48 protein-coding genes (2 of these 48 only partly in view) are annotated in these 57,671 nt (G+C 56.5%); 12 read left to right on the top strand and 36 right to left on the bottom strand.

Annotation, left to right across the window (positions count from 1 at the left end; translation table 11 throughout):
• A protein-coding gene (gene rlmN / locus ACFPDR_RS06970; RefSeq protein WP_009455884.1) for a 23S rRNA (adenine(2503)-C(2))-methyltransferase RlmN crosses the window boundary here: on the bottom strand, positions 1 to 744 show its 5' portion. Its footprint begins 405 nt before the window's first position; 744 of the gene's 1,149 nt are visible here — the first part of the coding sequence; its start codon is at positions 742 to 744; the stop codon falls past the left edge of the window.
• Between the two features lie 148 nt (positions 745 to 892).
• Positions 893 to 1,318 carry a nucleoside-diphosphate kinase gene (gene ndk / locus ACFPDR_RS06965; RefSeq protein ID WP_009455885.1) on the bottom strand — a complete coding sequence of 142 codons (426 nt, stop codon included), beginning with the start codon at positions 1,316 to 1,318 and terminating at the stop codon, positions 893 to 895.
• 253 nt (positions 1,319 to 1,571) lie between these two features.
• On the opposite strand from ndk, the gene ACFPDR_RS06960 reads away from it, so the two are divergent.
• Positions 1,572 to 4,424: a valine--tRNA ligase gene (locus ACFPDR_RS06960; RefSeq protein ID WP_376910935.1), complete on the top strand. Its 2,853-nt coding sequence runs from the start codon at positions 1,572 to 1,574 to the stop codon at positions 4,422 to 4,424.
• Between the two features lie 227 nt (positions 4,425 to 4,651).
• On the opposite strand, the gene ACFPDR_RS06955 is transcribed toward ACFPDR_RS06960, so the two are convergent.
• Positions 4,652 to 5,524 carry a LysR family transcriptional regulator gene (locus ACFPDR_RS06955; protein WP_376910934.1) on the bottom strand — a complete coding sequence of 291 codons (873 nt, stop codon included), beginning with the start codon at positions 5,522 to 5,524 and terminating at the stop codon, positions 4,652 to 4,654.
• 76 nt (positions 5,525 to 5,600) lie between these two features.
• Here ACFPDR_RS06955 and ACFPDR_RS06950 point away from each other — a divergent pair, with 76 nt between their 5' ends.
• Positions 5,601 to 6,569 carry a DMT family transporter gene (locus ACFPDR_RS06950; RefSeq protein ID WP_376910933.1) on the top strand — a complete coding sequence of 323 codons (969 nt, stop codon included), beginning with the start codon at positions 5,601 to 5,603 and terminating at the stop codon, positions 6,567 to 6,569.
• 72 nt (positions 6,570 to 6,641) lie between these two features.
• On the opposite strand, the gene trmD is transcribed toward ACFPDR_RS06950, so the two are convergent.
• The 7 genes from trmD to ACFPDR_RS06915 form a co-directional block, all read right to left on the bottom strand.
• Positions 6,642 to 7,400: a tRNA (guanosine(37)-N1)-methyltransferase TrmD gene (gene trmD / locus ACFPDR_RS06945; RefSeq protein WP_376910932.1), complete on the bottom strand. Its 759-nt coding sequence runs from the start codon at positions 7,398 to 7,400 to the stop codon at positions 6,642 to 6,644.
• A gap of 88 nt (positions 7,401 to 7,488) precedes the next feature.
• Positions 7,489 to 8,088 carry a ribosome maturation factor RimM gene (rimM, locus tag ACFPDR_RS06940; protein ID WP_009455896.1) on the bottom strand — a complete coding sequence of 200 codons (600 nt, stop codon included), beginning with the start codon at positions 8,086 to 8,088 and terminating at the stop codon, positions 7,489 to 7,491.
• A gap of 33 nt (positions 8,089 to 8,121) precedes the next feature.
• Positions 8,122 to 8,382, bottom strand: coding sequence for a 30S ribosomal protein S16 (rpsP, locus tag ACFPDR_RS06935; protein WP_009455906.1), 261 nt, complete (start codon positions 8,380 to 8,382; stop codon positions 8,122 to 8,124).
• 136 nt (positions 8,383 to 8,518) lie between these two features.
• On the bottom strand, positions 8,519 to 8,773 hold the full coding sequence (locus tag ACFPDR_RS06930; RefSeq protein ID WP_009455909.1) for a sulfurtransferase TusA family protein: 255 nt from the start codon (positions 8,771 to 8,773) through the stop codon (positions 8,519 to 8,521).
• The gene (alaS, locus tag ACFPDR_RS06925) at positions 8,773 to 11,400 is read right to left on the bottom strand and encodes an alanine--tRNA ligase (RefSeq protein WP_035272252.1); all 2,628 of its coding nucleotides are present in this window, start codon (positions 11,398 to 11,400) and stop codon (positions 8,773 to 8,775) included. The genes ACFPDR_RS06930 and alaS overlap by 1 nt, the downstream gene beginning before the upstream one ends.
• 284 nt (positions 11,401 to 11,684) lie before the next feature.
• On the bottom strand, positions 11,685 to 12,617 hold the full coding sequence (gene puuE, locus ACFPDR_RS06920) for an allantoinase PuuE (protein ID WP_021446474.1): 933 nt from the start codon (positions 12,615 to 12,617) through the stop codon (positions 11,685 to 11,687).
• 11 nt (positions 12,618 to 12,628) lie between these two features.
• Positions 12,629 to 13,357, bottom strand: a complete 729-nt coding sequence (locus tag ACFPDR_RS06915) for a GntR family transcriptional regulator (protein WP_035272249.1) — start codon at positions 13,355 to 13,357, stop codon at positions 12,629 to 12,631.
• A gap of 232 nt (positions 13,358 to 13,589) precedes the next feature.
• Here ACFPDR_RS06915 and uraH point away from each other — a divergent pair, with 232 nt between their 5' ends.
• Together uraH and ACFPDR_RS06905 are read left to right on the top strand one after the other, a co-directional pair.
• Complete coding sequence (uraH, locus tag ACFPDR_RS06910; protein ID WP_115633837.1) at positions 13,590 to 13,943, top strand: hydroxyisourate hydrolase; 354 nt, start codon at positions 13,590 to 13,592, stop codon at positions 13,941 to 13,943.
• A gap of 58 nt (positions 13,944 to 14,001) precedes the next feature.
• On the top strand, positions 14,002 to 15,234 hold the full coding sequence (locus ACFPDR_RS06905) for a urate hydroxylase PuuD (RefSeq protein ID WP_009455921.1): 1,233 nt from the start codon (positions 14,002 to 14,004) through the stop codon (positions 15,232 to 15,234).
• Between the two features lie 219 nt (positions 15,235 to 15,453).
• Here ACFPDR_RS06905 and ACFPDR_RS06900 read toward each other — a convergent pair whose 3' ends face one another.
• The 9 genes from ACFPDR_RS06900 to ACFPDR_RS06860 form a co-directional block, all read right to left on the bottom strand.
• Positions 15,454 to 15,933 (bottom strand): hypothetical protein, encoded by a 480-nt coding sequence (locus ACFPDR_RS06900; RefSeq protein ID WP_376910931.1) that lies wholly within the window; start codon positions 15,931 to 15,933, stop codon positions 15,454 to 15,456.
• Positions 15,899 to 16,837, bottom strand: coding sequence for a hypothetical protein (locus tag ACFPDR_RS06895; RefSeq protein WP_376910930.1), 939 nt, complete (start codon positions 16,835 to 16,837; stop codon positions 15,899 to 15,901). Before ACFPDR_RS06895 ends, ACFPDR_RS06900 begins: the two co-directional genes overlap by 35 nt.
• Positions 16,838 to 17,409: 572 nt before the next feature.
• Positions 17,410 to 18,009, bottom strand: a complete 600-nt coding sequence (locus ACFPDR_RS06890; RefSeq protein WP_137430223.1) for a hypothetical protein — start codon at positions 18,007 to 18,009, stop codon at positions 17,410 to 17,412.
• Positions 18,006 to 18,995 carry a TcpQ domain-containing protein gene (locus tag ACFPDR_RS06885; protein ID WP_137430222.1) on the bottom strand — a complete coding sequence of 330 codons (990 nt, stop codon included), beginning with the start codon at positions 18,993 to 18,995 and terminating at the stop codon, positions 18,006 to 18,008. The genes ACFPDR_RS06890 and ACFPDR_RS06885 overlap by 4 nt, the downstream gene beginning before the upstream one ends.
• Before the next feature lie 103 nt (positions 18,996 to 19,098).
• Positions 19,099 to 20,412, bottom strand: a complete 1,314-nt coding sequence (locus ACFPDR_RS06880) for an extracellular solute-binding protein (RefSeq protein ID WP_009455926.1) — start codon at positions 20,410 to 20,412, stop codon at positions 19,099 to 19,101.
• Between the two features lie 7 nt (positions 20,413 to 20,419).
• Positions 20,420 to 21,673, bottom strand: a complete 1,254-nt coding sequence (locus ACFPDR_RS06875; RefSeq protein WP_226348393.1) for a D-amino acid dehydrogenase — start codon at positions 21,671 to 21,673, stop codon at positions 20,420 to 20,422.
• A 37-nt stretch (positions 21,674 to 21,710) separates the two neighbouring features.
• A complete protein-coding gene (locus ACFPDR_RS06870; RefSeq protein ID WP_009455928.1) occupies positions 21,711 to 22,745 on the bottom strand; it encodes a CDP-6-deoxy-delta-3,4-glucoseen reductase in 1,035 nt (344 codons plus the stop codon).
• Between the two features lie 61 nt (positions 22,746 to 22,806).
• Entirely contained in the window at positions 22,807 to 25,116 is a 2,310-nt protein-coding gene (parC, locus tag ACFPDR_RS06865) for a DNA topoisomerase IV subunit A (protein ID WP_376910929.1), read from the bottom strand.
• A gap of 20 nt (positions 25,117 to 25,136) precedes the next feature.
• The gene (locus ACFPDR_RS06860; RefSeq protein ID WP_374698172.1) at positions 25,137 to 27,104 is read right to left on the bottom strand and encodes a DNA topoisomerase IV subunit B; all 1,968 of its coding nucleotides are present in this window, start codon (positions 27,102 to 27,104) and stop codon (positions 25,137 to 25,139) included.
• A 227-nt stretch (positions 27,105 to 27,331) separates the two neighbouring features.
• Between ACFPDR_RS06860 and trxA the strand changes: the two genes are divergently transcribed.
• The 3 genes from trxA (at position 27,332) to gdhA (ending at position 30,466) form a co-directional block, all read left to right on the top strand.
• The gene (trxA, locus tag ACFPDR_RS06855; protein WP_009455930.1) at positions 27,332 to 27,658 is read left to right on the top strand and encodes a thioredoxin TrxA; all 327 of its coding nucleotides are present in this window, start codon (positions 27,332 to 27,334) and stop codon (positions 27,656 to 27,658) included.
• Between the two features lie 69 nt (positions 27,659 to 27,727).
• Positions 27,728 to 28,984 (top strand): transcription termination factor Rho, encoded by a 1,257-nt coding sequence (rho, locus tag ACFPDR_RS06850; RefSeq protein WP_009455931.1) that lies wholly within the window; start codon positions 27,728 to 27,730, stop codon positions 28,982 to 28,984.
• Positions 28,985 to 29,125: 141 nt separating this feature from the next.
• On the top strand, positions 29,126 to 30,466 hold the full coding sequence (gene gdhA / locus ACFPDR_RS06845; protein WP_009455932.1) for an NADP-specific glutamate dehydrogenase: 1,341 nt from the start codon (positions 29,126 to 29,128) through the stop codon (positions 30,464 to 30,466).
• A 217-nt stretch (positions 30,467 to 30,683) separates the two neighbouring features.
• Here gdhA and ACFPDR_RS06840 read toward each other — a convergent pair whose 3' ends face one another.
• From ACFPDR_RS06840 to ACFPDR_RS06810, 7 genes are all read right to left on the bottom strand, one after another.
• On the bottom strand, positions 30,684 to 31,241 hold the full coding sequence (locus tag ACFPDR_RS06840; protein ID WP_257112047.1) for a flavin reductase family protein: 558 nt from the start codon (positions 31,239 to 31,241) through the stop codon (positions 30,684 to 30,686).
• 70 nt (positions 31,242 to 31,311) lie between these two features.
• Positions 31,312 to 31,929: an aromatic-ring-hydroxylating dioxygenase subunit beta gene (locus tag ACFPDR_RS06835; RefSeq protein ID WP_203145677.1), complete on the bottom strand. Its 618-nt coding sequence runs from the start codon at positions 31,927 to 31,929 to the stop codon at positions 31,312 to 31,314.
• A complete protein-coding gene (locus tag ACFPDR_RS06830) occupies positions 31,926 to 33,239 on the bottom strand; it encodes an aromatic ring-hydroxylating dioxygenase subunit alpha (protein WP_063690659.1) in 1,314 nt (437 codons plus the stop codon). Before ACFPDR_RS06830 ends, ACFPDR_RS06835 begins: the two co-directional genes overlap by 4 nt.
• A gap of 32 nt (positions 33,240 to 33,271) precedes the next feature.
• The gene (locus ACFPDR_RS06825) at positions 33,272 to 35,158 is read right to left on the bottom strand and encodes an ABC transporter ATP-binding protein (protein ID WP_088450316.1); all 1,887 of its coding nucleotides are present in this window, start codon (positions 35,156 to 35,158) and stop codon (positions 33,272 to 33,274) included.
• Positions 35,158 to 36,042, bottom strand: a complete 885-nt coding sequence (locus ACFPDR_RS06820) for an ABC transporter permease (RefSeq protein ID WP_060185260.1) — start codon at positions 36,040 to 36,042, stop codon at positions 35,158 to 35,160. The genes ACFPDR_RS06825 and ACFPDR_RS06820 overlap by 1 nt, the downstream gene beginning before the upstream one ends.
• Entirely contained in the window at positions 36,039 to 37,052 is a 1,014-nt protein-coding gene (locus ACFPDR_RS06815; RefSeq protein ID WP_060185261.1) for an ABC transporter permease, read from the bottom strand. The genes ACFPDR_RS06820 and ACFPDR_RS06815 overlap by 4 nt, the downstream gene beginning before the upstream one ends.
• 82 nt (positions 37,053 to 37,134) lie before the next feature.
• Complete coding sequence (locus ACFPDR_RS06810) at positions 37,135 to 38,655, bottom strand: ABC transporter substrate-binding protein (RefSeq protein ID WP_226348409.1); 1,521 nt, start codon at positions 38,653 to 38,655, stop codon at positions 37,135 to 37,137.
• 163 nt (positions 38,656 to 38,818) lie between these two features.
• Here ACFPDR_RS06810 and ACFPDR_RS06805 point away from each other — a divergent pair, with 163 nt between their 5' ends.
• Positions 38,819 to 39,328 carry a V4R domain-containing protein gene (locus ACFPDR_RS06805; RefSeq protein ID WP_035272728.1) on the top strand — a complete coding sequence of 170 codons (510 nt, stop codon included), beginning with the start codon at positions 38,819 to 38,821 and terminating at the stop codon, positions 39,326 to 39,328.
• Complete coding sequence (locus ACFPDR_RS06800; protein ID WP_088450324.1) at positions 39,321 to 40,001, top strand: GntR family transcriptional regulator; 681 nt, start codon at positions 39,321 to 39,323, stop codon at positions 39,999 to 40,001. The genes ACFPDR_RS06805 and ACFPDR_RS06800 overlap by 8 nt, the downstream gene beginning before the upstream one ends.
• A 32-nt stretch (positions 40,002 to 40,033) precedes the next feature.
• Here ACFPDR_RS06800 and bla read toward each other — a convergent pair whose 3' ends face one another.
• Positions 40,034 to 40,909 carry a class A beta-lactamase gene (gene bla, locus ACFPDR_RS06795; protein ID WP_203145674.1) on the bottom strand — a complete coding sequence of 292 codons (876 nt, stop codon included), beginning with the start codon at positions 40,907 to 40,909 and terminating at the stop codon, positions 40,034 to 40,036.
• A gap of 94 nt (positions 40,910 to 41,003) precedes the next feature.
• On the bottom strand, positions 41,004 to 44,591 hold the full coding sequence (locus ACFPDR_RS06790) for a YhdP family protein (protein WP_376910928.1): 3,588 nt from the start codon (positions 44,589 to 44,591) through the stop codon (positions 41,004 to 41,006).
• 118 nt (positions 44,592 to 44,709) lie between these two features.
• Between ACFPDR_RS06790 and glnE the strand changes: the two genes are divergently transcribed.
• Both glnE and ACFPDR_RS06780 read left to right on the top strand, forming a co-directional pair.
• On the top strand, positions 44,710 to 47,466 hold the full coding sequence (glnE, locus tag ACFPDR_RS06785; RefSeq protein ID WP_376910927.1) for a bifunctional [glutamate--ammonia ligase]-adenylyl-L-tyrosine phosphorylase/[glutamate--ammonia-ligase] adenylyltransferase: 2,757 nt from the start codon (positions 44,710 to 44,712) through the stop codon (positions 47,464 to 47,466).
• 102 nt (positions 47,467 to 47,568) lie between these two features.
• On the top strand, positions 47,569 to 48,267 hold the full coding sequence (locus tag ACFPDR_RS06780; protein ID WP_060185267.1) for an epoxyqueuosine reductase QueH: 699 nt from the start codon (positions 47,569 to 47,571) through the stop codon (positions 48,265 to 48,267).
• A gap of 321 nt (positions 48,268 to 48,588) precedes the next feature.
• Here ACFPDR_RS06780 and clpB read toward each other — a convergent pair whose 3' ends face one another.
• Positions 48,589 to 51,180, bottom strand: a complete 2,592-nt coding sequence (gene clpB, locus ACFPDR_RS06775; protein ID WP_009455937.1) for an ATP-dependent chaperone ClpB — start codon at positions 51,178 to 51,180, stop codon at positions 48,589 to 48,591.
• 324 nt (positions 51,181 to 51,504) lie between these two features.
• On the opposite strand from clpB, the gene ACFPDR_RS06770 reads away from it, so the two are divergent.
• Entirely contained in the window at positions 51,505 to 52,233 is a 729-nt protein-coding gene (locus ACFPDR_RS06770) for a helix-turn-helix domain-containing protein (RefSeq protein WP_009455938.1), read from the top strand.
• Between the two features lie 161 nt (positions 52,234 to 52,394).
• Here the strand turns inward: ACFPDR_RS06770 and ACFPDR_RS06765 are convergent, their stop codons facing one another.
• The 7 genes from ACFPDR_RS06765 to ccoN all read right to left on the bottom strand — a co-directional run.
• Positions 52,395 to 52,649, bottom strand: a complete 255-nt coding sequence (locus ACFPDR_RS06765; RefSeq protein ID WP_022983138.1) for a hypothetical protein — start codon at positions 52,647 to 52,649, stop codon at positions 52,395 to 52,397.
• A 66-nt stretch (positions 52,650 to 52,715) separates the two neighbouring features.
• Complete coding sequence (locus ACFPDR_RS06760; protein ID WP_009455940.1) at positions 52,716 to 52,919, bottom strand: FixH family protein; 204 nt, start codon at positions 52,917 to 52,919, stop codon at positions 52,716 to 52,718.
• 18 nt (positions 52,920 to 52,937) lie between these two features.
• Positions 52,938 to 54,437, bottom strand: a complete 1,500-nt coding sequence (gene ccoG, locus ACFPDR_RS06755; protein WP_088450330.1) for a cytochrome c oxidase accessory protein CcoG — start codon at positions 54,435 to 54,437, stop codon at positions 52,938 to 52,940.
• Between the two features lie 37 nt (positions 54,438 to 54,474).
• A complete protein-coding gene (ccoP, locus tag ACFPDR_RS06750; protein ID WP_035272722.1) occupies positions 54,475 to 55,392 on the bottom strand; it encodes a cytochrome-c oxidase, cbb3-type subunit III in 918 nt (305 codons plus the stop codon).
• The gene (locus ACFPDR_RS06745) at positions 55,389 to 55,562 is read right to left on the bottom strand and encodes a cbb3-type cytochrome oxidase subunit 3 (protein WP_035272721.1); all 174 of its coding nucleotides are present in this window, start codon (positions 55,560 to 55,562) and stop codon (positions 55,389 to 55,391) included. Before ACFPDR_RS06745 ends, ccoP begins: the two co-directional genes overlap by 4 nt.
• Complete coding sequence (gene ccoO / locus ACFPDR_RS06740) at positions 55,563 to 56,222, bottom strand: cytochrome-c oxidase, cbb3-type subunit II (RefSeq protein WP_060185270.1); 660 nt, start codon at positions 56,220 to 56,222, stop codon at positions 55,563 to 55,565.
• Between the two features lie 10 nt (positions 56,223 to 56,232).
• Positions 56,233 to 57,671, bottom strand: partial view of a cytochrome-c oxidase, cbb3-type subunit I gene (ccoN, locus tag ACFPDR_RS06735; RefSeq protein ID WP_021446465.1) — the 3' portion only. 49 nt of this gene lie beyond the right edge of the window; only the last 1,439 of its 1,488 coding nucleotides appear in the window; its start codon lies beyond the right edge, outside the window; its stop codon occupies positions 56,233 to 56,235.

Here is a 57,671-nt window from a genome sequence, read left to right as displayed (position 1 = left end):
GTTCAGTGGCACCAGGCGATCGCGCAACGCATCATTGGGCGCGTGCAGCGATACGGCCAGTGCGACCGGGCAATCTTTGGCCAGACGATCCATCATGGGCACCACCCCGGAGGTGGAGACCGTCACGCGGCGGCGCGACAGACCGTAGGCATTGTCATCGAGCATCAGGCGCAAAGCACCGAGCACCTGATCGTAATTGAGCAGGGGTTCGCCCATGCCCATCATGACCACATTGCTGATAACACGTGTGCTGGTTTGCTCGGCATCGCCAATACGGGCGGTTTCCGGCGCATTCAGCAAAGCACGGCGAGCAAACCACAACTGGCCAATGATTTCAGAGGTCGTCAGGTTGCGGTTGAAGCCTTGATAGCCCGTGGAACAGAATGGACAGGCCACCGTGCAGCCAGCCTGGCTGGAAATACACAGGGTGCCCCGGTCGTCCTCGGGAATGAAAACCGCTTCGACGGCGTTATTGCTGCCTACATCAAACAGCCATTTACGAGTGCCGTCGGTAGAAATATGTTCGTGCGACATGCTGGGCGCGGTGACAACGCAATTAGCGGTCAGCTGCTCGCGGAACTCGCGCGCCAGATCCGTCATCTGCCCAAAATCGTCTTGTTGACGCTGGTGTATCCAGCGCTGCAATTGGCGCGCGCGGAAAGGCTTGCCACCCCATTGGGCGACCAGTTCGACAAGTTGCTCCGGGCCCAGGCCCAGAAGGTTAGTAGGTTCGAGCGATGACATAAAAAAATAATACCTTCACGCGGTCTGGCTATTACTTTCTTGCAGGAGGGCAAAAAAGCCTCTTTTTGCGGATTTGCCCGGCACACCCATTCCGGTGTGCCGGGCAAGTCTTGCTCAGAGTACCGCCAGTACTGCGCGGTTTAACGAATTAACGGCTGTAAACGTTGCACTCTGGGAAGAAGAAAGCGATTTCGACAGCAGCGGTTTCAGGAGCGTCGGAACCGTGAACGGCGTTAGCGTCGATGCTTTCAGCGAAGTCAGCACGGATGGTGCCGGCGTCAGCTTTCTTGGGGTCGGTAGCGCCCATCAGTTCGCGGTTCTTGGCAATGGCGCCTTCGCCTTCCAGAACTTGAACGAACACAGGACCGGAAACCATGAAGTCGACCAGATCCTTGAAGAAAGGACGCTCGGCGTGCACGCCGTAGAAGCGCTCGGCTTCGCCACGGGACAGGTGAACCAGGCGACCAGCGATCACTTTCAGGCCAGCGCCTTCAAAGCGGGAAATAATCTGACCGATCACGTTTTTAGCAACAGCGTCGGGCTTGATAATGGACAGAGTGCGTTCAATAGCCATGTGAAAATCCAAATAAGAACAATATAGTGTAGTCTTTGCTGCGTAAAGCAAAATGCAGATCCGACGGTTCGCGCTAAATTTTTTAATGAAAACAAGCACTTTCATCAGATTTACGGCAACCCGGCATTTTACCACGCCAAAGACGCACGGCCACATCTTAAAATAGTGCATCTTAAATTCGTTTTTTACCCAGGATTAGTCCCGCCCTATCTGGCACTGAACGTGCAATAAGGGGCAGGCAGACCGCATCACCATGACCAACTCATCCGCTACGACCTCCGACGAGCAATTATCCAAGAGCTTTGAACCCCAGGAAATCGAAACGCGCTGGTACGCGCGCTGGGAGCAAGCCGACCTTTTCAAGGGTGGCCAACATGTCCAGCCCTTGGGTGATCATCAGTCCGAACCCTTTGTGATCCAGTCCCCACCACCAAACGTCACCGGGACTTTGCACATGGGCCACGCCTTTAACCAGACCATCATGGATGGCCTGACGCGCTACCACCGCATGAAAGGCGACGATACGGTCTACATTCCCGGTACCGACCACGCCGGGATTGCGACCCAAATCATCGTGGAACGCCAGCTTGATGCCCAGAACATCAGCCGCCACGACCTGGGCCGCGAGAAATTCCTGGAAAAAGTCTGGGAGTGGAAAGAGAAGTCGGGCAATACCATTACCGGCCAGTTCCGCCGCCTGGGCGCGTCCTGTGACTGGAGCCGCGAATACTTCACCATGGACGACAATCTGTCCCGTGGCGTGCTGGAAACCTTTGTCCGTCTGTACGAGCAAGGCCTGATTTACCGCGGCAAGCGCCTGGTGAACTGGGACCCCGTGCTGGGCACCGCCGTATCTGATCTGGAAGTGGTCAGCGAGGAAGAAGACGGCCATCTGTGGGAAATCAGCTATCCGCTGACCACACCTCAAGGCGGTCTGACCCACCTGACGGTGGCCACCACCCGTCCGGAAACCATGCTGGGCGACGTTGCCCTGATGGTGCATCCTGAAGACGAGCGCTATATCGGCCTGATCGGTCAAACCGTTACCCTGCCCCTGGTTGGCCGTTCCATCCCGATCATCGCAGACGACTACGTAGACCCGGCCTTTGGTACCGGCGTGGTGAAGGTTACTCCTGCCCACGACTTCAATGACTACGCCGTTGGCCAGCGCCACGGCCTGGAAATGATCAGCATCCTGACGCTGGATGCCCATATTGCCGACACCGCCCCCGAAGCCTACCAAGGCCTGGAGCGCTTTGCTGCACGCAAGCAAATCGTGGCCGACCTGGAAGCCCAGGGCCTGCTCAAGGCCGTCAAGCCACACAAACTGATGGTGCCACGCGGCGACCGTACCAATACGGTTATCGAACCCATGCTGACCGACCAGTGGTTTGTCGCCATGAGCAAGCCTGCGCCAGACGACTCCCTGCACCCTGGCAAGAGCATCACCCAGGTTGCCCTGGATGTGGTGGCCGATGGCCGTGTGCGCTTCTACCCCGACAACTGGTCCAACACCTACAACCAGTGGCTGAACAATATTCAGGACTGGTGTATTTCCCGTCAGCTGTGGTGGGGTCACCAAATTCCCGCTTGGTACGCCGAAGACGGCAGCCTGTTTGTCGCCCGCTCCGAAGAAGACGCTCTGGAACAAGCCCGTGCCGCTGGCGTGACCGGCCCGCTGCGCCGCGACGAGGACGTACTGGACACCTGGTTCTCCTCTGCCCTGGTGCCCTTCACCGATCTGGGCTGGCCTGAAGAAACCCCGGATCTGGCTCGTTACCTGCCCTCCAGCGTGCTGGTAACTGGCTTCGACATTATTTTCTTCTGGGTGGCCCGCATGGTCATGATGAGCATGCACCTGACCGGCCGCGTTCCGTTCAACACCGTCTATGTTCACGGACTGGTGTGCGATATGGAAGGCAAGAAGATGAGCAAATCCAAGGGCAACACGATTGACCCGGTGGATTTGATCGACGGCATCGACCTGGAAAGCCTGATACACAAGCGCACCTTTGGCTTGATGAATCCCAAGCAGGCTCAAAGCATTAGCAAGCGCACCAAGAAGGACTATCCCGATGGCATCCCCGCCTTCGGTACGGACGCGCTGCGCTTTACCATGGCCGCTTACGCCACCCTGGGTCGCAACATCAACTTCGACATGAAGCGCTGTGAAGGCTATCGCAACTTCTGCAACAAGCTGTGGAACGCCACCCGCTTTGTGCTGATGAACACCGAAGGCCATGAACTGCACACCGACGCTGCTGCCGAACTGAGCTTTGCAGACCGCTGGATCATCAGCCTGCTGCAAGGCCTGGAACAGGACGCCGAGCGCGGTTTTGCCGACTACCGTTTCGACAACGTCGCCAACGCCATCTACCACTTTGTCTGGGACGAGTACTGCGACTGGTATCTGGAACTGGCCAAGACCCAGATCCAGAACGGCACGCCCGAGCAGCAGCTGGGCACCCGCCGCACCCTGATCCGTGTACTGGAAGTGGTGTTGCGCGTGGCACACCCCATCATCCCGTTCATTACGGAAGAGCTGTGGCAGAAAGTCTCGGTGGTAGCTGGCAAACGTGCTGCCAATGAAACCACCAGTATTTCGGTCCAGCCCTACCCTATCGCCAATCCGGCCGCCATTGATGAACAGGCCATGGCACAGGTTGCAGAACTAAAAGCCCAAGTGGACGCGATTCGCGCCTTGCGCGGCGAGATGAACCTCTCGCCCGCTCAGCGCGTGCCACTGGTTGCCCAAGGTGACGCTGCAATCCTGAGCACCAACAGCCCCTATCTGGCCAGCTTGTGCAAACTGGAAAGCGTAGACATCGTGGATCAACTGCCCACCGACGCCGGCGCCCCAGTACAAGTGGTCGACACCACTCAGCTGATGCTGCACGTAGAGATTGACGTGGAAGCGGAGCGCATCCGCCTGTCCAAGGAAATCGAACGTCTGCAAGGCGAGATCAACAAGGCCGAAGCCAAACTGGGCAACGCCAGCTTTGTAGAACGTGCACCTGCCGCCGTAGTTGAACAGGAGCGCCTGCGCGTGGCTCAATTCGGTGAGACACTGGCCAAGGTGAAACAGCAGTTTGATCGTCTGGGCTAATCGCCTGAATCAGGTCTCGGTGACGAGAAAAGGCCCTGCACGAGTGCAGGGCCTTTTTGCATCTATGGTCCTTCAATCCAGCGGCACTATTCCGATTACTCGTAACACACCCTCCCTGTTCATACGAAACAGAAGAACACAGGAGCATCACACCCGCGCAGACCGGTCGCGCACAGAAGCCATCCCGCACTGACACAACAAGAAAAAGCGAAGCCATCCTGAGCGCATCACCTCTTGTGATGTATTTTCCGGGCTATCCGCAAAAACGCCTGAGCAGCTGGAGAAAGCCGCTCGAAATTCAAAGCCGCCAGAGCAATTTCACGAGGCCTACACGGCTCCAGGCTGCGATAAATCACCCCTTCTGGTGGCTCCGGCAAGGCCAGCCTGCCCGCGATGGTCACAGCCACTCCTTGCGCGACAAAGCCCAACATGGAAGACAACTGCTCAAAGCGGAACAAGGCCCTGGGGACCGCCCCTGCTGCCGCCAGAAACTGATCTACATGCGGGCCAGAGCCTGCCGCAGTCCGAATAAACGGCAAGTCATGGAAGTCACTGGCAGAAACACGGGCGCAAACGGCCAAACGATGCTCTGCCGGCAGCACGGCCACCAGCTCATCCTGGGCCAAGGGCAAGCAGTCAAAGCGGTCATCCGGCAAGATCACAAAGCCCAGCTCCACACGCCGCTCCAACAGCCATTGCGCCACTTCACTATCAATACCCTCATCAATCTGCACCTCCACTTCGGGATGCGTCTGCCTGTAGCAAGCCAATAAATGCGGCAGCAAATGCAAGGACGAGGAAGCCCCAAAAGAAGCAATACGCAAGGTGCCACGGGCAATTCCCTGCTCGTAGCAGGCCTCTTGATGCAAGGCCTCTCTCTGCTGCAGGATATCGTTGGCACGTTGCAGCAACTTAGCCCCCACTTCTGTCAGCTCCACTGAGGTCGGGCCACGAGAAAACAGGCAGACACCCAAATCGGCCTCCAGCTGCTTGAGCGCATGACTGACTGCACTTTGCGTCACCCCCAAGGCACTGGCGGCCCGCGAAAAGCTGCCTATCCTGGCCAGCACGGAAAAGATTTCTAGTTGAGTGAAGGTCATGAGCGTTTACTCATTCGACTATGAAGCAATAAAAGTAAATAGTACCCCTGCTGAAATCTTCTCCATAGTGGCTTTAATGAAATCTCCCAACTACTCCGTACACCTAACTCTGATTGGCATGGCCGCTCTGTGGGGAGCTTCCTGGCCCTGGGGCCGAGTCGTAGCGCAAGCCATGCCGCCTTTGGCGGCAGCCAGTCTGCGCTTCCTGATTGCCAGTGTCGCACTGCTGCTTTGGATGAGCTGGAGCGGCCGACTGAAAGCCCTATTCACACTTGACTCCCGAGAATGGCTAGGTCTGCTTAACGCCTCGGCTTTTGGGGTATTTGGCTATTCAATTTTCTTTCTTCTGGCCCTGAAACTGGTGCCAGCAGGCAAGGCCAGCATGGTCGTTGCTCTGAACCCGGTCCTGATCCTGATTCTGGCCTCTTTGTTGTTTCGCGAGCCAGTCAACAAAAAGATGAGCCTGGGGGTGATCCTGGCCGTATCAGGGGCTCTCTATGCCCTGAGTGCCGGCTCTATCAGCAGCCTCATGCTGGGTCAGAGCGGAATAGGCGAATGGCTATTACTGGGCTGTGCTCTGTGCTGGGTCAGCTACACCTTGATTGGCCGCACCGTACTGACCACCGTAGATTCTCTGACCGCCACTAGCATGACCACATTGATTGGCGCAGTGCTGCTGTCCATCAGCAGCTTGGGGGTGGAGGGTCTTTCGGCCTGGGGCAGCCTGATCCATGCGCCAAGCCAAGCCTGGTACAGCGTATTGGCCTTGGGCCTGGGTTCAACGGCTCTGGCCTTCGCCTGGTATATGCACGGCGTGAAAAGCCTGGGCGCCACATCCGCAGGCGCCTACCTGGCCCTGGTACCGCTGTTTGGCGTTTTACTGTCCAGCCTGTGGCTTAAGGAGACCCTGAACCCATCCTTGATCGGCGGAGGTTTGCTGGCGATTAGCGGGATGGCCCTGATGAGCTGGGGACGGCAGACACTGAATACCAAGGACGACACCCCTGCGGAAAATTCGCAACTGCAGCTTGGCCAGTACGACTAACAAAGTCACCCAGATACAAAACGGCCCGCATAAAAACGGACCGTTAAGGTTTGGCGAACGCTTTAAACAAAGCTATTCGCTCAAGGAAGCCAAAGATGCCAAAAAGCGCTCGTCTGCCTTGCTAAGTTCGCCACGCTGACGGGCCTGCTCAATCAACTCGGGCCGCCGCAAGGCTGTCAAACGCAGGGATTGCTCACGCCGCCATGCCTGGATACGACCATGATGACCAGACATCAACACGTCGGGCACCGCCTGATCGCGGTATACCTCGGGACGCGTGTAATGCGGGCTATCCAGCAAGCCGCTATTGTCGGCATGGAAAGAGTCCTGACGAGCCGAGTCAGCGTCATTCAACACGCCGGGCAAAAGCCGAATCACGCTATCAATAATCGCCAGCGAGGCAATTTCGCCGCCAGACAGCACAAAGTCCCCCAAAGACAGTTCCTGGGTGACGCGCGCATCAATAAAGCGTTGATCGATACCTTCATAGCGACCGCAAACCAGAACCGCACCGGGACCTTGAGCCAGTTCCTGAGCCACAGCCTGGTCAAAGCGTCGCCCTGTGGGACTTAGCAAAATCACTTCCGGGCTATCGCCACGATCAGCCAAAGCCTGATCCAGGGCATCATTCAAGGGGCCAGCCAGCATGACCATGCCTGGGCCACCGCCGTAAGGACGATCGTCTACGGTACGGTGCACGTCAGTGGTGTAGTCGCGCGGGTTCCAGGTCCGCATCTGCCAGATGCCCTGTTTGTGCGCACGGCCAGTAACCCCAGCCTCGCTGACCACATCAAACATGTCCGGGAACAGGGTCAGGGCATCAAATCGCATGAGGACTCGGCAAGAGAAAAAAGCGGATACGCTTTACAAGGCTCGACCAGTCAGGCCAGAGCCATGCAGGTGCGCAGGATTGAAACGATCAAATCGCCCAGTGGCTGTGCAGCTCGCGGGCGGACATATCCACCGTATGCACAATGGCTTGCACAAAGGGAACCAGCTCTTCAAGCGGCCTGCCCTGTTCGTCCTTTACAGGTGTAAAAACACCTTCGGCATCCCAGAAGCCGCGGTGCACGACCAAAATGGCATGCGCGCCGTTATCCAGCACTTCCACCACTTCGCCCAGGCTTTCAGCCTGGCCGTCCTGCTCGCCAAAGAAGCGGCAGCCGATCAGATCGACCCAATAAAATTCGTCTTCGTCCGCTTTGGGGAAAGCGGCACGGGATACCCAAACGGTATGCCCCTTGAGAGCTTGAGCCAGCTCTCGATTATCCAGACCCTCAAACTGCGCCACGATGGTTGCACCATGCTGCTTTGCGGTTTGTATCTGTCTGGGTGACACAGACGCAAAAACGCCCGCCTGAGATTCAGGCCGGGGCGTTTTTAACCACCATGTCTTTGCATTCAGCAGCGCCTTGGTTTGCATGGAATGCGGCTGGATCTTGACCCAACCACGCACACCATAAGCGGAAACAATACGACCGAGCTCAACAAGGTCAGCAGGAATCGCAGATTGCTTCACACTAAACGCTACTAAAAAAACAGGTGAATCAACTTAGGCAGCCGAAGCAACCTTAGCCGAGTATTCTTTCAACAGGCGAGCCACAGCAGGCGAAACCTGAGCACCGTTGTCGGTGAAGTGCTTAACGCGGTCCATTTGCAGACGCAGGTTTTCATGACCTTCGCCAGCAACGGGGTTGTAGAAACCCAGACGTTCGATGAAGCGACCATCACGGCGTTGGCTCGCCTCGGCGGCTACTACGTTGTAAAAAGGACGCTTTTTGGAGCCACCACGGGCCAAGCGAATTACCACCATTGATAATCCCTTTATTGTGTAAGGTAAACAAAAAATTCTAGCACTATTCTGGCAAGCATGCCAAAAGTAACACGCTAAGATAGCAGATTCAGTGCTAGATACGCAACAGACAAAGCAGTATTCTACCGCCGTCGGCTCAACGACGGCGTAAAAAATGCAGAGTTTTTTCGGCTTGCTGGTCTTGAGCCAACAGTTCGTTGCCAGTTTGGCGACAAAAAGCCTGAAAATCTTGAATGGCGTGCTGATCGGTCGTGATGACCTGCAACACTTGCCCGGATTCCAGCTGTGCCAAGGCTTTCTTGGCACGCAAGATAGGCAAGGGGCATTTCAGCCCACTTGCATCAACCTGCAGATCGCTGTTGGGCAATGCGCCGGTCTCGGACATCGTCATTACGCACCCAATTTACTTTGAACCCAGGCCTGCACCGAAGCATTGGCCTGCGGCAGAACGCTGGCATCGGTACCGCCGCCCATGGCCATGTCAGGACGACCACCGCCCTTCCCGCCCATTTGCGAGGCCACAAAGCCCACCAGATCACCCGCCTTGACCTTGGAGGTCAGGTCAGGCGTCACGCCAGCCACCAGGCTGACTTTGCCGTCTGCCACGATAGACAGCAGGATCACGGCAGACTGCAGCTTGTTCTTCAACTGATCCGCCATTTCGCGCAAGGCTTTGGCCTCCACGCCTTGCAACGTGGCAACCAGCAAGCGGCTGCTGTCATTCAACGGGACAGCCTGAGCCAGCAGATCCTGGCCTGCCGAAGCAGCCAGCTTGGATTGCATTTGTTCGCGCTCGCGCTCCAGATCCTTGATCTGACCTTGCAAGGCGCTGATACGGGCAACCAGACCCTCTGGCTGCGTACGCAGACTGGCAGAAGCGTCGTTCAACAAGCGTTCCTGCGCTTGTACCCAATGCAGGCTGTTGGTGCCGGTGATGGCCTCGACACGGCGCACGCCAGCGGCTACACCGCCTTCCGAGACAATCTTGAACAGGCCAATATCGCCCGTACGTTGAACGTGAGTACCGCCGCACAGCTCGCGCGAGAAACCGATATCCAGTACGCGCACTTCATCGCCGTACTTTTCGCCAAACAAAGCCATGGCACCACCGCTAACAGCGTCATCAAAGGACATCAGTTGGGCTTGCACGGCCTGGTTAGCCAGAACCTGCTCATTCACAATGGCTTCGACCTGAGCGATTTGCTCGGCCGTCATGGCGGCATCGTGAGCAAAGTCAAAACGGGTCTTTTCGGCGTCCACCAGGGAACCACGTTGCTGCACGTGACCGCCCAGCACCTGACGCAAGGCCTTGTGCATCAAGTGCGTGGCCGAGTGATTACGGATCACGCGCTCACGGCGCTCGGTATCCACCTGGGCTTGAACAGTCTGGCCCACTGTCAGCGTGCCTGCGTTCAGCACCCCTTGGTGGCCGAAAACCTGATTGGAAATCTTTTGAGTATCTTGCACTTCAAAGGACAGGCCCTTGGCATCGCTCAAGATACCGGCATCCCCCACCTGACCACCGGATTCGGCGTAGAAAGGGGTGGCATCCAGAACCACCACCGCTTGCTGACCCTGAGCCACGGACTGCACCGAGGTGCCATCCACATACAAGGCGGTAACGGTGCCGCTGCCTTCCAGGGTGGTGTAGCCATCAAAACGGGTCTGCACACCGGAATAGCTCAAGCCTTCGGCTGTTTTGAACTTGCCCGAAGCGCGTGCCATCTGACGCTGGTTTTCCATGGCAACTTCAAAACCGTCCAGATCGACCTCAATGCCACGCTCGCGGCAGATGTCGGCGGTCAAGTCCACGGGGAAACCGTAGGTATCGTACAAGGTGAACAGCGTCTGGCCGTCCAGCTTGGCATTCTCCGGCAGGTTGGCCAAAGCGCCTTCCAGAATGCGCATGCCATTTTCCAGCGTTTCGCTGAAACGCTCTTCTTCCTGGCGCAGCACTTGTTCGATACGCTCGCGCTGGCTAATCAGCTCGGGGTAGGCTTCGCCCATGGTCAGGCCCAAGTCCTGTACCAAACGGTAAAAGAACAAGCCCTTCTGACCCAGTTTGTGACCGTGACGCAAGGCACGGCGAATAATACGGCGCAGCACATAGCCACGGCCTTCATTGCTGGGGATGACCCCGTCAATAATCAGAAAGCTGCAAGCACGGATGTGGTCAGCAATCACCTTGAGCGAGTTATTGCTCAAGTCGCTGGTCTTGGTTTCGCGTGCGGCGGCCTGAATCAGAGACTGGAACAGGTCGATCTCGTAATTGGAATGCACGTGCTGCAGCACAGCCGAAATACGCTCCAGGCCCATACCGGTGTCCACACAAGGCTTGGGCAGCGGCGTCATGGTGCCGTCGGCGGAACGCTCGAACTGCATGAACACCAGGTTCCATACTTCGATATAGCGGTCGCCGTCTTCTTCAGGCGATCCGGGAGGACCACCCCAAACGTCAGCGCCGTGATCGTAGAAGATTTCCGAACAAGGACCACAGGGGCCGGTATCGGCCATCTGCCAGAAGTTGTCCGAGTTGTAGCGTACGCCACCCTTATCGCCGATGCGGATGATGCGCTCTTTGGGCACACCAATTTCCGAAGCCCAGATATCGTAGGCCTCATCGTCTTCTTGATAGACGGTGACCCAGAGTTTCTCTGCAGGCAGCTTGTAAACCGTCGTCAGCAGCTCCCAGGCATAGCGAATGGCGTCTTGCTTGAAGTAGTCGCCAAAGCTGAAGTTGCCCAGCATTTCAAAAAAGGTGTGGTGGCGGGCGGTGTAGCCCACGTTTTCCAGGTCATTATGCTTGCCACCGGCACGAACACAGCGCTGAGAGCTGGTTGCACGGTTGTAGGGACGGGTTTCCTTGCCCGTGAACACATCTTTGAACTGCACCATCCCTGCGTTAGTGAACAGCAAGGTAGGGTCATTGCCTGGTACCAGCGAAGCCGAGGAGACGATGTGATGTCCCTTGGATTCAAAAAAAGAAAGAAACTTCTGACGAATTTCTGAGGTTTTCATTACATGCAACGCGATGGAAAATTTAACTGCCTATTATAAGACGATCAGCCTTGCAGCCCATGCGCGCGCTGCGCTGGCACAACACCTGCCGCCCCGGCAAAGCAGTGAGAAGCCAGGACGCCACACTCCCTGTACGAGCGGCTGCGTAAGCGTCAAATAGTACTGTTTTCAGCGGGCAGAAACAACAATTCCGACCCTGGCGAGTCGGAATGTGAAGGCACCCTGCTCATATTCAGGATGTCGTCCTGACGGGCCAGGAGGCATGAACCCTGGCCCTGCCTCGATCAGGCCTTGGGCTGATAGGGATGATGTTCGGCCCAATGACGGGCAATATCCACACGACGGCAAACCCAGACACGCTCGTGCGATTGCACGTAATCCAGGAAGCGCTGCAAGGCACGGAAGCGGCCAGGACGGCCAATCAGACGGCAATGCAAACCGATGGACAACATCTTGGGGGCTTCTTCACCTTCTTCGTAGAGCACGTCAAACGCGTCTTTCAGGTAGGAGAAGAAATGATCGCCGGTGTTGAAACCCTGAGGAGCCGCAAAGCGCATGTCATTGCTGTCCAGGGTGTAAGGCACGATCAATTGCGGCTTGACAGTATTGTCGCTGAGTTGAACCTCGGTCCAGAACGGCAGATCATCACCGTAGTAATCGGAGCTGTACAGGAACTGGCCTTCTTCTGCCACCAGACGCAAGGTGTTGGGGCTGTCACGGCCGGTGTACCAGCCTTCAGGGTGATGGCCCAGCAGGTCCGTCAGTACTTTTACGCACTGACGCATATGCTCGCGCTCCACCTCTTCGGATACGTTCTGGTAGTGAATCCAGCGGTAACCGTGGCACGCGATTTCATGGCCCAGGCGTACAAACTCCTGTGCCAGCTCGGGATGACGCTCCAGCGCCATACCCACACCGAAAATGGTCATGGGCAAGCCGCGTTTCTCAAACTCTTTCAGAATCCGCCAGACACCGGCACGCGAGCCGTATTCGTAAATGGATTCCATGGACAGGTGACGGTCCGGGTAAGCCGCTGCACCAATGATTTCGGACAGAAACTGTTCAGAGCCCGGATCACCGTGCAGAACGCAGTTCTCGCCGCCTTCTTCATAGTTCAAGACAAACTGCACCGCGATGCGCGCCCGATCAGGCCATTGTGCATGAGGCACGTTTTTACCGTAACCAACCAGGTCACGAGGGTACTTACTCAAGGACATACCGTCTCCGTTTAGCGTTTTACGCTGAGGGCCAGCCAAGGATCAGCAGCACTGCCATCACCCGCTTCGCTCATGCGATGTTCACAATCACTTAAGTGATGATGCATAGCCAGATGCGCGCCGTCGGCGTCGCCCTGACTAAGCTTGTCCAAAATCTCTTTGTGCTCGTAAAACGAGCAAGCCTGTTCGCCCGGTGTGTCGTGATAGGCAATGATGAGCGTGGTGCGGGCGCACAAGGTGTGCATCAGCTCGGTCAACTCATCGTTGCCAGCGCAGCGCGCCAGCATCACGTGAAACGCGTTTGACAGGCGCAACCAGCTGATGCGGTCGCCGTGTTCAAAAGCGTGCTGTTCACGTTCCACCATTTCATACAGGCCAGCCAAACGCTCCGGCAGATCCGGGTAGCTGATCAGTTTTTTCAGAATCAGCGCTTCCAGGTCTCGTCGCAGTTCAAACACATCCCGTGTCTGCTTGGCCGTCGGCTTCCAGATAAAAGCGCCACGATTGGGCTCGATAACCACAATCTTGTCGTGTTCGAGGGCAGCCAGCGCCGCACGAACGGTCGCCCGCGAGCACTCGAAAATCGTGCACAGCGTGGCTTCCGTCAGTTTGGTTCCAGGCAAAAGACGACGGTCAACGACCGCATCAAAGATCTGGCTATAAACACGCCCGACCTCGCTATCTGCCATGCCTCCCTCTAGCAGCGAGGAGGCGCTGGGCGCTTGGGATTCACTGCTCATCCCCTCTTGCCGCCGTATCTGAAGCATAGAATTTCTCGTTATTGACTATTGACAATTATTCGGTACCCCGACAAAATCGTCAACATAAATTGTCGACAATCTGATTCCTCAAACAGAGCGACAGTTTCGGGGCCTCAACCCAGCGCACTGATCCTTGCACCGTTGGCCCCCGGCCGGTTCTCAAAACTGGGCTCGCTGGACCTTTTTTGATCACCATAAACCGGAGACATTTATGGGAAAGCTATCAACCCATGTCCTTGACACGACTCAAGGGCGCCCAGCCAGCGGCGTGCGCGTCGATCTTTATTCCATCGAAAACGATCAACGCACTCTGATCAAAACCACTCACACCAACAGCGACGGTCGCTGTGATGAGCCCCTGCTGCAAGGCCAGGCCATGCACACGGGCGTTTTTGAACTGGTGTTCCATGCAGGTGACTACTTTGCCGCCAGCGGTGTGGCTCTGCCCGAGCCACGCTTTGTGGATCAGGTCGGCATTCGCTTTGGTATCGCTGATGCCAATGCCAATTACCACGTACCTCTGGTCGTGACCCCCTGGTCCTGGTCTACCTATCGCGGCAGCTGATCGCGTATCCAAGTCGACTTTTCGCTTCTATACGAAACCACTCTGATACGAGATCTTTATGTACGCTTACCTACTTGAGTACGGCAACCTGCTGTTGCGCTGGTTGCACGTGATTGCGGCTGTCGCCTGGATCGGCGAGTCCATCTACTTTGTGATGCTGGACAATGGCCTGAAACCGCCTAAAGGCGAAGAAAGCAAGAAACGCGGTGTATTTGGCGAGATGTGGGCTGTCCACGGCGGCGGCTTCTATCACAACCAGAAATACCTGACTAATCCGGCCGAACTGCCTGATGACCTGCACTGGTCTTTCTGGAAGTCCTACACCACCTGGTTGTCCGGTTTCTTCCTGTTCGCCCTGCTCTACCTGACCAAGCCCGAGTTCTATCTGGTCAACCCCAACAGTCCCTGGGAATGGGCGGCTCAAATGACAGGCACTCAGGCCAACGTCATGGCCATTGCCTTCCTGGTATTGGGCTGGGTGGTCTATAACGGCCTGTGCCGCCTGATCAGCCCCAACATGAACCGCGACGGCCTGCTAAGCGTGGCGGTGGCGATCATGATGGTGGTCGTGGCTTACCTGAGCGCCCACATCTTCTCGGGTCGTGCTGCGTTCTTGCTGACGGGTGCTGTCATGGCCACCAGCATGTCGGCCAACGTGTTCTTCTGGATCATTCCCGGCCAGCGCCGCATGGTCAAGGCACTGAAAGCCGGTCAGGCGCCCAACCCTCTGGATGGCAAGCGCGGCAAACAGCGTTCGGTACACAATACCTACTTCACGCTGCCTGTCCTGCTGCTGATGCTGAGCAACCACTACTCGTTCACGTATAACAACCCCAATGCGTGGATCATCATGGTGCTGTTCATCTTTGCCGGTGCCCTGATCCGTCAATACTTCGTGCTGATGCACGCTGGCATCAAAAAGCCTGCCTACCCGGCTGCCGGTGTTGTGCTGCTGCTGATCGTGGGTTACCTGGCGGCTCCTGCCAGCTTGAAGGGTGAAGTTGCCAGTGCACCTGAAGCTGCCAACGGTGCGGAAACAATCAGTGTTGCCCGTGTCCAGGAAATCATGGACGCACGATGTGTTCAGTGTCACGCGGTCAAGCCCAATGCCGACTTCGGCTTTACGGCTGCCCCTGCCGGCATGTTGCTCGATACCATCGACAACACGGTACTGCACGCCGAACAGGTCAAGACCGTGGTGCACTCCAAGTACATGCCCTTGGGTAACATGACGCAAATGACCGACGAAGAGCGTGCCGCCATTGCCGCTTGGAGCGGTACCCGCGACTAATGCAGAACAAGGCTCAAGCCTGACGAGCGACAAGCTCCGTAGTAACTTCCAACCCCGATATGATGAAAATCATGTCGGGGTTTTTTCTTGCTTCGGGTCTATGAAGCCGCCTGTCTGGTCTGCTGCTGCACGAACCCACGGCCTTGCTGATTCAAGAACAGTCAGGCGTGAAACCTGCAAAGCAGTAAGCCTGGGCTTCTGCGAATCGCAGAAGTCCGATCACACTTGGCCCTGCCCGGAAGGCAAACATAGTTTGATGGATTGCAATTCCAGTTGCGGTTGCGGTTGCGGTTGCGGTTGCGCAGCCTGAGCCTGGGTTTGCCCTATTTCAAGCTCAATACAGCGACTACTCAAAGACAAGAGGCGCATGGACCTATCTCGCTCACGCCCTATCGGCCAAAGCTGTCCTTGCTGAAACAGGAGCAGACGCTGCTCATGCTGCACTTCGGCTAGCAACTGGGTGTCTTTTCCATAGATCGCTTTCAGCTTCAATGCAGGGGTGGACTTACTGGATTTGATCTTGGCCACATCAGGCTGACTCGCCCCCTCTTGCTCCTGTGGTGTCCTCAAGCAGGACGACATGTTCTGCCGCGCCTGTTCGGCTTCCAGCAACAGCATCTCCCTTACTATCGTCGCCATGGTTTCCATCGCCCAAGCCGGTGCACTAAACATCAGCGTCAGACCAAACAGAATGCTCAAAAGGGGTCTGCATGTAATCGGCCAGATCCTGATCAGCCAGATCCCGCTGCGCAGATTCATAAACATAGCCTTCCAGCTCCACGATAAAAGCGCTGCCCAGCAGCGAGGGGTAGGACCGCGAGTTCAATGACAAGCTCATACGCTCCCAGTGCAGTTCAGGAAGCTGGGCCGCCAGTAAGTACACCGAGCGCAGAGGCGATTGGCTGAGCCAGGAACGGCGCCACACGCCTGCCCTTGTTTGCTCATTTTCGGCGGAGGATTCAACCCACTGAGCGGGGCTCAATGACAAGCGCATAAAAGCAGGCTGCAGGGCCGCCAGCTTGGCATGCAAACCTGGAGATGCCGCAGTTGGCATTCGCGTATGATCTTTCGTTTCCAAGAGCTGAGGAATCCATGTCTGATACCCGCGCCGGATACTCAAAGCCCCCTGCCCCAAGCCGGTGAACTCCAGCACATTCGGCTCACGAATCTGGCTATTCATGGCCGCACTAAAACTTTGCACATCCTCAAACCCGTAATGTGCCCTGCACTCCCACAGGCCGGCCTGACGGCGACAATCCACCTGCTGCAATTGCCAGTCTGCCCCCTGAGCAGGAAGCTCCTCAATCAAGCCCAACACAGATTGAATACTCGTCAAACCATGCTCTTCCTGTGATGGACTTTGCTCCCAATCAGACGCCATGGCAGCCAAGCGAGCCCGAAGATCAAGGGAGAACACGCTTCCAAGCGTAGCCAACACCAGCAAAGAAAGAACCGCCAGACGAAGCGGGATCTTTTCACACCCACCAACACGCCTGACAGGCTGGCGCAGCATACGGCCCTGCGGTCTTCTGCCCTGTTCCAGACAGACCCATAAATCAGCAGGTTGCCGCAGTTCACGTATAGAGGGATAACGCGCCTGCATGGCCCGCCGCAAGGTCTGCACTTGCCCGATCTGAGCCAGGAGGCAATCGCTACCTTCCATCACCTGACCATGTTCAAGCACCAGAAACCACAAACGGCCAGGAGCCACCGTCCATAAAAGAAAAACTGCGTCCTGAGGGTGGTGGGCAGCCATACAGGCAGCCGCAGAATAAGCCTGAACTCGCGTTAGTCTGGCTCTTGAAGGCCCATTCTGGGCCAAGCGCAAGACAGATTGGGTCCTCCGGCTGTTCAGCCAACAACTTGGAACCCAAGCCATTGCCTGCCCTGCTGTTCGTCCTGCTGTTCGTCCTGCTGTTCGTCCTGCTGTTCGTCCTGCTGTTTGCCCTGCTCTTTGTCCTGCTACATCCTCATCAGTCTTTTCCTGTACTTGTTGTAGTTCTTCTATTTGCCTTTCCGTTTGCTTACGTGCCTGTTCTCTCAGCCCCCCTTTCACTCCCATCAAGCAAGTCCAATACGATCTCTTCATTCGACGATTTTGAGTCCGCCGCATACCGTCCCTGGCATCCACCCACTGCAACCCAAACCAGTACTCCCGCTCAGGCAAGACAGAACTCATTTCACACCTCGACCAATTAAGCCCCCTGTCCCTGACCCGTCTACTTGTCGCAATCCAGACTGCTGCCCCAAAGCCAGAGAACTCTCATCGCGATACAACTCAATACGGCCTGCCTGATAACGCCACTTCAGGCCATATACCGCTGCAATCTGATCCAACAAGGCTGACAAACGTAGTTGTTCAAAAATCAGACCTCCCTGCCGAGTCGATTCCGGCCCCTCCTGCCCAGCGGTTCGTGGCGGGAAATGCGTTAAAGGCAAACGAGCCTGCGGGCTAATGAAAACGCTCAGATCAGACAATAAAGACAAACGACGCGCCAGCTCATCCAGATCGGGCAAAGGCGCTTCCAAAGAAAAACTGAAGGTTTGTCTGGAGCGCAATGCCGCTGGCAAGGCAGCCTGTTTTCGTAAAGGCACGGCCGCCCCCAGCAACCAGGGCTTGTCGACAGACTGTGCATGTGCCACGGAGGATGGACTATTGCCATCCAACACCACGGCATCATCCAGCCATGCCTGAGCCTGATCAACATGCTGCCCTGCTGTTTGCAAGCTGCAAGCCGCTATCAGCGGCAAAAGCAAGAGACAGAGATAATTCATGACTGTCCCTCGGGCGAAGCACTGGGATCACAGGCTTGCGGCCAAGCCAGAATCCTGAGCACCTGATTTGAGTAAAAACAGGCCTGCAAAGGATGAGCATTCAGTTGGGCAGCCGCCAACAACTGAGCCACAGCAGTCTCAAAGTCCCCCTCAAAGCGAGCCGCCGCCTTGATAGGGAAATCAACCTCCAAAGTCCAATGCTCAGGTGCAAAAACCCATTGCGCTTGCTTAGCCCATCGGACTAATGCCTGCCTCAAGGTTCTATCCTTGATTCGCAGTTCAAAAACAGGCTCTGCAATGGACTGTGCATCCACACCAGGAGCTGAGACTGGCAGCAACTCTGAACGGGCTTGAAAGGCTTGTGTCTGCAACACATTCCCAGGGGCAGACTCGCCCTCCTTCACTTGAGCCGCCATCCAATCTGGCGCGGGCTTTCCAGAAAACAGACTACTTTGCTCGGAAGAGCGGATATCGGAACGACTTAGGGGGAAATGGCTTGGCGAAGAATCACTACGCTGGGAGAGACTGGCTCGGGCTTGCTGCTGATCCTTCTGTTGACTACGGTCCTGTGGCAAGGCATCCGATGCCTCTACGCCAAGTGTTGCAGCACCCTCAGCATGGGCACTCTTGCGCCCTAAACTAGCCTGCGCCTGTGCTCGTCCGGCCCGAAATATCAACTCCGTCCACAGGCCTTCAATCACTTGAAACTGCCCCAAGGGCTTCAAAGACAGCAGCGTTTCCTGTCCATTCCTGCGCCCCAACACCGCTGGCAGCATCTGCTCCGGTGCAAAATGCAGCCAGATACGCCTGCCGTTATCAAACACCTGCATAGGGCCGACTTGAGGGTCGCCAGACAAGCGCCAATCGAAGTTAAAGACGCGTGTTCCCGGATCAGCCAACAGGCCATCAGGCCCCTGACTGGTCTGACAGGCAGACAACCCCAGGCCACACATCAGCAAGACGCAGAAACGGACAAGAAAACGCATTGCGAGCACCCAAAGAAAAAACCCCATGTCCCGTCAAGGGCATGGGGTTTATCTTCAAGGATGCTCGCTCAAACCGCTAGATCGGCTTGTACGCACAGATAAATCAGCGTCCTTTCTGAGCCACCAGTCGGTTGGCTTCCGTGGCGGCGGTACGCAAGGCCGTCATGGCAGGTTGCTGACCGTCCAGCGCGCTTTCCAGGCTCTGGTTGAACACGGCGCGAATCTGGCGGTAGTTACGGAAGTTGCCCTTGGCTGTACCCGATGTACCGCTGCTGTAGGCGCCCACCAGGTGCATCCAGTCGCCCTTGTCCTTGTAGTAGTCGCTACCCGTCGCGTTAAAGGCTTCACGGCTTACAGGCAAAAAGCCTGTTTTCTGATACCAGCGAGCGGCATTCTCTGGCTGGGCCAACCAGCTGATGAAGCGGGCCGAGGCCTGGTTCTGTTCAGCGTTATGGCCTTTCACCGCCCACAGAGCGGAGCCAGTCACAAAAGGCTTGCCGGGGGTTTGGGTGACTTCAGGGTAGTAAGGCAGACCAGTCACAGCGTACTTCAGGCCGCGCGTGTCGCTGTACTCACCGATATGGCCGGAGTTGGAGAACATGACTGCACATTCACCCTTGGCAAAACGCTGGGGCGACTCGGGCAAGGTGCCGGGTTTGACCATCAGCTCGGATTTCACCCAACTGATCATCATGGACAAGTGACGGATATACATCACGTCAAAATCAAAGCCCACTTTGCCTTTAACCTTGGGTCCGGGTGCCAGACCGTAAATCTGGTTATTAACCGCTGCCAGGTTCTCCAGGTTGATGGAGACAGACTGGTCGGAGGTCAAAGGACAACGGCGCGAGCCTTTATTGGCCAGATCAACCAGTTGAGCTTGCAAGTCCAGCCAGACACGGCTGGGCACGGGAGGCTCGATCTTGGCTTTATCAAACGCTTCCAGGTTGTAGTACATGACCGGAATTTCGGCCATGTAGGGGAAACCTTGCAATTGGCCCCGGCCATTGCGCACAAAGGAATTCGAGGCCAGGAACCAGGACACATTGTCCATTTTTTCCCGGGCCAGCAAGGTGTGCATGGGCATGATGTAGGAGCGGTCGGCGACCTCGTCCAGGCCGGACATCTCGCCTAACTGCACCAGATTGGGCAAATCCTTGCCCGCTTGCATGACCTGCTCCAAAGAGGCTTCTGTGTCATGCGCCTTGACCGACACCTTGACGTCGCTCTGGCTACGATTGAAATCCCGAACCAAGCGTTCGAACTCGTCCTGATTGTGCGAGTTCAAAGCGGTCCAGACCTGAATATCAACGGCTGCCAGGGCGGTCGACCCGAACAGCAAAGCGGCTGAGCCACCCGCTGCCATCGCCAAAGCCATAACACCACGTTTCAACAGTAATCCGCGTAGATTTTTCATACATCCTTCAAGATAAAAAAGGAAATTCAGGTTCGGGTTTGTGCCCCATGACCAGGTCCGCCAAGGCTCGGCCAGAGCCTATGCCCATGGTCCACCCCAAGGTGCCATGCCCGGTATTCAGGTACAGGTTGGGAATGGAGGATCGGCCTATCAGTGGGACATTTGATGCTGTGGCAGGACGCAGTCCTGACCAGAAATGAACATTATCAAAATCCAATGCGCTTGGGAACAGATCAGCCACATGCGTTAACAAAGCCTGACAGCGGGCGGGGTTCAAGCTACGCGTATAGCCCGACAATTCGGCCGTTCCAGCAACCCGCAGGCTATCGCCCAGGCGGGAAAAAACCAGTTTGTGATCTTTATCTGTCAGGCTGACAGTAGGCGCGCCCTCGGGGACCAGCACCGGGAAGGTGGCCGAATAGCCTTTGGCCGGATAAACGGGGCAGGAAATTCCCAGCGGCTGCAGGACGGTAGGGCTGAAACTACCCATGGCCACCACGAAGGCGTCTGCCTGTATGGAGTCGTACGCACCATCCGCGCCTATGACCTCGACCCCCACCACTCGGCCCTTGGCCGTCAGCAAACGGGTGATTTGAGTAGAAAAGCGAAATTCCACTCCGGCTCGCCTGGCCATGGCCGCCAAACCGCAGGTGAATTGATTGGCATCGCCCGACTCATCATCTTTGGTGTAGTCGCCACCCACGATCTGGCCGCGCGCCGATGCCAGGGCAGGCTCCAGCTGCACCAGTTCGTCCACGCTCATGATGCGGCGGTCCACTCCCATATCTCGCATGACGTCGGCCATTTGCTGGGAGTCGTCCAGGCTTTGGGCATCCCGGTAAAACGTAATGATGCCTTTTTCCTGATGGCGATAATCAAAATCCAGACTGGGACGCAATTGCTTGAGCGTGCTGCGGCTGTATTCCGCCATGGCCACCAGCGCGCGCACATTGGGCGTAACCCGCCCCGGCAGGCACTCTCGCAAGAAAGACAAGCACCAGCGCCACTGGCGCAGGTCCAGACGCGGACGGAACAACAAGGGAGCATCGTCCTGCAACAACCATTTCAGCAGTTTGAGCGGCATTTTCGGGTTGGCCCAGGGCTCGGCATACGAGACCGAGATTTGCCCGCCATTGGCACGCGAGGTTTCCTGCGCGGGACCGGTTCCCCGATCCACGACCACCACCTCACAACCTTGCTGGCTGAGCCACCAGGCAGTTGATACCCCAATAATGCCGCTGCCCAGAACTGCTACTTTCATGTGTACTGTCCGCTTGTTGAGCTATTGATCAAGACACTTACTTTACGTCTGCCAGCGACGTAAAGGCATCTGCAAAATAATTGTCCGGATTCAGTTGAGCCTGCTCCACAAAATCCTTGCGGGCCGCTTCAACCATGCCCGGCGCGCCACAGGCGTACACCTGCCAGGCCGACAGATCAGGCAAATCAGCCAGTACCGCCTGATGCACAAAGCCGGTACGACCTGTCCAGCCATCTTCAGGCTGAGCGTCGGAAATCACCGGAATGAAACGCAAGTTAGGCAGTTCGCTGGCCCATTTCTCGGCCAGTTCGGACTGGTACAGATCCTTGGGTCGACGCCCGCCCCAATACAAAGCCACTTCGCGCTGGCTGCCGGTTTGAATCAGGCGCTCGATCAAGGCCTTGATCGGAGCAAAACCTGTACCGCTGGCCAGAAACACCATAGGAGCCGCGCTATCTTCACGCAGGAAGAAAGAGCCCAAAGGTGCTTCCACGCGCAGAATCTCGCGCTCTTTCATGGCGGTAGCACCGGCACCAAAGACGTGGTCGGTAAACACGCCACCGGGCATGTGACGGATATGCAATTCCACCTGATTGTCTTCCCGTGGCGGTGTGGCCATGGAGTAGCTGCGACGGCTGCCGTCCTTCAGGATGAACTCCAGATACTGACCTGGGTAGTAACGGAATGGCTCGGACGATGGCATTTGCAGACGCACCACCATCACATCATCACGCACTTTTTCCAGGCCCACCACGCGCGACGGCATCTTGCGAATCTGGATGTCGGTCGCCATACGAATTTCGTGGGACTCAATCAGCATGTCGCTGCTGGGCTTGGCCTGACAGAACAGGGTGTAACCTGCAGCGCGGTCCTCTTCGCTCAGCAACTGCTCGGGCGCACGGCCTGCATCGTATTCGCCTTCAATGACCTTGCCACGGCAAGACGAACAGGTGCCATTGCGGCAGCTGTAGGGCAAGACAATACCGGCATTGAGCGCGCCATCCAGCACAGACTGTCCGGGCTGTACGTCAAAACTGTGCCCGCTGGGCTGAACCGTGACTTTGAAACTCATATCCAACACTCAAAAAAGAAATCTATCAGGCGGAGGGCCAGCCTCCGGCGGCTATACAAATTCAGGACTCTTCAGGCCGATGCAGCACAGGGTCGTTCAATTTAAGCGACAGGGCCTTGCCCTTGCCTGCCCGCTTGCCCAGATAATTGGCCAGCATGTCCAGATCCATCACGATGGTGGACGGACGCTTGCGGTTCACTCCGCTGACGGCCAGACCCGCCTCACCAAAGGCAACCCATTGACTGAGCTTATCGCCCTCATTCAGTTTGATCAGCACCGTGCCACGCCCCCCTTTGGACAGCACTTTCAGCTCCTTGATGTCCACCACCAGGAAACGTCCCTGCTCGCTGAGCAGGCCCACGTACTGATCATCCGGGCGCAAGGCCAAGGGCTTGAGCAGCTTTTTGCCATCCTCGACGGTGACAAACTGCTTGCCCGCTTTCTGCCGTGTATTCATGTCGCCCTGAGAAGCCACAAAACCGTAACCGTCGCAGGCAGCCAGCAAGTAGTTTTGGTCCAAAGGCGCCCCCAGAATATGCTCAATGGGCGCACTGGGGCTGACTTCAATCATGGAGGTAATGGGCTGACCATCGCCACGCGCTGAAGGCAAACTGGAGACCGGAACAGTATAGACCCGGCCATCGGTGCCGATGGCGACCAGGTCCGTGGTACTGCGACACTCCAGCGCATCGCGCAAGCCATCGCCGGTCTTGAAGCTGAATTGCGAGGCGTCATGGCCATGGCCCTGGCGTGAACGCAGCCAGCCTTTGCGCGACACAATCACGGTAACCGGCTCGTCAACCACCTTGGTTTCCAGCACAGCGCGCTCGGCCGCTTCAATCAGGGTACGACGGTCATCACCATAGGTTTTAACGTCTGCTTCAATCTCACGAATCATCAGACGCTTCAAGGCTTTGGGATCGTCCAGCAGCTTTTGCAAAGACTCCTGCTCGTCCAGACGCTCTTTCAGCTCTTTCTCGATCTTGAAGCCTTCCAGACGCGCCAACTGACGCAAGCGCATTTCCAGAATATCGTCGGCCTGACGCTCGCTCAGATCAAAGCGCTCCATCAGGGCGGCACGCGGCTCGTCGGATTCACGAATAGTTTGGATGACTTCATCCACATTCAGGTACACCACCATGCGCCCTTGCAGCACATGAATACGGTCGGTGACCTTATCCAGACGGTAGCGAGTACGACGCTCCATCGTGTGACGGCGGAATTCCAGCCAGTTCAGCAACACCTGGCGCAAGGAACGCTGACCGGGACGGCCATCCGTATCAATACATACCAGGTTGATGGAGACGTTGCGCTCCAGGCTGGTCTGCGCCAGCAAGGTGGTCACGAACTCGTCCCGATCAATCGCGCGGGATTTCGGTTCAAAGACCAGGCGCACCGCAGCCTGCTTGCCCGACTCGTCACGCACGGCGTCAAGCATGTTCAGCATCAAGGCTTTGGTTTGCTGTTGCTCGGTGCTCAGCGATTTCTTGCCAGCCTTGACCTTGGGGTTGGTGCGCTCTTCAATCTCTTCCAGAATCTGCTGGGAGGAGCTGCCGGGCGGCAATTCTGTGACGACCAATTGCCATTGGCCACGGGCCATTTCCTCGAATACCCAACGGGCACGAGCCTTGATGGAACCACGGCCTTGGGCGTACACCGCCGCAATATCGTCTGCGGCGGAAATAATCTGACCACCACCCGCAAAATCCGGGCCGGGGACGATCTCGTGTATGTCCTGATCGCTCAAATTCGGATTGCGCAGCAAGCTGACGCAGGCTTGGGCGACTTCACGCAGGTTGTGCGAAGGAATCTCGGTCGCCATCCCGACGGCAATCCCCGATGCGCCGTTAAGCAGCATGATGGGCAAGCGTGCAGGCAGGGCCACTGGCTCTTTCTGGCTACCATCGTAGTTGGGGATGAAGTCCACCGTGCCCTCGTCCAGCTCGTCCAGCAGCAGACGCGAGAACGGTGTCAAACGTGCTTCCGTGTAACGCATGGCGGCGGCATTGTCACCGTCGCGCGAGCCAAAGTTGCCCTGCCCGTCTACCAGCGGATAACGCAGCACAAAATCCTGCGCCATACGCACCATGGCATCATAGGCGGCCTGGTCACCGTGCGGGTGATATTTACCCAGCACATCCCCCACCACTCGGGCCGACTTCACGGGCTTGGCCGTCGGGCCCAGACCCATGGCATCCATCGCGTACAAAATGCGGCGCTGCACCGGTTTCTGGCCATCGGTCAGATCGGGCAAGGCACGTCCACGTACCACTGAAACGGCGTAATCCAGATAAGCCTGTTCCGCGTAAGTCGCCAGCGTGATGCTATCGTCCGATCCCGCCGGTTCAAAATCCAATTGATTGCTATCCATAAATAACTCTTAAGTCGGGCTCAGACGTCCAGATCGGCCAAATTGCCTTTTTCTTCCAACCAGGCTCGGCGGGCAGAAGCCTCACCCTTGCCCATCAGCATGGTGAACATGGCTTGTGTATCGCTCAGGCCATCCTCGCCCCAATGCACAGGCAGCAAACGGCGGGTGTCCGGATTCATGGTGGTATCCCACAACTGCTCCGCACTCATTTCACCCAGACCTTTAAAGCGGCTGATGCTCCAGGACTCGTTACGTATACCTTCGTTGCGCAGCTTTTCCAGTGTCGCGTCCAGCTCGCCCTGATCCAGACAGTAGATCTTGCGGGCTGGGCGTTTGCCGGCGGCAGGCACGTCTACGCGGAACAAGGGGGGACGCGCCACATACACGTGGCCCGCCTCGATCAGTTTGGGGAAGTGACGGAAGAACAGCGTCAACAACAGCACCTGAATGTGCGAGCCGTCCACGTCCGCATCAGACAGGATACAGATACGGCCATAACGCAAACCGGACAGATCCGGCTCGGACTGGGCGTCGTGCGGGTCCACGCCGATCGCCACGGAAATATCGTGAATTTCCTGGTTAGCGAACAAGCGGTCCTTATCGACCTCCCAAGCGTTCAGAACCTTGCCGCGCAGGGGCAAGATAGCCTGAAATTCCTTGTCACGGCCCATCTTGGCCGAACCGCCAGCCGAGTCACCCTCGACCAGAAACAGTTCCGAACTTTCCAGATCGTGCGACTCGCAATCCGTCAGCTTGCCGGGCAACACGGCCACGCCCGAGCTCTTGCGTTTCTCCACTTTCTGCGCCGAACGGGTACGGGCCTGAGCCTGACGCACCGCCACTTCAGCCAATTTGCGACCCTGATCCACATTGGCATGCAGATGCAGTTCCAGCGCATTGCGCACATAGCCACTGACCAGACGCACGGCGTCACGGCTATTGAGCTTTTCCTTGATCTGCCCTTGAAACTGCGGGTCCAGCACTTTGGCCGAGAGCACAAAGCTGGCACGGGCAAAGACGTCCTCGGCCTGCAGCTTGACGCCTTTGGGAATCAGGCTATGCAGTTCGGCAAAACTGCGCACGGCTTGATACAAGCCATCGCGCAAGCCCGATTCGTGTGTTCCACCCGCTGGGGTTGGGATCAGATTGACATAGGACTCACGCACAATATTGGAGTCCAGCGCCCAGGCCACCACCCAATGCGCACCTTCGCCGGCGGAGAAATTATCGTCATCTTGCGGGGCGTACTGGCGGCCTTCAAACAGGGGAACCAGCAGCTCCACCCCTTCCATTTCCTCCTGCAGGTAGCCGCGCAAACCGTCCTCATAGCGCCACTGCTGGCGCTGACCGGTTTTTTGCTGCACCAGTTCCACCGTCACGCCTTCCAGCAGGACGGCCTTGCTATGCAGGATATGAGTCAGTTGGGCCAGGGGAATCTGGGCGGAGTCAAAATATTTGGCATCGGGCCAGACCCGCACACGGGTACCCGTCTTGCGCTTGGCCACCGTGCCCGTTTGGGTCAGGGGCTGCTCCAGCTCGCCGTCGGCAAACACAATCTCGTTAGCCTGGCCATCGCGCCAGACCAGCACTTCCAGACGGCGCGACAAGGCGTTGGTCACCGACACACCCACCCCGTGCAAACCGCCGGAAAAGGCGTAGGCACCACCATTGAGCTTGTCAAACTTGCCCCCGGCATGCAGTCGCGTGAACACCAGTTCAACCACCGGCGCATTTTCTTCAGGGTGCAAGCCAACAGGAATACCGCGCCCGTCATCCTCAACCTGTATGCCGCCGTCCTCCAGCAAGGTGACAGTCAGTGTGCGGGCAAAACCAGCCAGGGCTTCGTCGGCCGCGTTATCGATGACCTCCTGCACAATATGCAGGGGATTATCCGTGCGGGTATACATGGCCGGGCGCTGACGGACCGGTTCCAGCCCTTTGAGCACCCGTATAGAAGATTCGTCGTAACGTGTAGTAGACAACTTGATTCCCGGTAGATCGTACAGAAAAACGCTATTTTACGAGTGGTTAGGCGCCAGTGGGGAAACGCTTTATTGGCGCGCGTTGCGCAGCGAATGCACATTATCAACCAGACGCAATGGTATCCTGTCAAAAATTGGCAACAAGACCGTCGCAATTGGCCGTAGAATACATTGTGCTCAGGTCACGCCACACGTATAGTTTTTCGTTATTCTCACTTTTTTTGTATCTAGCCATGAGCGACTCCATTAAACACATCACGGACGCCTCCTTTGAGTCTGACGTCCTTAACGCCGACCTCCCCGTTCTGGTCGATTACTGGGCTGCCTGGTGCGGTCCTTGTAAAATGATTGCCCCTTTGCTTGATGAGGCAGCCGAACTGTACCAAGGTCGTGTTATCATCGCTAAGCTCAACGTCGATGAAAATCCCGACACTCCAGCTCAATATGGTGTTCGCGGTATTCCAACGCTCATGCTGTTTAAAGACGGCAAAGTGGCCGAAACTAAAGTCGGTGCACTTTCCAAGTCCCAACTTAGCGCGTTTCTCGACAGCTCCCTGTAATCTCTGATTAACCGCACGCAGGCCCTTCGCTGGCCTGCGGTCTGCTGCTGAAAGCCCTTCCCCACTCCCATGCACCTGAACGAATTAAAAGCTCTGCACGTCTCGCAGCTGCTAGAAATGGCTGCCACTCTGGAAATCGACAACGCGAACCGCTTGCGCAAGCAAGAGCTGATGTTCGCCATCATGAAAAAGCACGCCAAAAAGGGCGAGCAGATTTTCGGCGACGGGGTGCTTGAAGTCCTGCCTGATGGTTTTGGCTTTCTGCGTTCGCCAGAAACCTCTTACCTGGCCAGCACAGACGATATCTACATCTCCCCTTCGCAGATACGTCGTTTCAATCTGCACACGGGTGACTCCATTGAAGGTGAAGTGCGCACCCCTAAAGACGGCGAGCGCTACTTTGCCCTGGTAAAAGTTGACAAGGTTAACGGCATGCAGCCTGAGGCCATCAAACATCGCATCATGTTTGAGAACCTGACGCCGCTGCACCCGGACCAGCCCATGCGCCTGGAGCGCGACATCAAAAGCGAAGAGAACATCACAGGCCGTATCCTGGATATCTTCTCGCCTATCGGTAAAGGCCAGCGCGCCCTGATCGTGGCCAGCCCCAAATCCGGTAAAACCGTGATGATGCAGCACATGGCTCACGCCATCACGACCAATTACCCCGAGGCCATCATGATCGTCCTGCTGGTGGACGAGCGCCCCGAGGAAGTAACCGAGATGCAGCGCACGGTGCGCGGCGAAGTGGTGGCCTCCACCTTTGACGAACCCGCCACACGTCACGTGCAAGTGGCCGAGATGGTCATTGAAAAGGCCAAGCGCCTGGTTGAATTGAAAAAAGATGTGGTGATCCTGCTGGACTCCATTACCCGACTGGCTCGCGCCTATAACACCGTGGTCCCTGCTTCGGGCAAGGTTTTGACCGGTGGTGTGGACGCCAACGCCCTGCAGCGCCCCAAACGCTTTTTTGGCGCTGCCCGTAATCTGGAAGAAGGTGGCTCCTTGACCATCATCGGTACTGCCCTGATCGAAACCGGCAGCCGCATGGACGAAGTCATCTATGAAGAATTTAAAGGTACCGGCAACTCCGAAATCCATCTGGAGCGCCGTCTGGCCGAGAAACGTATTTACCCAGCCATCAACCTGAACAAATCAGGCACACGTCGTGAAGAGTTGCTGATCAAGCCCGACCTTCTACAAAAGGTCTGGGTTCTGCGCAAGTTCATCCATGGGATGGATGAAATTGAAGCCATGGAGTTTATCCTGGACAAAATCCGGGCCACAAAGACCAACTCCGAATTCTTCGACATGATGAAGAAGTAAATCGAACATCCTGCGCAAGCCTCTCTATACGAGAGGCTTGCTTGCGATGGGCGTATGATCGGGTGCATTCCCGTGCATCCATTCTTTCAATCTGCTGAGTTCGACTCGAGTTCTCAGTATTGCAAACAGAGTTCGCTTGCAATGAAATCTATCTCTCTAGAACAGTTCCTAGCCAGAGTGCAGTCCCGCGACCCCAACCAGCCTGAATTCATGCAGGCCGTTCGGGAAGTCATGACCAGCTTGTGGCCCTTCATCGAGAAAAACCCCCAGTACGCCGATCATGGTCTGCTCGAGCGTCTGGTCGAACCCGAACGTGCTATCCAGTTTCGTATTTCCTGGGTAGATGATCGCGGCCAGGTTCAGGTCAATCGCGGCTTCCGTATTCAGCACAGCAATGCCATCGGTCCTTTCAAGGGCGGCATGCGCTTTCACCCTTCGGTGAACCTGTCCATTTTGAAGTTTCTGGCGTTTGAACAGACCTTCAAGAATGCCTTGACCACTCTGCCCATGGGCGGCGGCAAAGGCGGCTCGGACTTTGATCCCAAAGGCAAGTCGGATGGCGAAGTGATGCGCTTTTGCCAGGCCCTGATCGTTGAGCTGTACCGTCACCTGGGCCCCGATACCGACGTTCCTGCTGGTGATATCGGCGTGGGCGCGCGTGAAGTGGGCTTTATGGCCGGCATGATGAAAAAACTCTCCAACAGCGCAGCCAGTGTGTTCACCGGCAAGGATTTGTGCTTTGGCGGCAGTTTGATTCGTCCTGAGGCCACCGGTTATGGCACCGTATATTTCGTACAGGAAATGTTGGCACGTAAAGGGCTATCCTTGGACGGCATGACAGTGTCCGTTTCCGGCTCGGGCAATGTGGCTCAGTACGCCATTGAAAAATGCCTGGATCTGGGTGCCAAAGTCGTTACCGTTTCCGACTCGCAAGGTTGCGTGGTGGACATGGATGGCTTTACGCGTGAAAAACTGGCTTCCCTGATGCACGTTAAAAATGTACAGCGTGGCAGTCTGGTCGATTACGCCCAGCAACATCACCTGCTGTACGAACAAGGCAAACGTCCTTGGCATATCCCTGTGGATGTCGCCCTGCCTTGCGCCACCCAGAACGAACTGGACGGCAAGGATGCCGAAATCCTGATCAAGAACGGTGTACGTTGCGTTGCCGAAGGTGCCAATATGCCCAGCACGCTGGATGCAGTCGATGCCTTTATCCACGCCAAGATCCTGTATGCCCCAGGCAAAGCCAGCAATGCGGGCGGTGTTGCCGTATCCGGTCTGGAAATGAGCCAAAACGCCCAGCGCTTGAGCTGGACACGCGAACAAGTTGACGCAAAGCTGCACTCCATCATGCGTGACATCCACGAAAATTGTGTGAACTATGGTCAAGAAAGCAACTTCATCAACTACGTTAACGGCGCCAATATTGCCGGCTTTGTCAAAGTCGCCAATGCCATGCGTCATCAAGGCGTTTATTAAGTTTTGCGCCTTGCTCAGTAGTCAAAAAAACCGCCCACAAGGCGGTTTTTTTTGTTTCTGGCCCAACCGAAAGTGTCTATTGCAGGCTTGATGTTATCTGCCCTTGAAAGCTGTCTATGTTTCAGTCATCTGTGTAGAGCAAAAAAGCAGGCCCTTAGCCAAAACTCACTGATCTACAAACACAGCCAGGACGAAAACCAATCAACAGGCAATGACATCAAGGAAGAAGAATATCTCCCCGCTGTGCATAATACGGTCCAGCCCACCGAGCCAAAGGCCGATACGCCTCCAGATTCACTCTCCCTTTTTCGTCCATCAAGGATGAATCCACGTAGAAGGCCAGCACTTCCAGAATATGCAGCTGGTTAACTCCCCGTCCCAAATCCACCACCTGATCCAGCCTGCACTCCATCTGCACGGCAGCGCCATCCAGACGAGGTACACGCACATGCTGACTGGGCACGAGGTGCATGCCCAACTCCTGTACCTCACTCTGGCCGGGCGGCAAAGCAGCGGCACTGGCATGAACCGCAGCCAGATCAGACTGACGACATAACTGCACCACACACTCTTTATTGGCCTGCAAATTACGGGCCGTATCCTTCAAGCTGCCATCCTCATTGCGGTTGATATTGATCGCCAGCATGGGCGGGCTATGCGCCACATAGTTAAAGGAGCTGAACGGTGCCAGATTCACACTGCCCGACTCCTCCAAGGTACATACCCAGGCAATGGGGCGCGGTACGATCAGGGACGTCAGCAGGCGATAAGCCATGCTGTCGTCCATGCCTTCACACGGCAGGCTGAGATAGCCTGGTGATGGGTCATTCAAGTGCATATAGGGCCTAAATGAAGAGCTGAATGGTGGGCAAATAGCCATCCACGCTCAGCAAGTCCACCCGCTTTTCCACGATCTCCCAAGCCTGATCGACGGCGCGCAAACGGTAAGAGGCAGTAGCGGGCAGAACCTCGGTTTTTTGCTTCTGATACTCCGAATAAATCAGATTGATGCGCACGGTATAGCAGCCATCTTCATCAGGATGTTCGGACTGAACACGTGGATGTTGAATCACACGCAGACCACGTACACCGGGTTGCAAGGAAAAGGCACGATGGTGCGACAGGCGGTCGATACGCAAGCGCATCAACATACGGTTTTCCAAGGCAATACACATGCGCCCTTCCGGGCTTTCCTGGCCGGACTCACCAGGAATCCAGTACAGCCCATCCTGTGCGAACAGCTCGTACCATTCGTCAAAACGCCCCTCGTCCAGCAGGGCGTTCTCTTGCCATACAAAGTCTTGCAGGCTTTGTTTCAGACTCTCCATTTGGCCCAGACGCTGGTTTTGCTGCGGATTCAATGGCTGCTGCGCCTTATGTTGATATTGCTGTTGCTGACCATCTTGCCATGCATGCTCTCCTCGACCGCTACGCTGGCCCTGCTCTTGCACCGTCCCCATCATTCCTGCTCCTGCTGCTTCATGCCTTGCTTCCAGGCACGGTATTGGTTGCGTATGACCCATTCATTATTCGCGTCGTCAAAGCTGCCCTTGCCCTGCTCGCCTTCTTGCGCATCGTATTGACGCAGCAGATTCACCCACGGATTGCCTTGGGCTTTCAGGCTGGCTTGCTGGCTCTCGAACAAGTGCACATCATCATGGGCGACGACGCTCATGGGGGAATACACCAGACGGCTGTACGTCAGGCCGCGATCCAGCATTTCACGCGGCGCTCCTTTGGGCTGAAACACCCATACTTCCAGCAAAGTGCGATCAACCGCTAAAGGTCGCAATACACGAATAATCTGCGGCGAACCCTTGGCTGCCATGCTGGGGTAAAACACCACATTTTGTGGATTGAAACCCAGCACCCGAGCCGCTTTTTCCTCGCCCCAGGCTTCGTTCATCATGGCTTCGTAGCCTGGAATCCCGGAGTAGTCGGTATGAATGCTGAACTTGGTGCCCAGAATGCTGTGCCCGTTCGGGTAAGTTTCCACACCCATACGTGAATAGAAGTCGTAGCCCGAACCGAAGGGCAGCAATTGCTCCAGTGCGGTAGGGTCCTCTTCCTTGAACACTTCACCCACCTTGGCAGCCGAGCTGGAGGCCGACTCATGCGTGGAGATGGGATGGACGGTGTCGTTGATGTTCTCCATGTACATCTTCCAGTTGCAGTTGATGACGGTACGAATCGAACCGCCTGCCACCTGCAACTCCCCTTCCGGAGAGCGATCCGCCATATTGTCCAAAGCCTGCAACACATCCCCGAAATACTCTTGCAGGCTGAAACCTTCCTTGCTGAGGCGGGCAAACACAAAGCCCCGATAGCTTTCTACCGCCCCCGGTGTGGACAGGCCGCCCGCAGCCGGACATTGCGAAAATTCCGTGTTTTCATAGGCATTTTTCAGCGGCACCGCCAGCAGCGAGCCATCCAGCTTGTAGGTCCAGGCGTGGTACGGACAACGCAGCATCTTGCCCACATTGCCGCTGGGTTCGCTGACCAGTCTGGCCCCCTTGTGAGCGCAACGGTTCATCACCACCCGCACCGAGCCATCGCTATGGCGCAGCATGATGACGGGGCTTTGTGCCAAGGTCACCGATACATAATCGCCCGTTTTGGGCACCTGACTTTCATGGCCCACATAGAGCCAGGCACGGCTGAACAGCCGTTCCATTTCCAGTTGAAAGACATCCTCGTCCAGATAGGCATCCCGATGGACCTGATGGTCCTGGGTCAGGCCCGACAAGGCGGCCTCGTTATTGGCATAACTCATAGTGCTTCCTGTAAATACGAGTAAAACGGGATTCAGACCGCCATAGCGGGTACTAAGGCGGGTGCAGCCTCACTCACGATTTGGGATGGACAGTCCACAGGCGCAGGCCAGATCTGGCTGGAATCATCCGGCGGCACACTGCCCAGCAAAAGACGGGTATAGGGATGCTGCGGGTCGGCAAACACCTCGGCGGTATTTCCTTGCTCCACGACTTCACCGTTTTTCATCACCAGCACTCGTGTGCACAAATAGCGAATCACGGACAAGTCGTGCGAGATGAACACCACCGCAACACCCAATTCCTTATTCAGTCGCAGCAAGAGATTCAAAATCAGCGCCTGCACCGACACATCCAGACCGGACACAATCTCGTCCGCCACCAGCAGACGCGGCTGCACACATAAGGCGCGGGCAATGTTCACGCGTTGCTTTTGCCCGCCGGACAGCTCCGAGGGAAAACGCAAACCGGCATCCTGGGCAATGCCCACCTGCGCCATCAATTCATCGGCTTTCTGACGACGCTGCTCGGGCGTCATACCCGGCTGCAACTCCAGCACCTGCGTCACCAGCTGCTGCACGCTACGACGTGGGTTCAAGGCCGAGTCAGGGTCCTGAAACACCATCTGAATCGTTTGCGACAAGGACTCGCCTTGCCCTTTGGCAAACTGCTCGCGGGACTGACCTTGCACCAGCACTTGCCCACCACTAGGTTGCAACAAGCCCACCATCAAACGGGCGACAGTGCTTTTGCCACTACCGCTTTCCCCCACCACGCCAACCATTTCGCCGGGACGCACGCTCAAGGACAAGGGCCGCAAGGCATACATCAGGCTGCGGCGGCCGTTGCGTGTGACTCGGTAGCTGCGCTCCACATTCTGGAACTCCACCAGCGGCGCGGACTCGTCAGACGGCCCTTGCGGCAAGACATGCAGCTGGGTTTGAGCGGCCGTATCGCGCGTCATACAGGGACCGGCACAACTTACCCAATGACCGGGTTTCACCGCTTCCAACTCTGGCGCGCGCTGTTCACAGACCGCATTACGCGTAGGACAACGACGGGCAAAACGACAGCCCGGCAGATCCCGCATGTCTTTCAAGCCCGGCATGATGTCGGCCAGCGACGGCAAGGCATACAAAGGGCCATTCAGTGCTGGCGTCGCATTCTTCAAGGCCCAGGAGTAAGGATGCAAAGGTGTATCCAAAACATCTGCAGCGGGACCTTGTTCAACCACATCCCCAGCATACAGCACGGCCACCTCGTCACAGACATGGGCAGCCATGCGCAGATCGTGGGTGATCAGAATCACGGCGGTTTGATGCCGCTGCTGTACATCGCGCAGAATCCGGATGATTTGCGCTTGGGTAATCACGTCCAGCGCCGTGGTGGGCTCGTCGGCCACAATCAATTCCGGATCACCGGAAAAAGCCATGGCAATCAAAATGCGCTGACACTGCCCACCCGAAAGCTCATGGGCATAGCGCCCCAACATGGACGGCGGATCGGGCAGCCCCACCTCATGCAGACGCTCCAGGCAATATTGCTCGCGCGATGCGCGGGGAATGCCCAGTCGAGCCAAATGCTCGAACATCTGCTGGCGTATGGTCAGCACCGGGTTTAGCGAGGACAAGGGCTCCTGCGGCACAAAAGCCACTTTGCGACCCAGCAGACGACGCATTTGTGCACCCGTGACCACTGAACCCTGGAAACAGACCTGGCCCGAGGACAGACGCAGGTTGCTGGGCAACATGCCCGAGATCACCCGCCCTATCATGCTCTTGCCCGCGCCGGACTCCCCGACCAGCCCCAAGGTGCGGCCTGCCTGCACTGCAAACGAGACCTTGCGCAACAGCTCTACCGATTGCCCTTGTACCGGCACCGAGACACTGACTTGCTTGAATTCAATAACCGGCACGCTCATCAGTGCGCTCCTCGTTGCTTGAGCCGAGGATCCAGCGTGGTGCGCAAACCATCACTCAGCAAATTGAAACCCAGCACTGCAAACACAATGCCAATCACTGGCGCCATCAGCCCCCAGCCTGCCTGGTAAATCTGGTCACGACCATCAGCCAGCATTACGCCCCAGGCCACCACATCCGACGGAACAGAAAGGCCCACGAAACTGAGGATGGCTTCAACCACAATAGCCACGCCCATTTGCAGGCTGAACAAGGTGACGATCAGTGGCGCCACGCTAGGCAATACTTCACGCAACATGATGCGCAGATGAGAAAAGCCCAACAAATGCGCGGCATACACATAATCACGCTGACGCGCCACCAGCACTTCCGCCCGAACCACGCGATAAAAACGAGTCCAGTCCACCAGCACCACAGCCAGAATCACGTTGAACAGGCCCGTGCCCAAGCCCACCATCAACATCATGGAAAACACCACGGGCGGGAATGCCATCCACAACACCACCAGGGAGCTAACTCCACGGTCGAACCAGCCACCGATATAGCCCGCCAAGATCGCCAGCACCGTACCCAGCACCATGGTGCCGGCGGCAGCGGTCACCGCCACCTGAAAGGCCACGCGGCTGCCATAAATCAGACGCGACAAAATACATCGCCCCAGGCCATCGGTTCCCAAGGGATACTGCGCCAGACCGCCGTCCTGCCAGGCGGGTGGCAAGAGCGTGGCCAGCAAGTCCTGTGCATTAGGATCATTGGGCGCCAGCAAAGGGGCAAACAAGGCCACCAGAGCAAAGATCAAGACCAGAGTGCCGCCAAGCAGCACTTTGGGATGGGCCAGCACAGGCCGCAGCCGCGCTTGCCAGAAAGAATGTGGATGCACGCTCATGCGGACCTCAGACGTGGATTCATAACGCTGTACAAGCCATCGACACAGAAGTTGACGGCCAACACCATCAAACAGAACACCAGGGCCACGCCCTGAATCAGGGGAAGGTCGTGGTTCTTGATGGCTTGCACCATCAGATTGCCGATACCGGGAAAGGAGAAAATGACTTCAATCAGCAAGGTGCCGCCAAACAAAAAGCCAAATTGCACGCCGATCAAGGTCAAGGTAGGCAAAGCGGCATTCTTGAGCATGTGCACCAAGAGCACTCGCCACTCAGGCACACCGCGCAGACGGGCGACGTTCACGTATTGGCTGGTCGCCGTTTCGATCAGGCTGGAGCGCAGCACACGAATCACGATGGGACTGAAAGCCAGGGCCAAGGCCAGGGCGGGCAAAAGCAAATGCGAAAAGGCATCCCACCAGGCTTGCCACTGACCGCGTATCAAGAGGTCAAACAACAGAAAGCCGGTGCCGCCATCCACAGCGGGTGTGCCTTCCATCCGTCCCATAAAGGGCAAGACCGGAAACAGCACACCGAACACCACGATCAAAATAATGCCCCACAAAAAGGACGGCACCGACAGAAGCAGCACCAGCACAAAGTCGGCCACAAATTCGATCTTTTTCTTGTCCAGCAAGTACAGAACAAGGCCGCCGGGAATGGAGATCAGCAAAGCCATCAGCAAGCTGATACAGGCCAACTCCAGCGTGGGTGGCAAAGCTTGCGCCAGCAAACCTGTCACTGGCTGATGAAAGAAGATGGAGTTGCCCAGATTGCCGCGAAACACACCGCTCAACCAAACCTGGTACTGATGCAAGGCCGAACCATCCATGCCCAGCTCAACACGCAGTGCCTGTGCATCGGCTTCCGTGGCCGAAGGAGGCAGCATCATGCCCAGAGAGTCAGCGGGAATGACGCGCAGCATGAAGAACACGATCATGGACAGCAGGAACGCCGTCACCAGCACGAAGACGAGCTTGCGCGCCATCAGGAAGCAAACGTTTTTCATGAAGAGAACCGCAGGAGAAAATATGCCGGGTCAAACCCGGTAGATCACCCCGCAGCGCGAGGCTGCGGGGCACATGAAAGGCTTACTGCCAGGAATATTCCTGCGGCAGGATGTAGCCCGTCTGATAGGTGTTGAGCTTCAAGCCCTTTTTATAGGCAATGGTGGAGATGGACTGCAGCACCGGCAGGCTCCAGGCCTGTTCCGCCGCTTCACGATTCAGCGCCTGATAGCCAGCTACTCGCTTGTCCTCGTCCATCTGACGGTTCAGCTCATCCAGCGTGCCCGCCAGACGCTCTTCTTTCCAGGTGGAAAAACGCAGGCGCGGGTCCAGAATGCGGCCCGTGAAAATCTCCGGATCGCCAGTTGCATTAGCCCAGCTGTACAGCATCACACCCGTCAATTTGGACGAATGACTCAGCTCCAGATACTTGGCCACAGTAATTTCTTCAACCGTGGTCTGCACACCGATCTGGCTCCACATCTGCGCCACCGCACGGGCCACGTCATAGTCCGAAGGGAAGGTGTTATTGGTGGAGTACAAGGTAATGGTCAGCGGTTTTTCCGTGCTGTAACCCGCTTTGGCCAGTTCCTCTACCGCTGCTTTCTTGTCGAAGGGAATATTCAGATCCGGTACATCACCAGGCGAGCCTTTGGTAGCCAGAACCGACAAGGGCTGGGCGACATTTTTGTAGAAGGCACGGGACAAGCCTGCTTTGTCGATCGCCATATTCATGGCGCGACGCACATGCACATCCTTGAAGCTGTCTACATAGCTGGGCATTTGCAGAATGTAGATCTCGCTATAGGGGTAGACCTTGGCTTCCAGCTTGGGATTCTTTTCCAGGCGGGTAATTTCGCGCACCGGAATCTGTACCGAGACATCTGCCCGACCGGACTCAACCGCAGCAACACGCGCCGAGGAATCCGGCACGATTTCAAACACGACCTGCTTCAGGTCTGGCGCACCTTGCCAGTAGTCCTCAAAGGCTTCCAGGGTGATGCGGGAACCACGCTGATAATCGCTCAGCTTGTAGGGGCCTGCGCCAATTGGACGCTTCAGGAACTCCTCTTCCCCCACCTTCTCGAAATAGGCTTTGGGCAGGATATAGGCCGACAAGAAGGCCAGGCCTTTGGGGGCCGTTGGCGTGGGCGAGCTGAAATGGATAATGGCTTCCAGCGGGCCGGTGACTTCCACCGACTTCAGGGTGGGCAGCATACCGTTCAGGGCCAGGGTTTTCTTGTTGATCGCACGATCAAAGGTGAACTTCAAGTCTTCAGCCGTCATGTCGCTGCCGTCATGGAATTTCACCTTGTCGCGCAGCTTCACCTTCAGGGCCTGACCTTGCTCGTCCGCCCATTCCCAGGACTCGATCAGACGCGGTGCCACCTTCAAATCGTCACCCACAAACAGGGGTGAATCAAACACGGCCTTGTAAATCGACTGGCCCGCCGGAAAGGTAACCGAGGTCGGATCCCAGGACGGGATATCGACCGGGAAAGCAATTTTCAACTCGCTCCCGGCTGCCTGGCTGACCGTCCCCCAGCCCATCATCAAGGCTGCCCCCAAGGCCAGCCCCATTACGCTTTTTCGCAACGCTTTCACCATTTGTCCCCTTTTGTTATGCACTTCATTCCAGCGTTAGTCCGCCTTGCGAAAAAGTATATAGTTTATTCTTAAATTAAATAGATAATGGTTTTCCCTATAATTTATTTGCTTTAATATCAATCTATTATCTAAAAACAAAATAATATACTTTTACTTTAAAATGACAGAATTCAGAGACAGATTAAGCTGGGATACGGCACAGGGCCAGATTTTGGACGACGATCGGCGCTACTTGATGATGCGTGTCGACGTGTTGATGGGGCTGTTTCGCCGGCTAGATGAACCCGCCCGAACACAGGCGCTAGATGCATTGGGGCAGGCCGTAATGGAACAAGGTGGTTTGTCAGCCAAGGCGTATTGGGAAGCCATCAATCACGACCCGCAGGCCTTGCTGCACAGCATTGCCGATATCTCGGCTCAGCTGGGTTGGGGGAACTGGGACATTCAAACAAAGGCCACGGGAGCCTTGCAGGTCCGCGTGAAAAACAGTCCCTTTGCATGGGGGTTTGGCCCCCATGATCGGCCCCTGTGCCGCCCTATCGTTGGTATGCTTACAGCCGTCGGCCAACTGATCTACGATCAGCACGTCCAGGTGCAGGAAACACACTGCTGCGCACAGGGATTTCATGCCGACTGCCTGTTCACCGTCTTGCCCAAAACCAATGAATAAAAACCAGCCTGCCGCCCCCAAACTGAACATACGCCAGCAGGTCTACAAACACCTGCGCAGCCGCATGCGCAGTGGCGACATCAGCTATGACGACCGTCTGGTCGACCATGAAATTGCTGCTGAACTGCAAGTCTCGCGCATGCCTGTGCGCGAAGCCTTGCTGCAACTGACCAACGAAGGATTGCTGGAGGGCACCTCGCGCGGCTTCATGCTGCGGCGCTTTACTCCGGCCGATATTGCGCAGATTTTTGAAATACGCATGTTGCTGGAACCCGAAGCAGCCGCCGCCGCCTGCTTGCAGGCCAATCTGGAAGGGTTGGCCTTGATGAACAAGGCTGCCAATGCCTCAGAAAAAGCCCATGCCGCCGCCGACCCCATGCAGTACATGATTGCCAACGATGCGTTTCGGGAAAGCTGGATTTCGCTATGCCCCAACCCGCACTTGAGCACCATGATTTTTCGTCTGAGTGACCACGTGGAAGCGGTGCGTCTGGCTACCTTGCGCGACACGCGCTATCGGGAGCTTTCCATGCAGGCCACCCGAGCCATCCTGCAATCTTTTCTGGACAAGGACCCAGAACAGGCACGCGAGCATGTACGCACGAATCTGCGCCATGCGTCCATGAGCTATTACGCGACACTGGATGAAATGCTGGAGCGTCAGACCGGCTAGGGATCGTGCCGCTGCCGGTGTCTGCCCGGTGATCAGGGCTGTGCTTTCTGATCCACAGCCGTTGCAATGGCCTTGCCAATCGTGGCGATGGCCGCATTGCGCTCTTCCATGGAAGCCTTGGTTTCCGTGATGTAGACGGCAACCACCAGCGGCGCACGTCCAGGGGGCCACATCACCGCCACGACACCGCGTGTGCCGTAAGCCGCTGCCCCGGTTCGGTCTGCCACCGTCCAGCTTTCCGGGACGCCAGCCCGCAGCAAAGGCCCACCCACTTCGTTATGGCGCAGCCAGTCAATCAAGCGATCACGATCTGGGGCTTTAAGCGCATCGCCCAAAACCAGACTCTGCAAGGTATGCACCATGGCTTGCGGGGTTGTTGTATCCCGTGGATCACCAGGCGTAGCTTCATTCAAGCTGGGCTCGTTGCGATCCAGACGCGTCACCGTGTCACCCACGCTGCGTAGAAAGGACGTGATCGCTTCAGGCCCGCCCAGCATCTCCAGAACCCCATTGGCCGCAGTATTGTCGCTGTTGCGCATCGTGATCGCACACAATTGCGACGCTGCCACATATTGTCCTATCAGGTTTTCTGTCGTCGGGGCGTAAGATTGAATAGCCTCTTCCTTGACCAGCCAGGCGGTCTTCATGGCACCCGGCCCTCGGGCCAACAACGCCGCGCAGATCAAGGCCTTGCTGGTACTGGCCATAGGGAAGCGTTCATCGGCACGGTATTGCCACAACTGCCCATCTGTCGTATCCAGTACAGCCAGTCCGACACGGGCCTGCAAGGATTGTTCGACCGCTTGTGCGGCCTGAGCCACAGGATGCGTTTGCGCTCCAAGCGCATGGAACGGCAGGCTCGCCACGAGCAAGGTCGCTGCCAGTTGTTTCAGTCTCTGTGCGCTCATCGGCCCATCCTTTGCATAAGGGGTAAAACACGGAAAAGCCTGGCTGCAACCCTGACGACAAGCGACGCGAATCGTTTGGGTGAGGCGCTTGCCATCAAGGCTCGATCCGACGCTGTTTCTCTTGTTTCGCGCTACCAACCGCAGGGACTTCCAACTCTTTGAGCTGGGGATCATCCATCTTGCCTGTTACCGCATACGTGACAGACAGGTGACTGCTCATCGGAATCTGCATCAGCCACTGTGTCAGCAAGGCCCCAACTCCCACCATCGGGTTGACAGTAAAGTACGCTGCAATCGCCGCACCGCTCATATCCAGATTCGGGTCTACCACCGCAATCAAATCCAGCGTCTCATCCCGGATATCAATCCAGCCTTTCAGGCTGATCGCCCCTGCCGGCCCCTTGATCTGATAATTATCCAGCTCCAGCTTGCCCTGCGACAGATTCATGCGCCCGGTCAGGCTATCGAACGCAAAGCCTTGTTTCACCGCCCCAAACAAATCCAGATCCAGACGGCTCAAGCGCGAGATGGACTGCAAGCTAAGCAGCTCCAGCAATTTGGCCGAGCGCGACTTCAGGCTGATAAAGCGCCCTTTGCGCAAATCCACATTGAACTGGCCACGGATGTTGCGCTTGTCAAAAGACCAGGGGAAGTCGCTCCAGAACAAGGCCGCCTGTACCGTGCCGTCACCATCCTTGATGGACTCGGTCAGCAAGCCACTGACATCCACAAACTGTCCCAAATTGCTTACCTGGCTGTTTGCCACCAACTCCAGGCCACGCTGCGGCCCACTCAATGCCAAAGAGCCGTAACCATTCAGCTGCATACCCTGGGCATTCAGAGAAATGTTTTCCAACGTCCACTTTTGTCCCTTTCCAGCGGGCTTGCCCTTGGCTTCCAGCTTGCCAAAGCGAACACCCTGAATCTGCAAATCATCCACCTTGAACGAGATCGCGGGCAAACGCAGGTCGTCATTCATGGGCAAGTCGGCGTCGGGCCAAGCCCAATCAGGCCTGCCACTGTCAATGTACAGATGGGAGAAGTTGGCATTGAACATGCCGGTGTAGCGGCCATCTTGATGCTGCGCCTGCAAACGCCCTTCGGCCTGCTTGGCCTTCATGCTTAGAAACAGTCTGCCAGCGGCATCTTCCGTGCTTTCCATTTCCAGCTGGTCCAGCAGTTGCCCTCTGAAAAACGCCTGATCCGCTTTCAGACGCACCCGCTCCAGCAAAGGCAGCAAGGGGCGGGCCGAAGGAGGTAAGGGACTGCCATCCAGATTCTGGCCAAACTCCCCCACCACCCTTTCCCAGGCATCCAGGTCCATACGGTCATAGCGACTATGTAATTCAAAACCGCGTTGGGGCCAATTCACCAATCCCGGTGTTCCCATGCTGCCACTTTGAAAGTAGCTGCCATCACGGGAACCTTGAGCATGCAGCAGGTTCAGCAAAAAGCTCTGTCTGTCCTCCAGGCTGATTTGCAAACGGTCCATCTTGGCGGCGGAATCGCTACTCCAATCCGCCTTCAGTTTGGCCGCACGCTCGGCAGGCTTGTGGAAAGGTTCAGGCAAATTCAGTGCCAAACCTGTCAGGTTCGACTCGGCCCCAAAAGAAAAAGCGCCCTTGGCGTCCAGCTTCATCAACACGCTATAAGGTGTCTGACCCTGCAAACGCTGCAAGCCCTTCAACTCCAGGTATTGCTCCAGGCCTTTGGCCGTCAGCACACCATTCAGGCGTAAACCGGGTTTGCCGGGCTCCAGCACACCACTGATCTGGGTATCACCGCCCAGCATCTTGCCCGTCAAGGTTTGGGCACTGACGCCTTTTTCACTAAAGGCCAGCTCGCCTTTCAATGCTGTAAACGAAGGGGCTTCAGGCATGTACTGAAACTCGCCATTGTTCATCTGGATTTGGCCCTGTACCTGGGCATCATCAGCATTATCCAAAGGAATCTGCAACTTGACCGGTACGGTCCAATCCCCTTTGACACGACTGTCGGCCAGCAAGCCATCCAGCAAGGCATTCAAGGGGGATTGATGCACCAGGGCCAGATAACTGGTCGCCGGTGCCTGGGACAGACCTTCCAGCTTCAGAAAGCTGTTTTGCTCCAAGGAGGTAATGTGGGTCTGAATATCGCGCAGCACGATATCCTGCTGCTTGGCAATCGGCATGCGCGCCTGCTGAGCCACAATATCCAGATTGTCGTTATGCATGCGTATGCTGCCCTGCACGCCTTCCAGACGCGGCCAGGCCAACCGCTTGGGACGGGCGGGCTGATAATCCACAATTCCCTGATCCAAAGCCCCCGCCACTTCAAAGCTGCCATCCTCCGGACTCAAGCCATACGGGAAGGTATCCAGGCCGCCTTGCAGACGGATTGTCCCGTCTCGTACCGCCCCCTGCACCAGTCCGGCCTGCATCCATTCACGCGCCAGAGGATTGACCGTCAAAGGCAGGTAATTCACCAAAGCCGCCAGATTCAGGTGCTTGAACTGCCCCTGCCAGTCAGCCACACCGGCCTCGAACGTGGCATCCTCGCGCCAGCTACCTGTCAACTGTGCATCCAGATCAGGATTACGCAAAGCCAGATTCATTTTGCTGACGCTCAGTCTGGCCTGCTCATCCCGGTGGACGGTGCCTTGAGCATTGAGCTGATCCACAGCCAAATACTGAGCAAACAAATCCGGCACACGCAGACCAAAACTGTTCATCGACAAGGCCCACTGCACATCGCCACTTTGCTTGCCTTGGGCCAGCGCCTGCATATCATTCAGCCCCCCCGCCAGTTCCAGATTGGCTTGCTGCAGTTGCAGGCGATCATCGCTATCGGTGAGCACCGCCACATCACGCAACTGGGCGGCCATCTGCATCTGTACGGTCTGGGCCGCTTTAGGCTGAGTGGCTTGAGCGCGCACATCGACCCAGCCCTTGTCCAGGGCCACAGGCACATCCAGCCACGGGCGCAGCGCAGGAGCATCCACCCCTTTAGTCTGAACCGTCAGTTCCCAGGGCAGGTCCATCACATCCACATTCTCGGGCAGACGACGCTTGCCCTGCACACGCAAGGCCAAAGCCAGGGACTCGCCCAAATTGGCGGGCAAGGCGGTAGCCAGACTGACCTCGTGCCAGCCCTGCCTGTAGCCGATCTGCAATTCAATCGAAGGCAGACTCAAGACAGGCGCGCCACGCAGATCATCCTGCCATTGCAAGGACGTACCTTGAATGCGAATGCCGCGCTGCTCCAGCAACCAGCGAACCGGTCCTTGCCAGGCTTCGGGTTCGGACGGGGCACTCTCATCATTCAGATCCAGCACCTGACCCATCACCAGAATCGGACCCTGGGGGTCGCGCCGCACCGGGATTGTCAAACCTTGCACATCCAGCTGGCGCAATTGCAGCGAGCCGCTGAACAAGGACTTCCAGCTGATATCGGCTTGCAGTTTGGGCAGCTGCAACATGGGCTTCTGCCCAGGTTCTGCCAGCGACAGGTTTGTCACGGAAAGATGGGGATTCCAGCCCTGCCAGTCGCCTTTTAATTCTTGGATCTGGACTTGCAGGCCGGTTTGCTCACTGATTTTCTGCACCAGATAGGGACGCAGATTGTCCAGCTGGGGCACGAGCAAGTAACGTAGCCCGACAAGGCCTAGCATCAGCGCAAAATAGAGCACTAGCGCCAGTCGCACAAGCCCTCGAACTACCATGCAATCAATTCCCGAGTATAGTTAGATGCGGTCATTTCCGGCCTAGTCAGACAAGTCGTTTCACTTGTCGTTCCCCCTTATCCGAAAAGCCTCTTATCGTATGAGCCAGTCCATTATATTGAAGCCCGTGATGCAATGGTCCGGCCCCTTGCGTCGAAAAGTAAACGCTCAGCCGCAATTTGGAGCGTGGCTGGAAGAGCAAGCCCAACACCCTGTCACCCCCGCATTGATTACGCAATGGTATAGGACTTTGCTGCCCGAGCCCGATAATGATCGTCTGGCACAAGTGCGCCAGGCCTTGCGCCAACTGCGCGAACGGGTCTTTCTGGTGCTGATGATCCGCGATATCAATGGCTTGGCGCCACTGGAAGAAGTCATGCAGGCCATGAGCAGCCTGGCTGATCTGGCCGTGGCGCAAGCCTATGAGACCGTGACCCGGCAACTGGCTGACGTACACGGTATTCCTAGAAACTCGGAAACCGGCCTGCCCCAAGAGATGATTATTTTGGGTATGGGCAAGCTGGGCGGGGGGGAATTAAACGTTTCCTCGGACATTGACCTGATCATGCTCTACGACGAGGACGGCGAAACCGAGGGTCGCCGCCCCCTGAGCTATCACGAGTTTTACGGCAAAGTGACCCAGCGCATGATGCCCGTGCTGTCTGATACTGACGCCTTCGGCCAGGTGTTTCGCACCGACTTGCGCCTGCGCCCGGACGGTGATTCGGGACCGCTGGCCTGGAGCATGCAGGCCCTGGAAAACTATCTGGTCAATCAAGGCCGGGAGTGGGAACGCTATGCCTGGATCAAGGCGCGCCCCATCAAGGCCCAGGCCTTTGAAGGCAGCCGTAGCGCCGGCGATATACATCACTTCGAAGCGCTGCGTACCCCTTTTGTGTATCGCAAGTATTTTGACTTTGATGCCCTGTCCGCCCTGCGCGGCCTGCGCGAGCGCATCCGTCAGGACTGGACACGCCGCGCCCTGAACCGCAATGGCGTGGAGACCTGGCACAACATCAAGCTGGGGGATGGCGGGATTCGAGAAATTGAGTTTGTGGTCCAGCTCAATCAACTGATACGCGGTGGACGGCAACCTTCCCTGCAAACCACCAGCCTGCACAAGGCTCTGCGCGGTCAATGCGCGGCCGGTCTGCTGGACCAGGAGGTCTGCGACAAGCTGCTGGCCGCCTATACTTTCTTGCGACGTGTCGAACACCGCTTGCAGTACCGCGAAGACGAACAAACCCATTTGCTGCCCCAGGACGAGGAACTGCGCACCGAGCTGGCCGCCACCTTGGGCCTGAGCCTGCCCGACTTCGATGAACAGTTAGGCCAGCACAGAAAGTTTGTGTCGCATACCTTCCGCAATGCCTTCCGTCTCGCTGGTATGGGGGAAGAAGCCAGTACCGAGCCTCCTGTAGCGGCAGCCCCCACCCTCGAAGTCAACAGCGCCGAGCAAGATCAGGCTTTGCAGGAACGCATCGAACAATTACGTCAGGCCCTTTTGAACAGCCATCGCCTGCGCAGCCTGCCCAATGCCAGCCTGGATCGCGTACAACGCTTGATCCCCTTGGCTGAGGACTACGCCTACCGCTCCGAAAACCCGGAAATGACAGCGACACGGCTCTTTAACCTGATCGAGCTGATCGCCCAACGCAGTGCTTATCTGGCTTTGCTGGCTGAATACCCCGATACGCTGGCCCGCGTCGCCCGTATTGTCTCGGCCAGCCCTTGGGCCGCCCAGTATCTGGCTCAGTACCCACTCCTGCTGGACAGCCTGATCGAATGGCATTCGCTAATGGAAATTCCGGACTTTGCGGCCCTGTCCGAGCAAATGTGCCGCGACCTGGACGCCTGCCGTCTGCCCGATGGCCAGGCCGATGTCGAACAGCAAATGAACATGATGCGCGACTGGCAGCACCAGATCACCTTCCAATTACTGGCTCAGGACCTGGAAGGCGTGCTGACGGTGGAAGCCTTGGCCGACCAGCTCTCGGCCCTGGCCGACATGATGCTGGCCGAGACGCTGGAGCGTACCTGGCCTCTGACGCGCCCCCGCAGTCTGGGCCCTGAACACGACACCCCGCCCCGCTTTGCCGTCATCGCCTACGGCAAGCTGGGCGGCAAGGAAATTGGCTACGCCTCGGACCTGGATCTGGTGTTTCTCTATGACGACCCCAGCCAGGATAATGTGGAGCGCTACATCAAACTGGCTCGCCGCATGACCAGCTGGTTGTCGGCCATGACCTCCTCCGGTCGTCTCTACGATATTGACCTGCGTTTGCGCCCGGATGGCGATGCCGGTTTGCTGGCCGTCAGTGTGGATGCCTTCGAGCAGTATCAAACCCGTAGCGCTTGGTCCTGGGAGCATCAAGCCATTACCCGTGCCCGTTTTGTGACCGGGGATGCCCAGATCAAGGAACGCTTCGATGAAATCCGCCGCTCCATCTTGTTGATGGAACGCGACCGTCGCAAACTGCGCGCAGACATTCTGGACATGCGTGACAAGATCAGTGCCGGGCACCCCAACCGCAGCGAGCTGTTTGATTTGAAGCACGACCGTGGCGGCATGGTGGATGTGGAGTTCATCACCCAATATCTGGTGCTGTGCCATAGCCGCGAGCATCCCAAGCTGCTGGAAAACCTGGGCAATATCGCCTTGCTGGGCATTGCCGCGCAAGCGGGCCTGATCGCGGTCGACCATGCTCAGGAGGTGGCCGATGCCTACCGTGCCCTGCGCCGTCGTCAGCACGCATTACGTCTGGAAGGGGCGGAAAAAGCCCGTGTCCCGCAGACCGAACTGACTCAGGAACGGCAAGCCGTGACGCGACTATGGGACGAGGTCCTGGGGTACTAAGGCAACAGATTGATTTCACTAAACTTTGCCAAGAATCTACAATAGTCGCATTGATTTATTGTGCGACCGACTCGGGACGCCTTTTTTCTCGGATTCAGATTCATGTCCACTCAGCTCAATCGTCCAGTTTTAACCATGCCGGAAAAGCGCGAGAAATTGCTGCTGCACTCCTGCTGTGCCCCCTGTTCGGGCGAGGTGATGGAGGCCTTGCACGCCTCGGGGATTGAATACACCGTTTTCTTCTACAACCCCAATATCCATCCGGTGCGCGAATATGAACTGCGCAAGCAGGAAAACATCCGCTTTGCCGAACAGCACGGTATCGAATTTATTGATGCCGACTACGACGTGGATAACTGGTTTGAACGCGTACGCGGTCTGGAACACGCCCCCGAGCGCGGCGAGCGTTGTACGGTCTGCTTTGACATGCGCTTTGAGCGCACAGCCCTCTACGCCCATGAAAATGGCTACGACATCATCTCCAGCGTCCTGGGTATCTCGCGCTGGAAAGACATGAACCAGATCAACGACTGTGGCGAACGCGCCGCAGCCCGTTATCCGGAGATGAAATACTGGACCTACAACTGGCGCAAAGGTGGCGGCTCGCAACGCATGCTGGAGATCAGCAAGCGCGAGAACTTCTATCAGCAGGAATATTGCGGCTGCGTGTACTCGCTGCGCGACACCAACCGCCACCGCCGCTCGCAAGGCCGCCCTCGTGTCGAGATCGGTGTGAAGTTCTACGGCAAGGATGAACTGGAACTGACTCCGCCCCCAGCACCGGCGCACGAGAACGCCTAAGCGAGGCCTGAACGGTCGTCCTTACGGTCTCAGTACACCTGACTAAGACGGTCTCTGCTTGAAAGCTACCCTTTATACAAACACTGCATGGCTGAGCCACACCAAGATTCTGAATAGCTTCGTCTTTGCTAAAACCCAAGTGGGTGGCACAGATCACAGGTAAAGCAACCCAAGCTTGAAACAATCCGTCGAGCCAAAGAAAAAGCGCCTTGGTTGCCCAAGGCGCTTTTTTTACTGCCGTTTCAACTAAGGCTTACTGCATGTGCTGGTCCGCTCTACTGCTCAACGCTCACCAGCACAGCAGTAATCAGAGCCTGCTCATTACTGGATACTGCGAGTGAACGTAAACTCGCCGTCCTTCCAGTCCACAGGCACCACATCCTTAGGACCAAAGCGACCTTCCAGAATCAGACGTGCCACCGGGTTCTCAATGTGCTGCTGGATAGCACGTTTCAATGGACGTGCACCAAACACAGGATCAAACCCGGCCTTGGCCAACTGAGCCAAAGCAGCCTCGCTGACTTCCAGATGCATGTCACGTTGAGCCAGACGCTGATCCAGACGCTCAAGCTGGATACGAGCAATGGACTCGATGTGTTCTGCTTCCAGACCGTGGAATACCACTACTTCGTCGATACGGTTCAGGAACTCGGGGCGGAAATGCTGTTTCACTTCTTCCCACACCACTTCCTTGATCACATCGTAAGGCTCGCCCGACAAACGCTGAATATGCTGCGAACCCAGGTTCGAGGTCATGATGATCACCGTATTGCGGAAGTCCACCGTACGGCCCTGACCATCGGTCAAACGGCCATCGTCCAGCACCTGCAAGAGCACGTTAAAGACGTCGGGGTGTGCTTTCTCGACCTCATCCAGCAAAATCACCGAATAAGGTTTGCGACGCACGGCCTCGGTCAGGTAACCGCCCTCTTCATAGCCCACGTAGCCGGGAGGCGCCCCGATCAAACGAGCCACCGAGTGTTTCTCCATGAATTCGCTCATGTCGATACGAATCATGTGATCCTCGGAATCAAAGAGGAAGTTGGCCAATGCCTTGGTCAGTTCGGTCTTACCCACACCGGTTGGCCCCAGGAACAGGAAGGAACCATAAGGGCGGGACGGATCAGACAGACCGGCGCGCGAGCGACGGATGGCATCCGACACCAAACGTACGGCTTCACCTTGGCCGACCACACGCTTGTGCAAGTAGTCTTCCATCTGCAAGAGCTTTTCACGCTCGCCCTGCATCATCTTGGACACAGGAATACCGGTTGCACGCGAAACCACTTCCGCGATTTCCTCGGCACCAACCTGTGTACGCAACAAGCGAGGCTTGTCCTGATCCGCCTTGTCCATATTGGCTTCAGCCGCTTTCAGGCGCTCTTCCAGTTCGGGCAGCTTGCCGTATTGCAGCTCGGCCAACTTGTCGAACTGGCCCTTGCGTTGCAGCTCGGCCATTTCGGCGCGAACCTTCTCGATTTCCTCTTTAACAACTTGCGAGCCCTGAACTGCCGCTTTTTCGGCTTTCCAGATCTCTTCATAGTCGTTGTACTCACGCTGCAGCTTCTCCATCTCGTCATTGATGGCCTGCAAACGGCGCTGAGAGGCCTCGTCCGTGTCCTTGATGACCGCTTCACGCTCGATCTTCAGCTGAATGATGCGGCGATCCAGCTTGTCCATGACCTCGGGCTTGGAGTCGATCTCCATACGGATACGGGCCGCGGCCTCGTCGATCAGGTCAATGGCCTTATCGGGCAGGAAACGGTCCGTAATGTAGCGCTGCGACAGCTCGGCCGCAGCCACAATGGCCGGGTCGGTAATCGCCACACCGTGGTGCAGCTCGTAGCGCTCCTGCAAACCACGCAGAATCGCAATGGTGGACTCCATGTCCGGTTCGTTAACCAGCACTTTCTGGAAACGACGCTCCAGAGCCGCGTCTTTCTCGATGTACTGGCGGTACTCGTTCAGCGTAGTAGCACCGATACAGTGCAGCTCGCCGCGCGACAAGGCGGGTTTGAGCATATTGCCGGCATCCATGGCACCTTCGGCCTTACCAGCGCCCACCATGGTGTGCAACTCGTCAATAAAGACAATGGTTTTGCCATCGTCCTTGGACAGCTCTTTCAAGACGGCTTTCAGACGCTCTTCAAATTCGCCACGGTACTTGGCACCCGCCAGCAAGGCAGCCAGGTCCAGCACCAGAACACGCTTGCCCTTCAGGGTTTCGGGCACTTCGTTGTTCACGATACGCTGCGCCAAGCCTTCCACAATGGCGGTCTTACCCACACCAGGCTCACCAATCAACACGGGGTTGTTCTTGGTGCGACGCTGCAGAATCTGGATAGTGCGACGAATTTCGTCGTCACGGCCAATCACCGGGTCCAGCTTGCCCAGACGAGCACGCTCGGTCAGGTCAGTGGTGTACTTGTCCAGCGCCTCACGGTTGCTATCACCTTCGGCATCATTCACATTGGCACCACCGCGTACGGCCTCGATGGCCGCTTCCAAGGCACGGCGCTGCAAGCCGGCATCGCGCAGGGCACGACCGGTTTCGCCTTTGTCGTCCGCCAGGGCCAGCAGGAACAACTCGCTGGCGATATAGGTATCACCGCGCTGGGCAGCTTCCTTGTCGGTTTTCGCCAAAGCGGCTTGCAGAGCCGAGCTGAGCTGCTGCTGACCTTCCGCCCCTTGTACCTTGGGCAGATTGGAGATCAGGCGGTTAAGCTCATTTTCCAGACGGGGAATGGCGACGCCCGCACGAGCCAGCAAGCTGCCAGTGCCGGAATCGGCATCGGCCAGCAAGGCGACCAGTACGTGGGCGGGTTCCAGATAGGGGTTGTCTTCGCGAACAGCCAGGCTCTGCGCATCGGCTAGAGCCTGTTGAAACTTCGTTGTCAATTTATCGATTCGCATAGAATTTTCACTTGAGAAAATATGCGATAAGCTAAAGCAAACAGTTACTAAATACTGCTCGCCCAGATCTCGCAACAAATAACAGGATGAATTGAAGATAAGGACAAAAACCAAGTATTCAAGTGTTTGGATCGCTTTTAAACAACAACCTGGCAAGAGCAGTCTGACCGCGCTGTACCCGGCATGGGCAGCCGCTTCCCGCATGGCGCGGCCCTTAAGAACTAAACATATTAAGGATTAGCGGGAATACCAACCAATAAAAAGCTACAATTACACTTGATTTGACTCAAAGATTTAGCGTTTCGCCATCTGACATTATTCCTTATGCAAAAACGTATCTCGGTTACCGCTGACTCCATACGCTGCTCCAGCTGTATGCTCAATGAGGTATGTCTACCTCTTGGGATGCCTAAGCATGAAATGGAGCGGTTGGACGAATTAGTCAAGGAGCGCATCCGCATCCCCAAGGGCGGCGTGCTGTTTCGACTGGCCGACTCAGTCGAGGGAATCTATGGTCTGCGCTCTGGTTCTATCAAGATGCAGCTGGAAGATTCCACCGGCCACATCCAGATTACGGGCTTTTTATTACCAGGAGAAATCCTTGGCATGGATAGCCTGGTTGAAAACCGCCATGTCTCCCATGCCATCGCCCTGGAAGACAGCGAGGTCTGTGTGATCCGCCTTGATGATCTGGACCGCCTGTCGGCCCAACTGCCTATCTTGCAACAACAATTCCGTCGCTTGATGAGCAAGGAAATCAACCGCGCCCATCAACTGATGATGACCTTGGCCGGACTGCGTTCCGAGCAGCGCCTGGCCGCCTTCTTGCTGAACCTGTCCCAGCGCCTGTCGCTGCTTGGCTACTCCCCTTACGAATTCATTCTGCGCATGAGCCGCGAAGAAATCGGCAACTTCCTGGGCCTGACACTGGAAACGGTCAGCCGCCTGTTCTCGCGTTTTGCGCGCGAAGGTCTGCTGAAAATCTCCCAGCGTGAAGTCCACTTGCTGGATCTGGCCGCCCTGCGCACGCTGGCAGGCACGGAGTGCGATTAAAGCCACTGGCTGGCTACTTGCTTTACCTGGTATTGCCTAGGGCTTACGCAAGGCTCTGAACGTCTCTAGGGCCTGCTGCATCACTCCCCAGCACCAAGCGCGCACAAAAAAAAGCACATGCAGTTTGCATGTGCTTTTTTGTCTTTTGGCGCTTGTCGAAATCAGTCCAGACTATCTGCCGGTTCAGCCAGTACCGCTGGCGAACCAGAGGACATATACAGGCTAAGCGTACAAGCCACCGCAGCGGCCACCCAGAACAGAAAAAACGCCACCGTATAAAAGGTCAGTCGATCTACTTGCATATGTCCAAGCACAACGATGTCCAACGGGTCTACCAAAGCAAACACGATTGCACTCAGTACCCCAGCGACCAGGAATGAAGGCCACAGTATCCACATCAACGATCGGATGGTCATTCGTACCCCCTTCTTGAACGGAAACATACTTCTCTCAACCCTAGCGTAACGGTGTATCAACTACTTTTAGCGCTGCTCGCGGGCAGGCTCGCCTTTGGTGACGACCAGACCTTGCTTGACGCCGCCGTCCGTCACTCCCTGATTACTGAAGTTCTGGAACGCCAGCACAATGGTAATGACGCAGCCCACGATAGCCAGAGCCGGGCCGGCCATCAACAACCAGGGCCACGGTTCACGCCACCAGGGCCCACTGTCCTTTGATTCGTCCATTTTTTGCTCTTTATAAAGTTACTGAGGAATATAAAAACTACTGCGTTCATTCACGTAGGTTTTGCGGCCCCCCTCATGCTCGCCGATTGCCTGGATTGAAATATCATACAGGCCTGGCTTGGCACTACTAATTGGGACTTGCACCACGACAGGCAACAATCTATTGCCTGCAGGGGCCACATGAATGTGATCCTGGCCGTTCTCGGTCAAGTGAATGCGTGCGCCTTCCAGACCTGTTACGGACAACTGCAACTCCATCGCCTCTTCCGAGGTATTGATGACTTGCAGACGGAACACGTTTTCGATCATGCCGCCGGGCACTTCACGGCCCAGAGCACCACGGTCACGAATCACGTCCACACGCATCGGGGTACGGGTTGCCAAGGTGTAGACGAAGGCACCGCAAATGACGGCCAGAATCAGGATGTAAGACAGCACGCGCGGGCGCAGCATGCGACGTCGCACCTGCGATTGCGTCATGCGCTCTTTAATGGCGCGCTCCGAGGTGTAGCGGATCAGGCCCTTCTCATAGCCCATCTTGTCCATGACCTGGTCACAGACGTCCACACAGGCGCCACAGCCAATACACATGTATTGCAGGCCATCACGAATATCAATACCGGTCGGACAGACCTGAACACAGAGGCTGCAGTCCACACAGTCGCCCATACCGGCTTCTTTGTGGTCAATCTTGCGAGATCGACCACCGCGGGTTTCACCACGCACAAAATCGTAGGTCACCACAAAGGTATCGCTGTCCACCATGGCACTTTGGAAACGTGCGTAGGGGCACATGTACTTACAGACGGCTTCGCGCATGAAACCTGCGTTACCCCAGGTGGCAAAGGCGTAGAACAAGAGCCAGAACCACTGCCAAGGGCCCAGAGACAGGGCGATCAGCTCGCCACCCAGTTCACGGATAGGAGCGAAATAGCCGATAAAGGTAAAGCCGGTCCACAAAGCAATCACGATCCACAGGAAGTGCTTGGTTGCTTTGAGACGTAGTTTGCGGGCGTTCCAGGCTTGCTCATCCAAGCGGATACGCGCCAGACGGTCCCCTTCCACCTTGCGCTCGACCCACATGAAGATCTCGGTGTAGACCGTCTGCGGACAGGCATAGCCACAGAACAAACGTCCGGCCATGGCGGTGAAAAGGAATAAGGAGAAGGCAGATATCAGGAGCAGCACCGTCAGGTAAATAACGTCCTGGGGCCACAAAATCATGCCAAAGATGTAGAACTTGCGTTCCAGCAGGTCAAACAGCACGGCCTGACGGCCATGCCATTCCAACCAGGGCAGACCATAGAAAATGATCTGCGTGAAATACACCATCCAGATCCGCCAGCGGGCGAATACGCCCTTGACGGATCGTGGATAGATTTTGCTGCGTACATCGACCAGCGCCTTCTCGACTTGCGGAGAGGTTCCACCCGCTCCCTTGGTGTTACGTGGAGGTTGCCACTTGGGCACAGTTCCCTGCGCGTTATCAGCGCTGGGTTGGGAAGAATCACTACTCATTGCAAGTCCTGAAGGCGTCAGATCAATTTAAAACACATTAGTTAGCCTGGGCAGGCTCGGCATTGTTCGACAAGCCCCAGACCCAACCCGCCAGCAAACGAATCTGCTCAGGAGTCAAAGTGGCTTTCTGAGCCGGCATCTGGTTGGTACGACCCTGCAAGACGGTCTGAACGATGGTGGCTTCGGAGCTGCCATACAACCAGTAATCGTCCGTCAGATCAGGAGCGCCCAACAAGGTGTTGCCCTTGGCATCCGCACCGTGACAGGCAAAACATGCGCTGTCATAAACACGCTTACCAGCCACCAGACGCAGAGGATCTGCAGCCAGACCGGACAAGGAACGCACATACTGAGCCACGTCGGAGGCTTGAGCGGGGGTGAATTGCGCTTGTGGCGGCATCATCCCGGTACGACCTTCGGTAATGGTGTGCAGAATCTGCTCGGGCTCGCCACCCCACAACCAGGCTTTATTGGCCAGGTTAGGGAAGCTGGGAGCACCTTGTGCATCAGAACCGTGACATTGGGCGCAGTTATTCAGGAACAGGCGCTGACCAATTTCGCGGGCCTCCTGATCGCGAGCGATCTCTTCAATAGGCATTTCGCGGTAACGGGCGTACACAGGCTCCAGGCGAGCATTGATCTCGGCCTGTTGCTGCTTGACCTGCTGGCCGGAGCTAAAGCCCAACGTGCCCTTGAAACTGCCCAGGCCGGGGTACAGCACCAGGTAACCCAAGGCAAACACACACAAACCGATGTACATCACGGTCCACCAGCGAGGCACCGGCGTGTTCAGCTCGGTCAGGTCACCATCCCAGACGTGGCCGGTTTCTTCCACATCGACCGTCTTGCCCAGAAATGCACGCTGAGTAAACAACAGCCACAAACAAAATATGATGCCTAACAAGGCGATGCCGGAAATCCAGAGGCTCCAGCCATTGTTAAAAAAGTCACTCATTCGGAACCCCCAGGGTTTTTATCGTTGATTCCCTCGTCGGGCAAGGCGAAAGGCAGAAGCGCTGCTTCTTCGTTGGCCTGGCGGCGTCCCCGAGAGAACGCCCACCAGCAAATGCCAAGGAAGGTAGCCATCGCCAAAGCGGTCACAACAGCGTTGATGATGGCTAGCATTTAGTGGCTCCCCTGCTCCACAGCCTTGGCGGCTGCGTCGCGACTGGCTACGCCCAGGCCCTGCAAGTAAGCAACCACTGCATCTTCTTCGGTCTTGCCTACCAGCTCCTGAGGAGCAGCATCAATTTGTTCCTGCGTGTACGGCACGCCCAGGGTACGCAGCACCTTCATGCGATCCTGCACGTTTTCACCTTCCACCGAGTTCTTCTGCAGCCATGGGTAGGCGGGCATATTGGACTCTTTGACCACGTTACGTGGGTTACGCAAGTGAATGCGGTGCCATTCGTCGCTGTAACGCTGACCTACGCGGGCCAAATCAGGACCGGTACGCTTGGAGCCCCACAGGAAGGGGTGGTCGTACACGGACTCACCGGCCAGCGAGTAAGGACCGTAGCGCTGCACTTCGGACTGCAGCATACGGATCTGCTGGGAGTGACAGCCCACACACCCTTCACGGATGTAGATGTCACGACCAATCAGTCGCAAAGGTTCGTATGGCTGGATGCCTTCGGTAGGCTGCGTGGTCGAGTGTTGAAAGAACAAGGGCACAATCTGAACCAGACCTGCGAACGAGATCACCAAGATGCTCAGGATGATCAACAACCCGGTATTTTTCTCGATCGTGGCGTGTGAAAAGCGCTTTTTAGTGTCATTAGCCATGATTTACTCCTTAGGCCAGCACAGGGGTTGGACCCACCAGGGCTGGATCGCGGGCGTCTGGGTTCTTGAGGGGCACAACAGGGTTGATGCCTTTCTCGCCTGCACGGATGGTCAGGAACACGTTCCAGGACATCAGCAAGATACCGGCCACAAAGAAGGCGCCGCCCAAAGCACGGATTGCGTAGAAGGGGTAAGTAGCTTTCACGACTTCCACAAAGCTGTACGTCAAGGTGCCATCAACACCGGTAGCACGCCACATCAGACCTTGCATCACACCGGCAATCCACATCGCGGCGATATACAGCACCACGCCCAGGGTAGCCAGCCAGAAGTGCAGGTCGATCAGACGGGGACGAGCCATTTCAGTACGGCCGTACAGACGTGGGATCAGGTAGTACAGGGAACCGAAGGTAATCATGGCAACCCAGCCCAACGCGCCGGAGTGCACGTGACCAATAGTCCAATCGGTGTAGTGCGACAGCGCGTTCACCGTACGGATGGCCATCATGGAACCTTCAAAGGTAGACATACCGTAGAAGGACAGAGCCACAACCATGAACTTCAGGATCGCGTCAGTACGCAGCTTGTGCCAGGCACCCGACAAAGTCATGATGCCGTTGATCATGCCGCCCCAGGAGGGAGCCAGCAGAATCAGGGAGAAAGTCATGCCCAAGGACTGAGTCCAGTCTGGCAAGGAGGTGTACAGCAAGTGGTGAGGACCCGCCCACATGTACGTAAAGCCCAGAGCCCAGAAGTGAACGATGGACAAACGGTAGGAGTAGATGGGGCGGTTGGCCTGTTTGGGGATGAAGTAGTACATCATGCCCAGGAAGGACGTGGTCAGGAAAAAGCCCACGGCGTTATGGCCGTACCACCACTGCACCATGGCGTCCTGCACACCGGCGTAGGCCGAGTAGGACTTCATGAAGCTGACTGGCAGTTCCAGGTTATTGAAAATGTGCAGTACAGCGATGGTAACGATGTAGGAGCCAAAGAACCAGTTGGCCACATAAATGTGACGCACACGGCGCTTGACGATCGTGCCAAAGAACACAATGGCGTAAGCCACCCAGACCAGCGTGATCAGGATGTCAATCGGCCATTCCAGTTCGGCGTACTCTTTGGAGCTGGTGTAACCCATAGGCAGGGTAATGACCGCGGCCACCAGCACGGCTTGCCAGCCCCAGAAGGTAAAGGCTGCCAGCTTGTCGCAGAACAAACGGGCCTGACAGGTACGCTGCACGACATAGTAGGATGTCGCGAACAAGCCGGTGCCACCAAAGGCAAAAATCACAGCGTTCGTATGCAGTGGACGCAGACGTCCAAAACTAAGCCACGGTGTGTCGAAATTGAGTTCTGGCCAAATCAACTGCAAGGCAATAAAAAGGCCTATTGCCATGCCGATGACGCCCCAAAATACGGTCATGATGGCGAACTGCCTCACAATCC

It is taken from the genome of Alcaligenes sp. GCM10023179 (genome assembly GCF_042653705.1).
GTDB classification, from domain to species: Bacteria; Pseudomonadota; Gammaproteobacteria; order Burkholderiales; family Burkholderiaceae_B; genus Alcaligenes; species Alcaligenes phenolicus.
This window is presented reverse-complemented; position numbering and strand designations above follow the sequence as displayed.

Bases quoted from the DNA above. Each gene is read 5' to 3' on its own strand.
- rpsP (WP_009455906.1), bottom strand. From the start codon at position 8,382: ATGGTGGTAATTCGCTTGGCCCGTGGTGGCTCCAAAAAGCGTCCTTTT.
- glnE (WP_376910927.1), top strand. From the start codon at position 44,710: ATGAGCCAGTCCATTATATTGAAGCCCGTGATGCAATGGTCCGGCCCC.
- ACFPDR_RS06825 (WP_088450316.1), bottom strand. From the start codon at position 35,158: ATGAGCGTGCCGGTTATTGAATTCAAGCAAGTCAGTGTCTCGGTGCCG.
- bla (WP_203145674.1), bottom strand. From the start codon at position 40,909: ATGAGCGCACAGAGACTGAAACAACTGGCAGCGACCTTGCTCGTGGCG.
- ACFPDR_RS06760 (WP_009455940.1), bottom strand. From the start codon at position 52,919: ATGGACGAATCAAAGGACAGTGGGCCCTGGTGGCGTGAACCGTGGCCC.
- ccoG (WP_088450330.1), bottom strand. From the start codon at position 54,437: ATGAGTAGTGATTCTTCCCAACCCAGCGCTGATAACGCGCAGGGAACT.
- puuE (WP_021446474.1), bottom strand. From the start codon at position 12,617: ATGTCCTTGAGTAAGTACCCTCGTGACCTGGTTGGTTACGGTAAAAAC.
- ACFPDR_RS06960 (WP_376910935.1), top strand. From the start codon at position 1,572: ATGACCAACTCATCCGCTACGACCTCCGACGAGCAATTATCCAAGAGC.
- rho (WP_009455931.1), top strand. From the start codon at position 27,728: ATGCACCTGAACGAATTAAAAGCTCTGCACGTCTCGCAGCTGCTAGAA.
- ccoP (WP_035272722.1), bottom strand. From the start codon at position 55,392: ATGAGTGACTTTTTTAACAATGGCTGGAGCCTCTGGATTTCCGGCATC.
- ACFPDR_RS06885 (WP_137430222.1), bottom strand. From the start codon at position 18,995: ATGCGTTTTCTTGTCCGTTTCTGCGTCTTGCTGATGTGTGGCCTGGGG.
- parC (WP_376910929.1), bottom strand. From the start codon at position 25,116: ATGGATAGCAATCAATTGGATTTTGAACCGGCGGGATCGGACGATAGC.
- ccoO (WP_060185270.1), bottom strand. From the start codon at position 56,222: ATGGCTAATGACACTAAAAAGCGCTTTTCACACGCCACGATCGAGAAA.
- ACFPDR_RS06895 (WP_376910930.1), bottom strand. From the start codon at position 16,837: ATGCAGGCGCGTTATCCCTCTATACGTGAACTGCGGCAACCTGCTGAT.
- ACFPDR_RS06880 (WP_009455926.1), bottom strand. From the start codon at position 20,412: ATGAAAAATCTACGCGGATTACTGTTGAAACGTGGTGTTATGGCTTTG.
- ndk (WP_009455885.1), bottom strand. From the start codon at position 1,318: ATGGCTATTGAACGCACTCTGTCCATTATCAAGCCCGACGCTGTTGCT.
- ACFPDR_RS06950 (WP_376910933.1), top strand. From the start codon at position 5,601: ATGAAATCTCCCAACTACTCCGTACACCTAACTCTGATTGGCATGGCC.
- ACFPDR_RS06830 (WP_063690659.1), bottom strand. From the start codon at position 33,239: ATGAGTTATGCCAATAACGAGGCCGCCTTGTCGGGCCTGACCCAGGAC.
- ACFPDR_RS06770 (WP_009455938.1), top strand. From the start codon at position 51,505: ATGCAAAAACGTATCTCGGTTACCGCTGACTCCATACGCTGCTCCAGC.
- uraH (WP_115633837.1), top strand. From the start codon at position 13,590: ATGGGAAAGCTATCAACCCATGTCCTTGACACGACTCAAGGGCGCCCA.
- ACFPDR_RS06930 (WP_009455909.1), bottom strand. From the start codon at position 8,773: ATGACGATGTCCGAGACCGGCGCATTGCCCAACAGCGATCTGCAGGTT.
- ACFPDR_RS06820 (WP_060185260.1), bottom strand. From the start codon at position 36,042: ATGAGCGTGCATCCACATTCTTTCTGGCAAGCGCGGCTGCGGCCTGTG.
- ACFPDR_RS06875 (WP_226348393.1), bottom strand. From the start codon at position 21,673: ATGAAAGTAGCAGTTCTGGGCAGCGGCATTATTGGGGTATCAACTGCC.
- ACFPDR_RS06890 (WP_137430223.1), bottom strand. From the start codon at position 18,009: ATGAATTATCTCTGTCTCTTGCTTTTGCCGCTGATAGCGGCTTGCAGC.
- ACFPDR_RS06905 (WP_009455921.1), top strand. From the start codon at position 14,002: ATGTACGCTTACCTACTTGAGTACGGCAACCTGCTGTTGCGCTGGTTG.
- ACFPDR_RS06765 (WP_022983138.1), bottom strand. From the start codon at position 52,649: ATGACCATCCGATCGTTGATGTGGATACTGTGGCCTTCATTCCTGGTC.
- ACFPDR_RS06840 (WP_257112047.1), bottom strand. From the start codon at position 31,241: ATGGCTTATCGCCTGCTGACGTCCCTGATCGTACCGCGCCCCATTGCC.
- trmD (WP_376910932.1), bottom strand. From the start codon at position 7,400: ATGCGATTTGATGCCCTGACCCTGTTCCCGGACATGTTTGATGTGGTC.
- ACFPDR_RS06915 (WP_035272249.1), bottom strand. From the start codon at position 13,357: ATGAGCAGTGAATCCCAAGCGCCCAGCGCCTCCTCGCTGCTAGAGGGA.
- gdhA (WP_009455932.1), top strand. From the start codon at position 29,126: ATGAAATCTATCTCTCTAGAACAGTTCCTAGCCAGAGTGCAGTCCCGC.
- ACFPDR_RS06780 (WP_060185267.1), top strand. From the start codon at position 47,569: ATGTCCACTCAGCTCAATCGTCCAGTTTTAACCATGCCGGAAAAGCGC.
- trxA (WP_009455930.1), top strand. From the start codon at position 27,332: ATGAGCGACTCCATTAAACACATCACGGACGCCTCCTTTGAGTCTGAC.
- ACFPDR_RS06800 (WP_088450324.1), top strand. From the start codon at position 39,321: ATGAATAAAAACCAGCCTGCCGCCCCCAAACTGAACATACGCCAGCAG.
- ACFPDR_RS06835 (WP_203145677.1), bottom strand. From the start codon at position 31,929: ATGATGGGGACGGTGCAAGAGCAGGGCCAGCGTAGCGGTCGAGGAGAG.
- ACFPDR_RS06805 (WP_035272728.1), top strand. From the start codon at position 38,819: ATGACAGAATTCAGAGACAGATTAAGCTGGGATACGGCACAGGGCCAG.
- ACFPDR_RS06955 (WP_376910934.1), bottom strand. From the start codon at position 5,524: ATGACCTTCACTCAACTAGAAATCTTTTCCGTGCTGGCCAGGATAGGC.
- alaS (WP_035272252.1), bottom strand. From the start codon at position 11,400: ATGAAAACCTCAGAAATTCGTCAGAAGTTTCTTTCTTTTTTTGAATCC.
- clpB (WP_009455937.1), bottom strand. From the start codon at position 51,180: ATGCGAATCGATAAATTGACAACGAAGTTTCAACAGGCTCTAGCCGAT.
- ACFPDR_RS06815 (WP_060185261.1), bottom strand. From the start codon at position 37,052: ATGAAAAACGTTTGCTTCCTGATGGCGCGCAAGCTCGTCTTCGTGCTG.
- ACFPDR_RS06870 (WP_009455928.1), bottom strand. From the start codon at position 22,745: ATGAGTTTCAAAGTCACGGTTCAGCCCAGCGGGCACAGTTTTGACGTA.
- ACFPDR_RS06745 (WP_035272721.1), bottom strand. From the start codon at position 55,562: ATGCTAGCCATCATCAACGCTGTTGTGACCGCTTTGGCGATGGCTACC.